Consider the following 41,599-nt stretch of genomic DNA (forward strand, 5'->3'; position numbering starts at 1 on the left):
TTGGAGCAATCGTTTTAGGGATAATCGGGGTGTTTATTTTATGTCAGCCTTTCTTGGGGCAAAGAAATACCGTAGGCTCTAAAGATGGTAATGTACTTATGGGAATTTTACGTGATCCAGAAAAAGCAGATTTTGATGGCTCTAAAACAATTAGTTTTTCAGAAGCAATTGTTTTAGGGATTGCGTTGTCTATTAATAATATTGCAGGTGGATTTGATGCTGGGGTAACAAACTTGAATCTGTGGCTTACAGCAACTATTTCTGGGGTGTTTAGTTTTATTTGTATTAGTGGTTTTGCGTATGTAGGAAAACGATTTTTAGCAGAATGCTTAGGGAAATGGGCTACTGTTATTGCGGGCGTGCTATTAATTCTTATTGGGATAGATCAGTTATTGTAACATACAATGTTCGAGCATTTCCTCGGAAATACTCGAATGAATTACATATATCGACATCGAATGTGCAATTACCGAAACGTTACTGTTTTTATAAATACTAAAGCACCTACATAGGTGCTTTTTTAACGTATATCTTCAATTAATTGTTCCGATTCTTCATGCATACTGTATTCACTTAACACTTGAATGCAAAGCCACTTTAATTCTTCGATAGTATGTTCAAGTTCTTCAGGAAGCACATGATGAACGTCTTCAAGTCCCATTCCGAAATGGATGAGTTCAAGTACTTGATCATCGATGTTCCGATCCATTAGTAGTTCAAGCACTTCTAAATTGAATATGTATCGGTGAGCCTCATCGAGCGAAACCACTTTTAACTTCAAGCTTTCTACAATACTCAATATAAAAAGAAGAATTGTTTTTTCAAGAACAGGCTGTTTTTCCATTTGAAATATTAGTTTCATCTTTCACACCTCCACATATAGCGCTAGGTTGTACTATATTATTCAGGAGGGGGGAGCAAATATGCATGATATAGAGAAACTTTCAGTACGGTTTTTGTAAGGGGATGGATAGCTGATAAAATTGAGGGTTTTATGAAATAAAAAAATCCTGCTAGTATAGCAGGATAACTCTGAATTAAAAAATGCTCCAACCTTCTTGAGCAGAAAGAAGTTCAAGAATTTTAAAACCAGCGATACTATTTCCGTTTGCATCTAAAGCTGGTCCGAAAATACCAATTCCCATTTCTCCTTTTACGCAGCCGAAAATACCACCAGCTACACCACTTTTGGCTGGAATACCAACACGAATCGCAAATTCACCAGACTCGTTATACATACCGCATGTAACCATAAATGTTTTACAGATTTTTGTAATATGTTTAGGGATAATTTGCTTTTTTTTATATGGATCATAGCCATCCATAGCAAAAATTAAGCCAATACGTGCTAAATCGATACAGTTTACTTCAACTGCACATTGACGAGTGTATAAATCCATAAGTTCTTCGATGTCACAATCGATAATTCCGTTTTGTTTCATATAGTAACAAAGTGAACGGTTTAAGTAAGCTGTCTCTAATTCTGAATTGGCAACTTTAGAAGAATAATTAATAGTAGGATTATCTGTTATTTCACGTACAAAATGAAGGATACGCTCCATTTTTTCTTCATTATCGTTTCCTGTTAACATACTTGTAATAGCTAGTGCCCCTGCATTAATCATTGGATTAAGTGGCTTAGAGGGACTTGTCGTTTCTAACTTAATAATAGAATTAAATGGGTCACCAGTTGGTTCCATTCCAACTTTAGAAAATACATATTCTTCACCACGATCTAAAAGGGCAAGTGCAAGTGTAATTACTTTTGAAATACTTTGAAGAGTAAATAGTGTTTGTGAGTTGCCAGCATGGATGTATTCTGTTTCTTTATGGAAAATGGAAATCCCTAAATCAGCCGGATTTGCATTTCCTAGTTCGGGGATATAAGTAGCAAGCTTTCCTTTTTTCGTATATGGTTTTACTTGTTCTAACAACTGTTGTAAGTTGTTTGTTTCAATGCACTGCATAGTACCAACGCTCCTATTTCGAATTAACTACGTTTACTTTTCCCGATATGCTCGGAAATAAATAATAACATGAAAAGGTGGAATGATAAAACGAAAGTTACATGTTCTATAGTAGGTATTTCGTTTCGAGTATTCTATATTAAAAAGGAGAATTTTCCTTTTATATAACAGTTTGGAAATAGGATATTTATCCATAAAAAATTCGAAAATAAAAACTACACATCTATACAACTATATGTTATTATGGTTATGTAAATAGAAAGCGTTTTCTAAGGCGTACTTATAATGATAACGATTTCATAAATTTGATAGGGGGAATTAAAATGTTGCAGTTTCTACAACGTATTGGTAAAGCATTAATGCTTCCAATCGCCGTACTACCAGCAGCAGGATTATTGCTTCGTTTAGGGCAACCAGATGTATTTGATATTCCTGTTATGGCACAGGCCGGTGCAGCAGTTTTTGATAATTTAGCACTTATTTTTGCAATTGGTATTGCAATCGGTCTTTCAGTTGATGGTAGTGGTGCAGCAGGTCTTGCAGGTGCAATTGGTTATCTAGTTATGAAAAACAGTATTGATGCACTTAGTAAGGGATATTCTACTGTAGAATTACAAGATAAATTAGGCAAAGTTCAAGATTTAATAGGTAATAGCGCTAATGTAGATCCATCTAAGCTTGCAGATACAATGACACAGGTATCTAAGGCGGCCGAATTATCGACTAAAGTGGATATGAAAGTTTTAGGTGGTATTATTGTCGGTGTTATAGCAGGACTTCTTTATAATAAATTCCATAAGATTAAACTTCCAGAATGGTTAGGGTTCTTTGCTGGAAAACGTTTCGTTCCGATTGTTACATCGGTTGTGATGTTACTATTAGGAATTCTATTCGCACAAATTTGGCCAGCAATTCAAAATGCTATCGATGCATTAGCTCATGGAATTGTTAATTTAGGGGCAGTTGGTTCAGGTCTATTTGGTTTATTAAACCGTCTATTAATTCCAATCGGTTTACACCACGTAATGAACACATACTTCTGGTTCGTACTTGGTGACTTTACAAATGCAGCAGGTAATGTTGTAAATGGTGATATTGCTCGCTTCCTTGCAGGAGATAAAACAGCGGGTATGTTTATGACTGGTTTCTTCCCAGTTATGATGTTCGGTTTACCAGCAGCATGTTTCGCAATGATTGCGGCTGCTAAACCAGAAAAACGTAAAATGGTTACAGGTATGTTAGGTGGTCTAGCACTAACTTCATTCTTAACTGGTATTACAGAACCAATTGAATTCTCATTCATGTTCTTATCGCCAGTATTATATGGTATTCATGCTGTATTAACAGGTCTGTCTCTATTCATTACAACAACACTCGGCATTCACGATGGTTTCACATTTAGTGCCGGTGCAATCGATTACTTCTTAAACTTCGGTATTGCAACAAAACCAGTATTACTCGCGGGAGTCGGTTTAATTTACGCAGTAATTTATTTCGTTGTATTCTACTTCTTAATTAAGAAGTTCGACCTGAAAACGCCTGGTCGTGAAGATGAAGAGGAACTAGCTGAAGGTGAAGAAGCTCCAGTTGCAGGTTCAATTGGTGAAACTTACGTAGCAGCTTTAGGTGGAAAAGAAAACTTAACAGTTATTGATAACTGTGCAACACGTCTACGCTTACAAGTGAAAGATGCTGGTCAAGTAAACGAAGCAGCATTAAAACGTGCTGGTGCAAAAGGTGTTATGAAATTAAGTAACACGAGTGTCCAAGTTATCGTAGGTACAAATGTTGAATCCGTTGCCGATGATATGAAAAAACACGTATAAATAATGAGATAAGAGGATATCCCAAAAGGTTGATAACATCAATTTTTTTAGAGGATATCCTCTTTTTTTTGTTAACAATTTAACGGGAATCTTACTTTTGTAAATTTTCTTTTTCTTTTTCATACATATAGGTTGGTAATATGTGTAGTGCGTGATAAAGTAGGGATGACGTCGAATGGAATGTCAAAAATCTATGAAAAAGATCCGGAATGAATCTTGTGTAGTGGAATTAAATTATCGGTAAATAAGGGGAAAAAAGCAATCATGGATCAGGAAAAAAATAATGCGAATGGGAAAGCACGTCGGCCGATTGTATACATAAAAAGAACAATCATTCTCGTCTTACTATTTTCAGTTGTATATTTCATGTATACAAAAATTGTTGCGCATAATAAGAAAGAAGAAACTTTAAAAGCAGCAGAAATGAAGAAACAAGAAGAGCTAAAAAAGAAAGAAGAAAAGAAGAAGCAAGAAGCACAAAAACAAAAAGAGCAGGAAGAACAAGTAAAGCAAGTACAAGCTGTGGAAAAGCCTGCTGAGGGACCACCTCAAGAAATTAATGAAAACGCTAAATTAGATCAATATTTACAAAACGCAGGATTTAGCGGGACAGCTGTTATTGTGAAGAACGGAAAAGTTCTTTTGAATAAAGGATACGGTATGGCGAACAAAGAGAAACAAGTACCGAATAATTCAGAGACAACTTTTTATATTGGTTCTATTTCAAAGGCATTTGTAGCGACTGCTATTATGCAATTAAAGGATCAAAATAAATTAAACGTAGAGGATACGGTTGCAAAGTATATTCCAGATTTCCCTCAAGGTAATGGTATTCAGTTAAAACATTTACTAACACATACATCAGGAATCCCAGAGTATGAGCAGGGAACAGAGGATATTTCTCATGAAGAATTGATAAAACGAATAGGAAAGCAAAAGCGTGTTGGGGGTCCAGGAGAGAAATGGAAATATTCCGATTCGAACTATTCGATACTTGCCTACATCGCTGAGAAGGTAAGTGGACAACCGTTAGAAGAATATATTAAACAACATATTTTTGCTACTGCGAGTATGGAAGATTCTGGTTTCGGTAAAGCGTTAGAGCAAACAAGGTTTCCATCGACAGGTTATAAAATAGTAAATAACAATATGACAACACCTAATATTCCAAGTATGTCACAACTATATGGTTGTGGTGATATATATACAAGTGCACATGATTTATATTTATTTAATGAAGCACTCTTCTCTGGAAAGTTAATTTCAAAAGAGAGCTATGATCAAATGTTTACAGGCGGAAAAAAAGATTACGGATTTGGTTGGTATGTAGACCCGGGCAGTTATTCAAATCACGGTGTAATGCCAGGATGGAATTGCTTAAATGGATTTAGTAAAAACGGAAGTGTGTATGTCGTTTTATTATCTAACATTCAAAACAACATTAAATCGTTTGGTAAAGTGAATAACGACATTTATACGATGTTGCGAAATATTGAAGTGTAAGAGGCTATCCTATTGGATGGTCTTTTTTTATTGAGGAAGTGTAGGGGGTAATGAGATAATGAAATAAAGTGAAACTTTAATCAGTGGGGGTTTTGTTCATCCCCCACTGATTATTAGTTGAACCAATCGGGCTTTTACGGGCAGTGGATCCCCCACCTAACTTCTTTGCTTTCGCTGAATTTTGAAGTGGGGGTCTTACTGCCCGTTAATGCGGGATAAATGGAAAAGGGGGAGGGATATGAGTATACATAAGCATCACGCACGTAATGCAAAACGCATATTTTTTGTATCTGTCATTGTATGGATTATCGTCGCAATTGTATTAGTGATGGAATATAAAAAAGGGATGCTATTCACTTCGGAGAAAGAAAATCTGAAATTAATAAGTGTTGTACTACCAGCAATTGGATTATTAATATATAGTTTTATGGAAAAACGAAGATCAAAAATACTTAAACAGGAAAATTATAATATAGAGACTTCTGAATTATTTGAGCAACAAAAATTTGTTGTTCGCAAAGAGGTAGGGGTATTTCAAGCAATAACGTACTTTGGACTAGATGGCAGTGCAGTAGGGTTTTTAAAAGAAGAGTATGATTTTGTTATTCAACGTGTATGGCAAGCTGTACTTTCTTTTCTTTTTAGGGGATTACATAAGCAACAATTGTATTTATATAATCACTCGGGAGAAAGATTGTTGTGTGTTCAAAAGAAGATGGGAGTACGCAACGTCTATATTTTTTCTAATGTAGACGGAAAGAAAATTGGAGAGTTAACACAAATACTAAGTTTAACAAAGTGGGAATGGATTTTTTTAGGGGTGGATGGTAAAGAATTTGGTAAAGTGACTGGGGACCTTTCAGCAACAATGCAGAAAATAGATTGGCGGGATGGAACACATATAGATGTGAAAGAAGACGGTATTCCGTTAGAAGCTGTTAAGTATTTTTCGGCAAGTGGAGGGTCTCTTGTTACAGCTTCTATAAGTGAACAGGCAGAATTACCACGAGCAGTTTATTACAGTGTCTCTGCGATAGTTACAATTAAAAATTAATATATACATAAAGATAGATGGGATACCATCTATCTTTTTTTGTGATTAGAACATATTGTTTTGTTAAAAAATGTATGTCTTACCTATCACAAAAAAGTCTGCTTTGTATACATTAAGATGTATGGATGTATTTTTATAATCTAAAAATAATAGGAGGAGAAGTGTATGTGTCTGTTCGGTAAGTATTGGAAAAAGTTATCGAGATTGTTTAATAGACAATTAGATTATTTTTTAGATAATAAGTTATTGCCTGCTGTGGAACGACTTTTATTTTCACAAAACTTCGCGAGATTTATTCAAAGAAACTCTAAGCAAGCTACGGAAGAATTTATTGAATCAAGCAGATTTCAATCTATTATTTGTAACATATTAAAAGAATGTAATACATCACCTTTTAAAGAAATTGCAGAGCAGTATTTGGGTAAAAACGTAGAAATTACGGTGACAGTTGGACAGTTAACGGGTGTAATTGTAGCAGTTGGTGATGATTTCTTAACACTGCAAGAAGGGATAGGAACAGAAATTTTATTACCATTTACAAGCATTATATCAATTAAAGAAGCGTAAGGAAGGAGACTTATATATGTTATTTACTGAAGAATTGCGTAACCATGTTGGTGAGCTAGTGCAAGTTGTGACAGCGGTTGAAATTGTTGCAGGTATTCTGTTATCTGTGACAGATGGGGCAGTAAGTGTTCGTACTTCTCCTTCTTATGGACCACCGGAAGATGTAGTTGTGCGTACTCCTATTATTGCTTATGTTCGCTTGGAAGGGTAAGAGTGATACAAATATGAGAGTATCAGTTGTTATTCCAGCGCATAATGAAGCGAGTACTTTATCACAAGTTTTAGTAGAAGTGGAGAAGCTCGAACCTTATGAAATTATCGTAGTTGATAATGGATCGACAGATGGGACAAAAGAAATAGCGTTACAACATCATTGCCATGTCATTTATTATCACTATTCTCTTGGCAATGATGTTGGACGGGCAATCGGAGCAAGAGAAGCGAAAGGTGACATTGTTTTGTTTTTAGATGGTGATATCGTCATTGATAACAAAGAGTTGCAACGTTTCATAAAAGGAATTCAGCAAGGCCACCAAATTGTTGTGAATAATTTAACATGGTCCGTTTATTTAAAAATGAGACCGCATTATACGACAGTTGGCAAATTTATGTTGAATCGTTATTTGAATAAAAAAGAGCTTGTTGTTGGATCTTTAATCGCAATTCCACATGCGATGAGTAGGGAAGTTATTCAGAAATTTGGTTGGTGGAATTTAGCAGATCCAGCACTGTTTCAAGCGCTGGCGATGTCTAGAGGAGTAGATATTGTCGATATGGCCTCGGTCGATGTTATTCATACAAATAAAGTGCGTCCTGTTCATACTGGTACATCACCCGGTTCGCCTTATCCGAAAGCGACTAGTCGTATTATGGGAGATCATTTACGTGCTTTGCAATACGCAATCGAAATATATGGTAAGCGTGGTGGTTTTTCGGAAGGAAATAGGGATAGAGGGTTTATAGGAAAGTATAAACCAGTTGTATTACAAAAGAAAAAAGCGAAATATAGTGCCATTATCCCAGTGTCAGAAGAGAAAATGACTATAAGATCTGTTATACAAGAAGTGAAAAAAGCAGGTGTAGATGAAATTATAGTTGTTGCGAATGGAGCTGATATTGAGACAATTAAACAAGCAAAGTTAGAGGATGTTATCGTTATTGAATTCGAGGAAGCTCTCGGGCATAATGTGGCCCGAGCGATAGGCGCTATGCATGCCACGGCCGATATTTGTTTATTTGTCGATGGTGATTTTGTTATTCCGGGAAAAAAACTAATTCCATTTTTACATGCTATTGAAGATGGGTATGATGTGGCATTAAATGATTTACAGTGTTTATTAGATATGTTTCATCCGGCAGATCCAATTAGCATGGGGAAATATTTTGTGAATTTAGTAGCGAAACGACCAGATTTATGGAATAACTCATTAACGGCAGTACCACATGCTATGCATAAAAAGGTAATAGAACAAATAGGATATGACTCTCTAGTTATTCCGCCATTAGCTCAAATGAAAGCTATTTTGGAGGGATTTTCTATTACAGCAGTAGAATTTGTGGATGTAATAAAAACAAATCGAGTACGTCCAGAGCAACATGGATTTGTAAATGGGCGTATTCCAGCATTTGACCGTATTTTCGGCGATCAACTTGAGGCAATTGCATATTTATTGCAATCCACAGATGAGCGCGGGAGTTTTACAGATGGAGAGCGGGATAGAAATATCATTCAACAATTGAGAAAGGAAGAAGAGAATACAGATGAATGTTAGTAGTACAGTTGCCATTATCGGATTAGGATATGTTGGCCTTCCTTTGGCAGTCCATTTTGCAGAGAGAGGACATACAGTACTTGGATTAGATAAAGATACTAGAAAAATAGAATCAATTATAAAAGGAGAAAGTTATATTCCGGATGTTTCTTCTAAATTGTTACAAAGTTTATTGGCTAAAAAAAAATTAATAGTAAATACACCGGATCAAGGTATTGCTGATTTTCAAAATAGTGATTATGTTATTGTCACTGTCCCGACTCCAATTAATGAACAAAGAGAACCAGACTTAAGTGCCCTCATTTCAGCTTCGCATTATATACAACAAAACCTTCAAAAAGGACAAACCTTCATTTTCGAAAGCTCCACATATCCAGGTACGCTCGAGGAAGTTATTATTCCGATTGTTTCTCAAGGCGGCCAAAAGGTAGGCGAAGATTTCTATATTGGATATTCTCCTGAGAGGATTGATCCAGCAAATAGTCAATATTCCGTTCAGGACATTCCAAAGGTTATTAGTGGACAAACTGAGCAGTGCAAACAAAAAGTACAGGATTTATATAGCACGATCTTCGATGTAGTCGTTCCTGTTAGCTCTCCAAAAGTAGCGGAAATGTGTAAGTTATTTGAAAATATTCAGCGCCTAGTCAATATTTCATTAGTAAATGAGTTAAACACACTATGTGAAAGTTTAGGAATTGATTTTTATGAGGCGCTTGAAGCTGCATCTACAAAACCGTTTGGATTTACCCCATATTGGCCAGGACCAGGAATAGGGGGACATTGTATTCCAGTAGATCCTTTATATTTCCAATGGAGAATAAAAAAGAATGGGACAATTAGTCAATTAATTGAAGCAGCACATGTGATTAATGAAGAAATGCCAGAGAAAATAGTCCGGAAAGTAAAAGGCATGGTGCAATCACCTGCATCAGTTTTAATTGTAGGAATTGCGTATAAGAAAAATGTAAATGATTTGAGAGAATCACCGGCTTTACCGATTATTGAATTGTTAATAAAAGAAGGATATGAGATAGAATATCACGATCCATATATTTCTTCTGCAAAATTTGGAGATAAGTTGTACCAATCTGTTTCTTTGGATGAACAAGTCATTAAACAAGCGAATTGTATTTTAATTTTAACTGATCACTCTAATATCGATTGGAAGCTTTTTAAAGGAATGAAGCGAGTAATAGATACACGTGGAATTATAAAGAAGGTGAGTGTATGAGTAAGAAATGTTTAATTACAGGTGGAGCAGGATTCATTGGATCGCATCTAGCCGAAGAATTGGTGAAAAGAGGAAATGAAGTCACGATTGTGGATAACTTCTATAAAGGAAAAAATAAATATCATGATGAGTTAATGAAAGAAATTCGGGTTATTCCAATAAGCGTTTTAGATAAAAATTCTATTTATGAATTAGTAAATCAACATGATGTAGTGTTTCATTTAGCAGCAATTTTAGGTGTGAAAACGACAATGGAAAAGAGTATAGAGCTTATTGAAACGAATTTTGATGGAACGAGAAACATTTTACAAGCAGCGCTAAAAGGAAAGAAGAAAGTAGTCTTTGCGTCTACTTCAGAAGTATATGGTAAGGCAAACCCACCCTTCTTTGAAGAGGGGGATCGATTATACGGGGCAACCTCTAAAATACGTTGGAGTTATGCAGTGTGTAAAACGTTAGAAGAAACATTATGTTTAGGCTACGCATTAGAAGGTTTACCGGTAACGATTGTTCGCTATTTTAATATTTATGGTCCAAGAGCGAAAGATGGTCCGTATGCAGGGGTAATCCCACGATTTATCGGTGCGGCCCTGCAAGGAGAAGACATTCTCGTATATGGAGATGGAAAGCAGACACGTTGCTTTACGTATGTAAGTGATGCGGTGGAGGCAACGATTCGGGCAATGGATGAGAAGGTAAATGGTGAGATTATTAATATAGGTTCTGAGAACGAAAAGAGTATAAAAGAAGTAGCAGAAGTAATTAAAAAGCTAACGAAATCTTCTTCAAAGATTGTCCAAGTTCCTTTCGAAGAGGTATACCCACATGGCTTTGAAGAAATTCCAAATAGAAGACCAGATGTAACGAAATTAAAAGAACTTGTGCAGTTTCAAGCGACAGTAACGTGGGAACAAGGATTGAAAGAAACTATTAAATGGTTTCGTGAAGAAAACAATGGCTAAGTCGCTTTCGGTTATTATACCTGTATGTAATGAAGCGGATACGATTTCAGACGTTATTCAATCGGTAAAAGGATTAAATCCAGTAGAGATTATTGTAGTAGCAAACGGTTGTAATGATGGTACAGAAGAGGTTGCTGATCGTTTAGGATGTAAAGTAATCAAGCATACAGAGCTACTAGGGAATGATGTTGGCCGTGCGGTTGGTGCAAAACATGCGATAGGTGATGTATTACTATTTATAGATGGAGATTTTGCTATTCAAACTTCAAAATTACAATTATTCCTGAATCCAATTTTACATGATCAAGCCGACATCGTTTTAAATAATTTGGACGCATTATTTTTAAAGAAACAAAAACCGCACTCCGTGACAGTATGGCGCCAAATATTAAATGCAATGTTAGAGCGTGAAGAGTTAAAAATTGATTCTTTATTATCTGTACCTCATGCGTTGACGAAAGAAGTTGTTCAATGCATTGGATATGAATGTTTCGTTAATCCTATTGTAGCTCATTTACGTCTAGTACAAAGCAAATGGAGAATTAGTCGTCATTGTGCAATTGATGTTATTACGCCGAATAAATTTCGGCCAACCGAGCATGCTGCGTATGGAACGGGTCTTTCTCAATCTGAAAAACGGATGATAGGTGATCATATAGAAGCTGTAGCGGAGCGAATAGTAGGCAGTGATGAACGCGGAGGGTATTATGATGGAAATAGGAAAAGAGAGTGTGTCTATCATACTTTAAGTTTCGAAGATTTTTATCAAGGATGGGGCGTTACATCTAAGTTGTATAAAGGAAAGCAATTATCGGTCATTATTCCTGTACAAGATGAAGAGAAAACAATTGGAAACGTTATAGAAGAGCTTCGCAAAATTGAACCTTTTGAAATTATCGTTGTTGTAAATGGTTCGTCTGATAAAACAGCAACGATTGCAAAAGACAAGGGAGCAACAACAATTGTATATAAAGAAGCACTTGGTAACGATGTGGGGCGTTCACTTGGAACTTATTTCGCCAAAGGAGAAATTGTATTATTTATAGACGGTGATTTTGTTATTCCAGCTAGTGAGCTATATCCATTTGCAAAAGCTATTGCAGATGGAATGGATGTCGCATTAAATGATCTAAATCATTATTTAGATTTAAGAGTACCGCTTCATCTTGTAACTGCATTTAAATATGCATTAAATTTAGCTTGTGATAGAAAAGATTTAGGAGTAGGCTCTCTTATCGCTGTACCGAATGCGTTTAGCCGTAAGTGTTTGAAAGAAATCGGGTATAGATCTTTACTGTCACCTTGTGTAGCCCAAGTGAAAGCTATTCTGTCAGGATTCGAAATTGCGTGTGTAAGTCGTGTAGAGGTCGATAAGATGAACCGCATTCGTCCCAGTGAACATTTTGCAAAAATAGGTCATCCTCCAGCTGTTTTGCGAATTATAGGTGATCATATAGAAGGATTAGAGCAATTAATTGTATTAGAAGGCAGCCGTGGTGGATTCTATGATGGGAATAGAAAAAGAGATGTTTTAGAGTAGTAACAAAAAAAGTGTACAACATATGTACACTTTTTTGTTCTGTTATAAAAACTATAACAGATTAGGAGATAAGAGTATTACAGCTCTACAATGGGTATTGTTCTTATATTACAAAATAGGACTCGTATATAAGGATACCAAAAAAATACAATTAAGGAAAGGGTTAATTATAAAGACTTTTAAGTGAAGTTAACACTATGCATATAGTAGTTTGTTCAACGTTTCACAAACATGTCACAACTATTTCGTTCACTTTAGCAAAAAAGTAGTATTCTAAGTGTGTAAGCTGTTATATAAAAAATCTTAGTCCTGTACTAATCAAAAATGGAGGAGATTAGGATGACTCAAGTATTAGAAAATGTTAAAAACGCATGGGAAAACTTTAAAGGTGAAAAATGGAAAGCAGAGATTGATGTTCGCGATTTCATTTTAAATAATGTAAACGTTTTCGAAGGAGACGAATCTTTCTTAGCGGGAGCAACTGAAGCAACGAAGCAACTTTGGGATCAAGTAATGGATTTAACAACGAAAGAACGTGAAAACGGTGGCGTTCTTGATATGGATACAAAAATTGTTTCTTCTATTACATCACATGAACCAGGATATTTAAATAAAGATATTGAAAAAGTAGTCGGTTTCCAAACTGAAAAACCATTTAAACGTTCTTTACAACCATATGGTGGTATTCGTATGGCGGAACAAGCTTGTGAATCTTATGGATACGAAATGGATAAAGAACTTAGCAGTATTTTCAGAGACTGGAGAAAAACTCATAATCAAGGTGTATTTGATGCATACACACCAGAAATGAAAGCGGCTCGTAAATCAGGTGTAATTACTGGTCTTCCAGATGCATACGGACGTGGACGTATTATCGGTGACTACCGACGCGTAGCATTATATGGTATTGATCATTTAATTGAAGTGAAAAAAGCTGATTTGAATTTAACTGGCGGTGTAATGAGCGAAGATACAATGCGTTTACGCGAAGAGTTATCTGAGCAAATGCGTGCACTTCAAGAGTTAAAACAAATGGCCGCTTCTCATGGCTTTGATATTTCTAAGCCTGCAACAAATACACAAGAAGCATTCCAATGGTTATACTTCGCATATCTTGCAGCAATTAAAGAGCAAAACGGAGCTGCAATGAGTCTTGGACGTACTTCTACATTCTTAGATATTTATATTGAAAGAGATTTAGCAAATGGTACTTTGACAGAAGAAGAAGTACAAGAAATTGTGGATCACTTCATTATGAAATTACGTCTTGTGAAATTTGCAAGAACACCTGATTATAATGAATTATTCTCTGGTGATCCAACTTGGGTAACTGAGTCTATCGGTGGTATGGCATTAGATGGTCGTGCATTAGTAACAAAGAACTCATTCCGTTTCTTGCATACATTAGATAATTTAGGACCAGCTCCAGAACCAAACTTAACAGTTCTTTGGTCTAAACAATTACCGCAGAACTTTAAAAACTACTGTGCAAAAATGTCTATTAAAACATCAGCAATTCAATATGAAAATGATGACATTATGCGTGCTGACTACGGCGATGACTACGGAATTGCTTGTTGTGTATCTGCAATGAGAATTGGTAAACAAATGCAATTCTTCGGCGCACGTGCAAACTTAGCAAAAGCATTACTATATGCGATTAACGGTGGTAAAGATGAAAAATCTAAAGCACAAGTTGGTCCTGAGTACGCACCTATTACTTCTGAAGTATTAGATTATAAAGAAGTTATGCATAAGTTTGATATGACAATGGAATGGTTAGCGGGTCTATATTTAAACACATTAAATGTTATTCATTACATGCATGATAAATATAGCTACGAACGTATTGAAATGGCACTTCATGATACAAATGTTCTTCGTACAATGGCAACAGGTATCGCGGGTCTATCTGTAGTAGCAGACTCTTTAAGTGCAATTAAACACGCAAAAGTAAAACCAATTCGTGATGAAAACGGTATTGCAGTTGACTTTGAAATCGAAGGAGATTTCCCTAAATACGGTAACAATGATGACCGTGTAGATGAAATCGCTGTAAATCTTGTAAAAACATTTATGAATAAACTTCGTAAACATAAAACATACAGAAATTCTGTTCATACAATGTCGATCTTAACAATCACATCTAACGTTGTATATGGTAAGAAAACTGGTAACACTCCAGATGGTCGCCGTACTGGAGAACCATTTGCACCAGGTGCGAACCCAATGCATGGCCGTGATACAAAAGGTGCATTAGCTTCATTATTATCTGTAGCTAAATTACCATATGAAGATGCACAAGATGGTATTTCTAATACATTCTCTATTATTCCAAAAGCACTTGGTAAAGAAGATGATGTACAAGTACGTAACTTAGTATCAATGCTTGATGGTTATGCAGTAAAAGAAGGCCATCACTTAAATATTAACGTATTTAATCGTGAAACATTAATGGATGCGATGGAACATCCTGAGAAATATCCACAATTAACAATTCGCGTATCTGGTTACGCTGTAAACTTTATTAAATTAACTCGTGAACAACAAATCGATGTAATTAATCGTACAATGCATGAAAGTATGTAAGTGAAAAAGTGTCCCTCTGCTTTTTATAAATAGCAGAGGGAGGCTGCTTCAATAAAGGAGGAAGTAACATGATAAAAGGAAGAATTCATTCTGTAGAGTCTTGTGGTACTGTTGATGGCCCAGGAATTCGTTATGTCATATTTACACAAGGGTGTTTATTACGTTGTCAATACTGTCATAATGCTGATACGTGGGAGATCGGTAAAGGAAAAGAAATAACAGTTGAAGAAGTTATGCAGGATGTGATATGTTACCTTCCTTTTATTGAAGCTTCTGGAGGCGGTATAACAGTTAGTGGTGGTGAACCATTATTACAGCTAGATTTCTTAATTGAATTATTTAAGAAATGTAAGGAAGTTGGAATCCATACAACAATTGATTCTTCGGGTGGTTGTTATTCTGAAGAACCAGAATTCCAAAATAAGCTAGATATTTTAATGGATTACACAGATTTAGTTTTATTGGATTTGAAACATATCGATTCAAAGAAACACCGTAAATTAACAGGGAAACCAAATGAACATATTTTACAATTTGCTCGTTATTTATCGGATAAAAATAAACCAATTTGGGTAAGACACGTATTAGTTCCTGGTGTTACGGATAATGAAGAGGATCTACAAAAATTATCTAGCTTTATTCAAAGCCTGTCTAATGTTCAGAAGGTTGAAGTGCTACCATATCATAAGCTTGGTGTATATAAATGGGAGGCACTTGGGCATAAGTATCCACTTGCGAATGTAGAACCACCTACTGAAAAAAATGTAGAGCAAGCAAGACATATTTTACAAGCAGTCTAATCCAAATATTGGATTAGGCTTTTTGCTTTCTTTACAATAAAACCTAGAGTATGTATATAGAAAAGAGTATACTGAAAATAGAATATCCATATTTTTGTAAGGAATAAGTGGAGAAATTTACATAATTGTAAAGGGAAATCAAAATAGTAAAAAGAATTAAGAAGTAAAAGAGTGAGTATCATGGAATAGAGAACATTTGTAAGTTATTGCGAAAGCTCTTATAGGAAAGTATAATGTAAAGATATGAGCACAGATAGGATTAAGGGGTCAATCTTATATGCTTTGCATATCCACGACAGGTACATAGCTGAAAGAGAAGTATTAGAATCTGTTTATGTAATTTTTAAGGAAAATGTTTTTCCTATTGTCGTATATGCAATATGGAGAAACAATAAGCTAGGAGTGGATTTGTTTGATAAAAAACCCCAAGGTTTTAATATTAACTGCACATTACGGTAATGGTCATGTGCAAGTAGCGAAAACATTAGAACAAACATTTCGCCAAAAAGGAATTAAAGATGTAATTGTATGCGATTTGTTCGGAGAATCACATCCAGTTATAACCGATATTACAAAATATTTATATTTAAAAAGTTATACAATAGGAAAAGAATTATACCGCTTGTTTTATTATGGCGTAGAAAAAATTTATGATAAAAAAATAGCATCTTGGTATGCGAACTTTGGAAGAAAACGTTTGAAATTACTTTTACAAGCAGAGAAACCGGATATTGTTATTAATACTTTTCCGATCATAGCTGTACCAGAGTTAAAAAAGCAAACAGGTATTTCAATTCCTGTGTATAACGTATTAACGGATTTTTGTGTGCACAAAATATGGATTCATCGGGAAGTAGATCGTTATTTTGTAGCAACTGATCACGTAAAAAAAATTATGATTGATATTGGTGTGCCCGCGGAGCAAATTGTTGAAACTGGAATTCCGATTCGTAGTAGTTTTGAGCTGAAGATCAATCCAGACATTATATATAATAAATATCAATTATGTAAGAATAAAAAGATTTTACTAATTGTAGCAGGTGCTCATGGGGTATTAGGAAGTGTAAAAGAACTATGCCAATCATTTATGTCAGTACCTGATTTACAAGTAGTTGTCGTTTGTGGAAAAAATGAAGCGTTAAAACAGGATTTATTAGGGGTTCAGGAAAAAAATCCTGATGCATTAAAAGTATTTGGTTATGTTGAAAATATCGATGAATTATTCCGTGTTACTTCTTGTATGATTACGAAGCCGGGCGGTATTACGTTAAGTGAAGCGGCAGCATTGCAAGTACCTGTCATTTTATATAAGCCTGTTCCAGGACAAGAAAATGAAAATGCGCTGTACTTTGAAAGAAAAGGAGCTGCAGTTGTCATTCGTGATGATAGTGAGGTTTTTGCAAAGACAGAGGCGTTATTACAAGATGATATGAAGCTTCTTCAAATGAAAGAAGCGATGAAAAGCATTTATCGTCCGGAGCCAGCTGGTCATATTGTGGATACAATTTTGACAGAAAATCATGTAGAACCGAATCATATACCTATTAAATCACCTGCTCTTGCACAATTATTTACTTAATATGAAACCCTCTTTTATATGTTTAAAGAGGGTTCTTTATTGTTTTATAAGATAAAGTGGTAACTTATCCACATGAAGATTACGTTTTCATTAAACAGTAAAGTCGAAATATTAACAACTATATCCACATTGTCCACAATTTTTAGAAAACTATCCACAATTCTAACATTTACTATGCGTTACAATATATAAATTTGTGAAGGGTTTGTTGAATTTATTCACAATTCTATAAATTGTGTGGATAACGTTATCCACACAAAAAAGGTTCCTTATTTATAAGGAACCTTTTTGTCTATTCTATCACGTAGAAAAAATATGTAATGAGAATGAATAATTAGGGGGGAAAACGTCTAATTATTCATTCTCACTTTAAATACTTTTCGAGCGATAACCCGCTGCGCGATCTGCTTTGCGAAATTCTCGTTGGTAGAGCACTTCTTGTGTACTAGATAATGTGTTTTTTGCTTTGTCACGTTTCTTTTTATCCATTACAAATCACCTCGTGTCCTAAAGTCACTATCTATCGTTTCCAAAGACATGGGGTGATATACGTATATGGCAAAATGTTAATGATTAATTATTTTTTCTAAAAATTTAGATTACGCTTCTTTTAATTGGTGAGCATCTTGGAACGTTGTATCTCGCATTGTAGCAAGTGTATATTGATCTTTTGGGATTTCATATAAGTTATATACTTCTTCATTTGCGTTAATTTCATCATAAACGGCTTTTCTTGTTTCGTTTGCTAGATTTACATATTGTAGTTTTTCGGCAGCTTTAATAGAACGAATATTTATTTTACGAATACGCATAAAGATTGTTTCAATATCTAATTCATAGAAAAGTTCACTAAAAAATGAATCTTTCGCCAATTTATTATAGCCTTTTCCATGATAGGGTTTGCCAAGCCATGTTCCGAGAAATCCGGCTTTTTCTTGCACATCAAATAAAGTAATTGTTCCGATAGGGTTACCCCATTCATCTAAAATTGTGCGTGAAATTAATTCCCCACGATCTTCAGCTTCAATCGTTTGTTTCGTTAAAAATAAATACTCCTCATAAGAATAAGCCTTTTGACGCACAAAAGGGAAGACAGCTGGGTCCACCATTAACTCGTATAGAACGTGGCTGTCGTGTAAGTCGCGTTTTTTCAACATACTAACTCCTCCTCACACGAGGGTAGCATGACGAAAAAACACCCCACCCTCGAAATTTTTATATCAATCTTTAAAAAATTTCGGGGTGGGAATCGAACCCACTAGAACCAGTTTCTAACGCTGGTGGCGCACCATTTGCCTTCCCCATTCATCAATTTGAAAATGATAGTCACGACACAAATTGATTATGGTTTCATTCAGTTTATAATCGTATAATACTTTATCTAGTCAAAAAAATAAACTAGTTTTTTTTATTTTTTTTGTAAATTATTTTTCCGTCAATCATGGTTAGTACAGGCTTGGCTAAATAATGGAAAGGATGATGAGTCCATAACACGAGATCAGCGTCTTTTCCAACCTCAATGCTTCCAATTCTATCCTCTAAACGTAAATTTCGTGCTGGAAATATAGTGATTCCTTCTAGTGCAGTTTTTTCGTCTAATCCTTCTCTTACTGCGACAGCAGCACAAACATTTAAATATTGAATTGGTGTATAAGGGTGATCTGTTGTTATAGAAACTTCTACTCCATTTTTCGATAATATATGGTAAGTATCCCATGTTTTGTTTTTAAGTTCGATTTTAGAACGGCGTGTAAGAGTGGGGCCAACTGAAACCTTCAAATTGTGTTTCGAAAGCTCTTCAACAATAAAGTGCCCTTCTGTACAATGTTCAATACGTAAATCGAGATTGAACTCTGTTGCAAAGCGTAGAGCAGAACTAATATCATCTGCTCGGTGAGCGTGGATACGTACGGGTATTTCGCGGCGTAATGCTTTTAAGATAGGAAGCATTCGAAAATCAGCTTCATGCCCGTAGTGCTGTGCTTCATAGAATGATTCCCGAAGTAACCCCATAATTCCCATACGTGTTATGGATTCTTTTGTTCCATTACTATGGACCTTTTTAGGATTTTCTCCAAAGGCAATCTTTAAGCCGGCAGGTTCTTGAATAATCATATGATCAATGCAAGTTCCAGCTGTTTTTATTACACAAGTCGTACCGCCGATAATGTTTTGACTTCCTGGCATAACGTGAACAGTTGTGATTCCGTTTTGTACAGCATCTTGAAATGCAATATCAAAAGGGTGGATTCCGTCCAAAGAACGGATATGTGGTGTTGAAACTTCAGATGTTTCATTTGCATCATTGCCAGCCCAACCAGTACCTTCATCATAGAGACCAAGATGAGTATGGACATCAATAAATCCAGGTAAAAGATGAAGAGCACGAGCGTCTATAACTGTCATATCTTGAGTGGGTTGAATGGAAGGCTTGACCTCGGCAATTCTTTCTCCTATAACGAGTACATCCCCTTGAAATTTTTGGGATGTAATAGGATAGACAATGGCTTGTTTGAGCAATATTTTCATAGGTACCTCATTTCTGTTACTTTACAATGTTAATGGAATTTAAGGGAAAGTAACTGAAAGGTTATTTGTGTAATAATGCTCCGGATTCTAGAAAATGAAAGTTTTGAAAGGGGGCCCTGTAAAACTGTGTTTTAGAAGTACTACATTGTATGCGAAAGTACATTTTGTAATGCATGGTCTATTGCCGGAAATGTGTATTGATACCCATGTTCAATTGCTTTACTAGGTAATACATGTTGTCCTTCGAGTACAAGTATACTCATCTCACCCAATAAAGTGTGAAGCATAAATGAAGGGACAGGTAACCAATGAGGTTTTTTCATTATAGTTGCAATGGTTTCTCCAAATTCCTTCATTTTTATAGGTAGGGGAGCTGTGATGTTAAAAGGGCCATCAATTTCTTCTTTGTGTATGATGAAATCAATTAGGCGAACGACATCGTCTATATGAATCCATGATAACCATTGGTTTCCAGATCCAATTGTACCTCCAATATAGAATTGATAGGGGAGTAGCATTTTGGGAAGAGCTCCTCCGTCTGCGCCTAATACAACTCCAAGTCTTGCGTAGATTGTTCGCATTCCAAGAGAACGTGCTTTAGATGCTTCTTGTTCCCATGAATATACTGTATTTGCTAAAAAGTCATTTCCAGGAATCTCATGCTGTTCTGTAAAAGACTCAGTTTCAGACGTTCCATAGTATCCAATAGCACTTGCGTTAATAAATGTATTTGGCTTTGTACCAAGTGTTTGCAATTGTTTAATGAGTCCTTTTGTTGTTTGAATTCTACTGTTTAAAATGGATTCCTTTTGTTTCTTTGTCCATCTACTATTAATAGACTCTCCAGCTAGATTAATAACTACATCGATAGAAGAGAGGGGGAAGGTTTGTAAATCTGGTGTCCATTGTACATACTGAAGGTTAGGGTGGGAAGTTTCAGTAGTTTTGTTTCGAGTAAGAATGTGAACATTATATCCTTTTTGAATAAAAAAAGTAGAAAGGTATTTACCGATAAAGCCGGTACCACCAGAAATTGCGATTCTCACAATTATTTCCTCCTCATTATATATATTCTTGAAAAGCAAAAACGTTCCTTGACTATGTTAAAATAATAGAGAGGTGAGAGTATGGCTGTCATTACAAAAATAGAAGTGCAAAAACGATCGAAAGAACGGTTTAATATTTATATTGATAAAGGTCAAGGTGAAGAATACGGATTTAGTGTGGATCAAGTAATCTTAATGAAACATGGCTTACAAAAAGGGTTAGAAATTGATGAACAAGCGTTAGGAAATATTTTATACAATGAAGAGGTACAAAAAGCATATTTACAAGCAATTTCCTATCTATCCTATCAAATGAGAACAAAAAAAGAAGTAGAAGACTATTTACGAAAAAAAGAAGTGGGACAGGCCGTCATCTCTGAAGTCGTTTCGAAATTATTACATGATCGATATATTAATGATAAAGAGTACGCTGTTTTATATACGCGAACGCAAAGTAATGTGAATCGAAAGGGTCCAACTGTTATTAAAAGAGAGTTATTAAATAAAGGTGTTCAGGATCTAATCATTACACATAGTTTACAAGAATATCCGAAGGAAAAGCAAATTGAGAATGCTTTACTTCTTATAGAAAAGAAGAAAAGGTCTTATCAAAAGCATTCCTTTTTACAAATGAAGCTAAAGTTAGACGAAATGCTTGTTCGTAAAGGATATTCTAGAGATGTAATTCAAATTTGTTTGGAAGAATTGAAAGACGAAAAAGATGACGAACAGCAACAAGAAGCGTTACACTATCATGGGAATAAATATTATGAGAAATATAAGAAGTATGATGGATGGACATTCGAAAATAAGATGAAACAAGCGTTATATCGCAAAGGGTTCTCTATTGATGAGATAGAGATATTTTTGCAGATGAAACGTGAAGAGGGATGAGGGGAATAAGATGAATATGCCAAAACGCTACAGTGAAATGACACCACATGAGCTAAGGGAAGAAATTGGGGTTTTGAAAGAGCAAGCAATAAAGGCAGAGCAGCTTGGTATTGTAAATGAGTTCGATGTATTAATGCGAAAGATGGCAATGGCTCGTGCTTATATGACTGATATAAACAAATTTCATATTGGTGAGACATATGAATTAGTAGAAGAACCTGGTATATTATTTGAAATTACGTATTTCAACGGGGTATTTGCTTGGGGACATAAGCAAAATGATAATGAAGAGATTGGAATACCGATTTCTTTATTGCAAGAAAAATGAAAACCAGAGAGCGAATATCTCTCTGGTTTTCATTTTTGGTAGGCGTTACAGGAGATAGGAGATTCTAAAATTGGCGTTTTTTACATTCATTCGCCAGTATAATGAGAGACTGGGTTTGTTGCGTCTGTCCGTTAACTTGCGCTTTTGCATGTTTCGGACGAGTCCACGTATGGTTAAATAATTCAGAACGACTATCTAAGCGATCACGGTAGCTCATCTTTATCACCTCGTGTAGGAAGTTAATTTTTTAGGTTGTACCTGTACTATTCTTCCTGCTGATTTGCAGCACGCATACGTTCTTGTGGGTGCGTGTTAATTGTGCCGTTAGGTCGTTTCGAAGCGAAGCGTGATTTCGCTTTCGGCTGACCATCGATTTTGCTGTTGTTTTTTGACTCAGACCAAAATTCGGCTTGTTTACCCATTGCGAACGCCCTCCTCATCATCAGTTGATACCTCTTTAAGAAGTATCACTTATAGAATGTGCAAAATAGAAGAAACTATCCTTTAGAAATTAAGGGAATAAATAGGTAAAAGGAGAATAGAACATGAATGATATTCACGAAACATTAACAAAAGAACTATTAGACAAAAATGACAAACTTTCTTACGCACAAGCTCGTGCGTGGGTTGAATTATTGTGGGAAGACTTTCAAACAACTTATGCTAAATCAGGTCGTTATCAAGGTGATGAAATGACTGAACAAGTGGTACGAACATGGATTAATAATCATGGAGGTCGCCTTCATGAAATGCGTACAAATAATCCGAAATATAGCCATTTAATCAATCAAGAAGATCATTTGAAACATTAAAAAAAGCGACTTAAGTCGCTTTTTTTAATGTGGAAGTAATTCCAGTTTTTTTCGAAGTTTTTCTTCACTAAAAATCCATCCTGTATAGGAACTAATAATATTTAAATTGTGGTCGAGTTGAACGATTGCAACGAATGGATAATAATCTTTACTGCGATAGCGCAAATCAATGAAGCGAACTTCGGAATAATGATCATAATCGAAAATGTCCCAGCGATATACAGGGGAGAAAGATAGAAATGCTGAGATGTTTTCATCTTGTTTAGCTGCGCGCATAATAGCATTATCTGGGAACGGTATCCGTTCGAACTTATCATAGACCATGATGTTACCACGATGCCATCTAGCAACGTAGTAATAATCAGTTGTAACGATTGCTAAATGATAATGATAAAATCTGTAAGAAGGGGAAATGATTATCTTCTCCACATGATTGAAACGTTTATATACGACGCTACGTATGTTTCTATGCATCATAATCCGTCCGATATAGTAAACAATCATCAATATATACGCTGCTAAAGCAGTATACCCTTTATGGGAACCTACGAGCATACAAGCAATCGCGAGTAGGTGAATAAAGAAAATGACGGTATCAAATGTATTAATGATGCCGAGTGCTACCCATTTTTTTGTGAAGGGCCGTAATGCCTGTGTACCGTAGGCGTTGAAAATATCTACAAAGACATGAAGAAAGACGGCAATAAATGACCAAAGTAGTAGATGCAAATATGGAGCGTCTGAAAAGAAGGCGAAAGAGATACCACTTATAAGGAATGACCAAAGAATCACTGCAGGAATGGAATGAGTAATCCCGCGATGATTTCTTATATATTTAGCGTTATTACGCAATTTTAAAACTGTATCGATGTCAGGAATATTGGAACCGGCAATTGTAGCAAGCATAACTGCTTGTGGTCCAATATCACTTTGTGCTATGGCTGGATCTAACGTTGCCAAACTGCCTAGAGTAACGCCCATAACAAGGTGAGTGGCTGTGTCCATAGAAATCCACCTCCGTTTTTTATTAATGTAACTCTTTTTATTCGATACCTCAAGTCCTTTGCCTTCTATTTCCTATGTCATCTTACTTAAATTTTTTCCTAAAATCTTTATAATAGTACTTATATGCAAAAAAATGAGGGGGATCAAGTTTGACACTTGAAATATTAAATAATTTTAACATAGAGCAGTTTCAAAATGATTTAATTGGTTGGTTTGAAGAAGAGCAACGCGACTTACCGTGGCGTAAAAATAAAGATCCATACCGCGTTTGGGTTTCGGAAATTATGTTGCAGCAAACGAGGGTAGAAGCTGTAAAACCATATTACGCGAATTTTATGGGGAAGTTTCCTACTCTAGAATCTTTGGCAAATGCTGGTGATGAAGAAGTGTTAAAAGCATGGGAAGGTTTAGGATATTATTCTAGAGCACGAAATTTACATGCGGCTGTAAAAGAAGTGAAAGAAGTATACGGCGGGATAGTACCGAGTGATGTAAAGAAAATTGAAAAATTAAAAGGAGTTGGCCCGTATACAAAAGGTGCTATTTTAAGTATCGCATATGGTATACCAGAGCCGGCAGTTGACGGAAATGTTATGCGTGTATTATCTCGCATTTTATCAGTATGGGATGACATTGCAAAACCGAAAACTAGAAAAGTGTTTGAAGAGATTGTACGTGAAATTATTTCGGCTGAAAATCCATCGTATTTTAATCAAGGTTTGATGGAATTAGGTGCACTAATTTGTATTCCAAAAAATCCATCTTGCTTACTTTGTCCTGTACGTGAACATTGCCGAGGATATGCTGAAGGTGTTCAAAAGGAATTACCAGTAAAAAGTAAAGCTAAGGCTCCTACAATGGTACCGATTGTTGCAGGGGTACTTCAAACTGAAGATGGTCGTTACGTCATTAATAAACGTCCAAGTACCGGGTTATTAGCTAACATGTGGGAGTTTCCAAACGCTGAACTTGGGGAAGGGATTCGGAATCAGAAAGAGCAGCTTATAGATTATATGAAGGAAAAATTTGAGCTCTCGATTTCTATTGAAGAATACGCAATGAATGTACAACATACATTTACTCATCGTACTTGGGATATATTTGTATTTTACGGAAAAGTAACCGGTGATATTGTTGAAACAGATACATTGAAATTTGTATCGAAAGAAGCTTTTGAACAGTTACCTTTCTCTAAATCGCATCGTACGATTTATGAGAGTTGTGTTGAGAAAATTACAATGCAATAAACAAAAAAAGTGTTCCCTAGATTGGGAACACTTTTTTAATCGTAAGAAATTTTTGTCCCATGAGTCCAACTAGCATCACCTTCTTGTAAGCCACCTCTTGATTCAATTTCTACTACAATTTCTTTATAGATACTTTGACCTTCTGCATTTAAATACGGCAAAATCTGTTGTAATGAGTGATGAAAATAAGCTAATTCATCTTCTTTCCATTCATTTTTGGAAATCATCGTTAGTTCGGTCATATCGCGTCCTATATACATACTACCACCTCCATTTCCTATAGTTTGAATGAGTAATAAGAGATATATGCGAAATTTTTTCAAAAGAAAATTACGGATAACTTCTAAGTGAATTGGTTACATTATTGGTTGTGGAGGTGAGAAAGATGAGTAAAAAACAACAAGGTTATAACAAAGCAACTTCGGGTGCTAGCATTCAAAGTACAAATGCTAGTTATGGTACAGAGTTCGCGACTGAAACAAATGCACAAGCAGTAAAACAAGCAAACGCACAATCAGAAGCAAAGAAAGCACAAGCTTCTGGTGCACAAAGTGCAAACGCTAGTTATGGTACAGAATTTGCAACTGAAACAGATGTGCATGCTGTGAAAAAACAAAATGCACAATCAGCTGCAAAACAATCACAATCTTCTAGTTCAAACGAGTAATGAAAGAAAAACACTTCTCCATTTCGAGAGAAGTGTTTTCTTTGTGTGCGGGTCATTGTAATGAAAAGAAAGCGAACGACATAACTTCTAATAAGTCAACAAATGTAGTCAAAGGAGAAGGAAGTTAAAGATTAGAAATATGTAATTAGGAATAATAACTGATGAATAAATCTAAAAGGGGGTAAGTAATGAACGATTTTGATAAGTTGGTAGGAGAGCAATTGGAAACGATGGATGAGTTGTTAAAGTTACAAGCTCATCTAGAGAAATATCAGCAAATTGAAATCAGCGAAAAGGATACGTGCGATAAAAAGGAATTACATTTTATCCGCCAAGAAATATATAGAACAGAATTAGCGTTAAAACTGTTACATGAGAAATTTGAAGAGCAAACAAATAGTGTGATTCAATCTTTTGAAACTGAAAAAATGATTTCGAATTTAGGGTAAGGCATATTGTTACCTTCCGGTGAAAGGCCCTTCTTTAGATAGAAATAAGGAAGGGCTTTTTCTATTCCCATTTCCTCGTTTGTAAATCATTCAGCGAAGGCCCCGTCTCCTAAGAAGATTAGGGATATAGTATTCGGTGTGAAAAATAGAGTCTTGTCGCTTTAGTTTTAAAATTTCGACAAAAAAGTTATAATAGAAAAAAAGTGAATGCAGCTCAAAGGGCATTTGCAGTTGAAAGAAGGGAGCATATATGGGATTTCCCAAAGAAGGAGAAAAAGTACAAATACATAGTTATAAACATAATGGCTCCATTCATAGAATGTGGGAAGAGACAACAATTTTAAAAGGGACACAGAGTCTTGTTATCGGAGCAAATGATCGTACAGTAGTGACAGAATCAGATGGCCGAACATGGATTACTCGTGAACCAGCAATTTGTTATTTTCATGCAAACTATTGGTTTAATGTAATTGGGATGCTAAGGGAAGAGGGAGTATATTATTATTGTAATTTAGGCTCACCTTTTGCATATGATTCTGAAGCATTAAAGTACATTGATTATGATTTAGATATTAAAGTATATCCAGATATGACATATACGCTTTTAGATGAAGATGAGTATGAAAAGCATAGTCAAATTATGCAGTATCCACCTGTTATTGATACTATTTTAAAACGAAATGTAGCACAATTAACACAATGGATTCATCAAAGAAAAGGGCCATTCGCGCCAGATTTTGTAGATATGTGGTATGAAAGATATTTAATGTACAGAAATTAAAACAAACCTGCAGGGGATTTCCCGGCAGGTTTGTCCTATTAGAGGGGGGATTATGTGCAAGGTATAAAAAGATATTTGCACTTTGTTAAACCATATCGATGGCTTATTGCTATTACGATTATGATTGGTCTAGTTAAATTCGGCATCCCGCTTATTATGCCGTGGTTATTAAAATATATTATCGATGATGTAATTCAAGGTGGAGGGTCACTTCAAGATAAAACATCCCAATTAGTAACAGCCGTTGGGATTGCCTTTTTTATTTTTGCAGTAATAAGACCGCCAATTGAATATTATCGTCAATATTTCGCGCAGCGTATCGCAAATACAATACTATATGATTTGCGAAAACATATTTTTGGTCATTTGCAAAAGTTGAGTTTACGCTATTATTCGAACACAAAAACAGGGGAAATTATTTCACGTGTAATCCATGATGTAGAACAAACGAAGGATTTTGTAATTACTGGTTTGATGAATGTTTGGTTAGATACGGCAACAATTGCTATTGCTATTATTGTTATGTTTTCTATGAATATAAAATTGACATTTGTTGCGCTATTAATTTTACCTATTTATGTAGTGGCGGTGAAATATTTTTTCGGACGTCTTCGAAAATTGACGAAAGAGCGTTCACAAGCGTTAGCAACGATGCAAGGGTATTTACATGAACGTATTCAAGGGATGCAAGTGACACGTAGCTTTGCATTAGAAGAATATGAGGGTAAGCAGTTTGAAAAAAGAAATAATGAATTTTTGACGAAAGCGTTAACGCATACGAGTTGGACTGCAAGGACATTTTCAGCAGTGAATACGTTAACCGATTTAGGCCCGTTACTGGTGATCGGCTTTGCAGCATATGAAGTAATTCAGGGGCGGTTAACATTAGGGACTATGGTTGCCTTTGTTGGATATATGGATAGTTTGTATAGTCCGCTTCGCCGCCTTGTTAATTCCTCCACAACATTAACACAGTCTTTCGCATCGATGGATCGAGTGTTTGAATTGTTAGATGAAAAATACGATATTGTCAATGTGCCAAGTGCGGTACAAACGACAAAATTAAATGGTGAAGTGATATTTGATAATGTATCTTTTCGTTACAATTCGGATGAAAAAGAGATATTACATAACCTTTCGTTAACTATGTTGCCAGGAGAGAAGGTAGCACTTGTAGGAGCGAGTGGGGGAGGGAAGTCATCTCTTGCTAGCTTAATCCCACGTTTCTATGATGTTTCTTCAGGTGCAGTTTATGTAGATGGAATAGATGTTAGAAAGTATGATATGAGAAATTTACGTAGTCATATTGGAATTGTACTGCAAGATAATTTGTTATTTAGTGATACAATCGGGGCAAATATTTTATATGGAAATCCGAAAGCTACAGAGGAAGAAGTGATTGCAGCTGCTAAAGCTGCGCAAATTCATGATTTTATTATAGAGTTACCTGATGGCTATGATACTGTCGTTGGGGAACGCGGTGTGAAGTTATCTGGTGGGCAAAGGCAACGTGTAGCGATTGCAAGAGTGTTTCTAAAGAATCCATCGTTACTTATATTAGATGAGGCGACTTCCGCTTTAGATTTAGAAAATGAACGGTATATTCAGCAGGCGCTTCAGACGTTAGCTGCTGATCGGACGACGATCGTAATCGCACATCGATTGGCGACGATTACACATGTGGATACGATTATTTACATTGAAGATGGTGAAATTAAAGAAACAGGTTCTCATGAAGAGTTAATGAAAAAAAGAGGGTTTTATTACAATTTATATCAACTTCAACATATAACAGAAACAGCTCCTTTAGCGTAAAAGGAGCTGTTTTCTTTATTCGTCTTCTTTTTTATCTTCGATTTGGAGTTCTGCTTCTGGTTTATGGTATGTGTAGAAGCTATCCACAAGTAAATCTAAATGCTCTACTTCTTCACTATAGTTAATAATGGCAGAAATAAGAGGGAAGAGGTGTAGCCATGTTTTATAAGCTTCCTCATCGTCCTTGTTTTGATAATCCATAAAGATATCAATTAATTCTTGTTTACCTGTTTCAACTTCATCAAGCATTTCAACGGATTGTTGTTTTTTTGCTTTACCAATAAATTTTAATAAAACTTGTTCATGGTAATGGGTTAATGAGTCAAGTTCGTTTTGGATAGATTCCTGAAATTCTTCTGGCATATAGCGTAGTTCATTTTCAGTACGATGTAATGATTTTAACGTACTTAAAGCACGGCTTGTCGTCGCTAACATTTGTCTGAATAAAACGAGCTTACGAATTTTTGCGAACTTTACTTTTTTCGTGTAGCTTCTTTCTTCTTTATACAGCAAATAGTAATGGTTTAGTTTGATCATCTTTTCTTTCATACGATCAATATCAGTTTTTAGCGTTGTAAAATCAGAAGCTTGCCTGCTATTCATTCGAATCCATTTTACAATTTCTTCTGTATTATCAACGATACGGTGATATAGTTTTGTTTCGTATTTTGGCGGCATAAACACTAAATTTACAAGTGAAGCCGCAATAATTCCAATCATAATCGTCGCAAAGCGAAGTAAGGCAAAACTAAAGAAATCGTCGCCCTGATACTCCATAATGGCGATAACTGTTACTAAAGCAATTGATATTGTGTTTTCTAATCGTAATTGTAACGTAAGCGCAATTACTAATATACATGTTAATCCAATAATAAAAGGATTATGTCCAAAAGCAGTAGCAAATACGATAGCGAATACCGCACCAATGACGTTTGCTTGAATTTGCTCAAGAGCTGTTAAATACGAGCGGTATACAGACGGTTGAACAGCGAATATAGCTGAGATTCCCGCGAATACTGGACTCGGTAATTGAAGTAAAATACAAGCAAATAAAGCTAATGTGATGGCAATACCCGTTTTTAAAATGCGAGCACCAAGTTTCATACCCTTAATAAGATCCTTTCTCTTGTCATAATGAATGTACAACATGATACTATACATTCATTACAATATGTTAGCAAGTGATATTTTAGTGACGTTAATAAGAAATTAAGATTCATTTTATACTTTTTCCTAATTCTTTTTAAACATCAATTTTTAGTGAAAAAACCTGCTGAATTTCAGCAGGTTTCAAATTGTTACTATAGATTACTATGAGAAGTGTACTTCGTCAATTTTTTCTTGAGAATGAAAAGTTGGTATATCACTCTGTGGAGATAGATGGATCAGCCTGCTCTTTTTTCGGGATAATTTCAAAAAAATGTTGCTGCATATCATCGAGTAACGGTGTTAATAAAGCAACTTCCTCGTATTGCTCATGTTCATTTAATACACGGATATAATCTAGCAATAACTCAGTCACATCTTGCACGCCATTTTTACTAATTGGTTGTAATGTAACATTTGCCCCTTTTGCGATTCTTCTTTTTAAGGCGTGTTCTGTTAAACCCGAGCTTGAATCATGACGTAAATAAACAACACCACCAGTCATACCAGCACAAATCCATGGACCAGGATCCCCTAAAACAAGCGCTCGCCCATTTGTCATATATTCAAAAGCGAAACCTTTAATATTAGAGTATACACCTATATTCCCTTGCTCTTTTTCACGGAGTGGCTTTGTCATTCGCCCTCCAATTATCATGTCTGCTCCAGAGAGGCGAATGCCGGCGCGAGCATCAGCGTTACCTTGAACGTATAGCGATCCTTTTTGTGCACCGTACCCAAAACCTTTTCCGACAGAACCGTTATAATATATGCCGTCTTTTCCTTTTGCTTTCGTTATATAAATACCACCACCAAAGGAAGTTTTACCAATACCATCTTGTGCACCGCCATTTACGTGTATAAATAAGTTCTCACTATTATAAGCACCTAATCCATTTCCAGGAATAGAGCCATTCGTATACTTTAATGTAAGTGGTTCAAGCTTCGTGTCTTCATATAATTTACTACGAACGCGATAGCAAGATTCTAGCCCACCCATAACGCGTTGCTCTACGCCAACGCTTACTAATTCTTTTGAATGAGGGGAATGAACTGTTTCAAATTGTTTTTCCGGTACGTATTCTGTTTTTGTAACAGATGGGTGTTCTATCGTTTGTAGTAAATTACATAAATTTAATAAATTTTCGCCTCGAACTTGTTCTAATAAATCGGAACGTCCGACAATTTCTTGTAAATTTGCATAACCAAGATTTCCTGTTAATCGTTTTAGTTCTACGCCAAAAGTGGTGAATAAATGTAATAATCCAGCAACGGCGCTTTCTAATTCGCGCGGGACGAAGCGGCGTAATCCGTGTTCTTTCGCCTGAGCTTCAGACTCAATTTGTGTTGCAATTCCAACGTGACAAGTATCTAGATGACATCCGCGGCAAGTTGTACAGCCGATTGCAATCATGGATAATGTACCAAACCCAATCCGGTTTGCTCCAAGGAGCATGATTTTCAAGGCATCATTAACACTTCGAATACCACCGTCAGCCCAAATTTCTACTTTATGTCTCATATTTGCTTCTAATAAAGCATTGTGAGCGGCTTTCACACCAATTTCTACAGGAAGCCCTACATGTTGCAATGCGTGAATACGTGCAGCACCTGTACCACCATCAAATCCGCTAATGTTAATAAAGTCAGCACCAGCTTTTGCGATACCGACAGCAATTGTTCCAATGTTAGGGACGACAGGGATCTTTACAGCTACTTTCGCAAGTTGATTAGCCGTTTTAATTTCTGTAATCATTTGAGCTAAATCTTCAATGGAATAAATATCATGGTTGTTAGAAGGTGAAATTAAATCTGAGCCAATTGTAGCATTACGTGCTTCAGCGATTTTTGCTGTTACTTTTGAACCTGGCAAATGTCCACCTTCACCAGGCTTTGCGCCTTGCCCGATCTTTATTTCAATTAAGTTTGATGAATTTAGTAGTTCGGCATTTACGCCAAATCGCCCAGATGCAACTTGTTGTCCACGTGTATGTGGATATTTTCCAATCATATCTTTAATTTCGCCGCCTTCACCGTTTAAACTAATCATATTTAGCTGATCGGCCGCTTCTGCATATGCACGGAAGGCAACTTCATTTTGAGAACCGAATGACATGGAACTAATAATAAATGGTAAATCATGATTTTGAATGCTGATGGACACTTCTTCAGTTGGAACTACATGTTTTGTTTGTTTCGTTTGAACAAGGTGTCTAATTGCGATTGGATTATTTTCTTCTAATTCACTTAACTTGTCACGGTAATCATCATAAGAGTTTCCTTTTGCGACATCGCCGATTGCTTTCCAAATTCGCGGGAATATATGAAAAGATTTTCGCATTCTAACTTTAAGATTGTTATAATCATCCGCTCGCAATTGTGCATCTTCAGCAAGTGATTCAAGCGAAAAAGCTAAATCATTTGAACCGAAGAAATTCGTAATTTGTAATATATTTGCGATTTCCTCATGTAATCCGATAGAAGAATAGAGGCGACCGTAACCACGTAATTCATGAATTCCAATTGTTGAAATGACTTTTTCTAGTCCTTTATTAAGAGCAGTATACAAATTCGTAATTGGCGTTTTTGTTCCATCATTTACGGTTGCAAATAATAAATATGGATTCATACCATCTGCTCCTAATCCATACAGTGTGACGATATCATGTAAGGAGCGAAGGGCACCAGAACGTATAACGAGAGAGCAGTTTCGGCGTAATTTATTTTCGCTTAATACTTGATGTACTTTAGCGGTAACTAAATGCGGATCAATCCATAACTGTTCATTTAGATGAGCGTTGGCATCGTCTATTAATAGTAGGGAAGCTCCATCGTTCACGGCCTTTATCGCTTCAGAACTAATTCGATTTAAGGCGCATTGTAAAGTTTCTGTCGGACTGAATGTAGCAGAGATTGTAGCGATAGAGCTATGAGTATTGAATAGCTGTATAAGTTGTTCGTACGTAATTGTGTGTAATTCCTCTGTAATAGATTGTGCTACACTTCCTTCTAGAATAATGGGGGAAAGCATCTCAACTACAAATGGCTGTTTAGCTCCGCTTAATAAACTTGGGCGCTCTCCAAGTATTGTTCGTGTGGAGAAGTGCTCGACCTCTCGATCACGATCGATTGCTGGATTTGTAACAACGGCTACACTTTCCTTAATGAAATCAGCGATATTTCGTCTATCAGTATCGAGTGCTGCAAGTGGTGAGTCATGCCCAAGTGAGCGAATTGGCTCGACGCCTTTTGTTGCCATCTGTTCAAGAAGCTGAATATGTTCTCGATCCCACCCGAAAGAAACGTACTGTTTCGTTTCAACTTGAACAGAATCACATAATCCTTGGATTTCTTTCGTTTCAGGGATAGATAAGTTTAAATGATAATTGCTAACATCGATTCGTTTTTGGAAACGATTATATACTTCAATTTGGTATTTGTCGTATTCATAAAAAACAAGTTCATCTTGTTCATTCCATTTTAATCCGACCTTTTCTCCAGGCGCGAGTGGTTTCGGTTCTTCTACATATTCGGTTGGTGATACAACTCCAGGTTCAGAAGAGAAAACATAAGAACTCACTGTCTCTACTTTCCATACTGGTCGTAGTCCAAGGGAATCAACGCTGAAAACAGCCTCATCTTTATAACGTGAAATAATACCAGCTGGACCTTGCGCAAAATGGCCCCAAGCTTCACGTATATACGTATATAAATCTTGTAAATGCGGTTCATAAAGTTTAATTTCATTAATAATTGGTGGGAATAGTATATCCATTGCTTCAAATAAACTGTAGTCGTATTGAACAAGTAGGGTTTCTAGGGTGCGGTTTAAATCTTGGGAGTCACTTCCCCCAACAGTAAGTGGAACATGAATCATGTCAGCTTGATCGCGTAATTTTGCAATTGTGTTAATTTCACCATTATGTCCGAGAATGCTAAATGGTTGTACACGAAAAAAATTAGATAATGTATTAGTAGAATAGCGGTTATGTCCTAGTGTCATAGTTGAAGCGATAAGTGGATGTTGTAAATCATTGTAATAGGCAACAAGTGTATCCCCAGCACCTAGAACTTTATATACAACATGATCACGACTTAATGAAGCAACATGAATCGCTTCGTTTTCCTCTATTTTTATCGTTACTGAAAATAATGTTTGCTCAATATTTTCAACTTTATTTTCTGCGATAAGAGCAACTTGCCAAAATAAAGGTTCTTCCTGTTTACCAAGTGGACCGAGTGCATCGGAATTTATTACATCATCACTTTCAAAAATAATAGTAAAACTTTCGTTATTTAATTGCGTACGAATATGATTTTTTAAATTAACGATATTTGCGTTTTTATTTAGAAAAAAATGTCCAACGATAAAGTGGGGATGATCCACAATCGTTGGATTGTATCCGTTATTTTTCAGCTTTTCATTCCAAAGTGCTTTTGGGACATCAATGTGAATTCCGATACCATCTCCTTCACCATTAATGAAACCAGCTCGATGATTCATTTTGACAAGTGATTGTATGCAAAGGTCAATGTTTTCTTTTGTAGGAATTTTTCGTTTCTCCATAACGGAAACGATTCCACACGCATCATGTTCTGCATTTTTATAATCTCGAAATAAAGACGGTGTCCATGTATTTGTTTTATTGAGCATCCGTCAATCCCCCCTCTTATTGAAGTTTGAATAATCTTACTATTTAAGACGTGAGCAGCCTTGTATACAAAGATAGTAAGGATATAAAAGAAAATTAAACAGATAATTATGAATAATTATACTATTAATGAGGGATTTATGAAATAGAAAAAAGGAAAAAAGAAAGATGTGCTTTCTTTTTTCCTTTTAATGACGGGATTATTTATTATCCGCTAAAGCAGCAAATGCTCTGCCTACAGCTTCAATTGTATATTCAATATCTTCTTTTGTATGTTCTGTCGTTAAGAACCATGCCTCGTATTTAGAAGGTGCTAAGTTAATTCCTTCTTGAAGCATAAGCTTGAAGAATTTACCAAACATTTCACCGTCTGTATCTTGTGCTGCATCGTAATCTTCAATTTTATTTGTTGTGAAGTATACAGTTAAAGCACCTTTTAGTCGGTTTAATGTAATATCGATATTATGTTTTGTAGCTTGCTCTAAAATTCCCTTTTCAAGCATCGCACCAAGTTCATCTAATTTCTCATAAAGACCTTCTTGTTGAAGAACCTCTAGACAAGCGATACCGGATGCCATAGAAGCAGGATTTCCTGCCATTGTACCAGCTTGATATGCAGGTCCGAGCGGGGCAACTTGTTCCATAATTTCTTTCTTACCACCATAAGCACCGATCGGAAGTCCGCCGCCAATAACTTTACCAAGCGCTGTTAAGTCTGGTGTTACGCCAAGTAAGTCTTGAGCACCACCGTACATGAAGCGGAAAGCAGTAATAACTTCATCATAAATTACTAGTGCACCAGCTTCGTGAACAAGTTCATTCACTTTCTCAAGGAAGCCAGGTTTTGGCTCTACAATACCGAAGTTTCCAACAATCGGTTCTACAAGGATAGCTGCTACTTCATGTCCCCATTTATCTAATGCTTCTTTTAAAGTTTCTACATTATTAAATGGAACAGTAATAACTTCTTGAGCGATACTTTGTGGTACACCGGCTGAGTCAGGAGTTCCTAGCGTAGAAGGGCCAGATCCAGCTGCTACAAGTACTAAATCAGAATGACCGTGGTAACAACCAGCAAATTTCATAATTTTTGTGCGGCCTGTGTAAGCACGAGCGACACGAATTGTTGTCATTACTGATTCAGTACCAGAGTTTACGAAGCGGACTTTATCTAATGCAGGCATTGCTTCTTTTAACATTTTTGCGAATTTTACTTCTAGTGCTGTTGGTGTTCCGTAAAGTACACCATTTTCAGCAGCTGTTGTAATTGCTTTTGTAATGTGCGGGTGAGCATGTCCAGTAATAATAGGACCGTATGCTGCTAAATAATCGATATATTTATTTCCGTCTACATCCCAGAAATAAGCACCTTTTCCACGTTCCATAGCAACAGGAGCGCCGCCCCCAACTGCTTTAAAAGAACGAGAAGGACTATTAACGCCGCCAACGATATGTTCTAAAGCTTCTTTATGTAATGCTTCTGATTTTGTGAATTTCACTACAATTCATCTCCTTACAAAAATCTATGTATTATTCTAACATGTTTTTTGAAAAGACGTATTGTTTGTGATAGAGAAGGCAGTTGGGTAAACTATTCGTTGTGACATTTAGGAAGGGGGTCCGATTATGAAATCGGTAATTGAGGTACAAGGGTTACGTAAAGAATTTACAGCCTATTCAAGTCGTCCGGGATTAAAGGGTGCTTTTCGCGATTTATTAAATCGTAATTATAAAATAGTACCAGCAGTAAATGATGTATCTTTTACTGTGAAACAAGGTGAAATGGTTGGGTATATAGGTGAGAACGGTGCTGGTAAATCAACAACTATTAAAATGCTTACGGGGATTTTGACTCCGACATCAGGAGAAATTTTAGTAAATGGGATGAACCCGCATAAGCAGAGAGAAGAATTCGTAAGAACAATTGGTGTTGTTTTCGGTCAACGCTCACAACTTTGGTGGGATATTGCTGTACAAGAATCTTTTCGTTTATTAAAAAAAGTGTACGGTGTATCAGACGCTCAGTATAAAGAGCATATGGAACACGTGATTGAAACGTTAGATATTGGTCCTTTATTAGATAAGCCAGTTCGAAAGTTATCTCTAGGTCAAAGAATGCGTTGTGAATTAGCGGCAGCATTAATTCATAATCCGCCGTTATTATTTTTAGATGAACCAACAATTGGGTTAGATGTTCTTGTGAAATTGAAAATACGTGAATTTTTAAAAGAAATGAATGAACGTTATAAAACAACAATTTTATTAACAACCCATGATATTACTGATATTGAAGCTTTATGTGAGCGCGTTATCATGCTAGATGAAGGAAATATTATGTATGACGGTTCTTTAAATAATCTTCGTACGCAGTGGGGAGCAGAGAAGGAAATACATTTTCAATTTATTGCACCAGTTTCCTATCAGGCGTTATCAATGGTTATGCCTGATAGTCACGTCGTTTGGTCGAAAGCGAAAGAGGAAAACGCGTGGGTTGCAAAAATACCGAATGAAGAAGTTATCATTTCAATGCTTATTTCTAAAGTAGTACAAGCATTTCAAATTAAAGATTTAAAAATTAACGAAGTGTCTACAGAGGAAATTATTCGTAACATTTATGAAGAGGGTATTAAACATGGGTAAGTACATTGAAATGATTCGAATCCGCTTTTTAATGATGCTTGCGTATCGCACAAACTATTATAGCGGGATTTTAATTTATACAATTAATATCGGCGCGTATTATTTTTTATGGCAAGCAATTTATAGTGGAAAAGAGAATATTGAAAGTTTATCTATTTCGCAAATGACTACGTATATCGCAATTGCGTGGATGGCACGTGCCTTTTATTTTAATAATATAGACAGGGAAATTGCGATGGAGATTCAAGAAGGACGTGTAGCGGTAGAACTGATTCGTCCATATAACTATTTAGGAATGAAAGTGATGCAAGGTCTTGGTGAAGGAATATTTCGTTTTGCCTTCTTTTCAATTCCAGGTATGGTTATTGTTACCTTATTATTTTCATTGCAAATTACAACGAATTTTCAAACGTGGTTATATTTCTTCTTATCTTTAATATTTAGTTTTATTATTAATACACAAATTAATTTAATGACGGGAATGCTCACGTTCTTCCTATTTAATAATAGTGGAATTATGTATGCAAAACGTGTTGTTATTGATTTATTTTCAGGTCTATTATTACCAATTAGTTTTTATCCGTTATGGGCCCAAAAGGCAATGGTATTTTTACCGTTTCAGGCTATTAGTTATATTCCAAGTATGATTTTTTCAGAAGGTATACAAGGAAGTAAATTGTATGAGGCATTATTATTCCAAGTAATTTGGGCAATTGTACTTATTATTCCAATTGTACTCATGTGGAGAACGGCGAGAAAACGTCTAATTGTACAAGGGGGATGATGAGATGATATATATAAACCTATTTTTGCAATATGCAAGCCAATATATAAAAACAAAATTGGAGTATCGGGGCGATTTTATCGTTGGATTACTTTCTGATTTAGCACTACAGGCTGTTAATTTAATCTTTATTCTCGTTGTGTTTGGGCATACACAAGCATTGAAAGGCTGGAGTAGAGAAGAAGTAATCTTTATTTATGGTTTCTTTTTAGTACCATTTGCCATATTCTCAGCTTTCTTTAACATATGGGACTTTAATGATCGTTATATTATTAAAGGAGAAATGGATCGTATATTAACGAGACCGATTCATAGTTTATTTCAAATTATATTAGAAAGAATGGAACTTGAATCTTTAATTGGAGCGATCACAGGAATGATTGTAATGGGCTACGCAGCAGTGGAGCTGCAATTATCTTTTTACTGGTACGATTTCTTCTTATTCTTACTGATGGTAGGAGGAGGAGCACTTGTATACGGAGGGATATTTGTTACGCTTGCGAGCCTTGGTTTTTGGTCGGATGCGAAAAGTTCAATTATGCCGCTAATGTATAACATAGGTAACTATGGTCGCTATCCTGTTAACATTTATAACCGTGTGATTCGCTTCATTTTAACGTTTGTTTTACCATTTGCGTTTGTCGGAGTGTATCCAGCAGCATACTTTTTAAGAAAAACAGAGTGGAATAGCTATGCATTTGCAACACCACTCGTTGGTGTTATCTGTTTTACGATTGCAATTACTCTTTGGAATCAAGGGGTAAAAAGGTACCGTGGTGCTGGGAATTAATTATAGAAGCTTGTTTGTTTCTAAGGGATAAATCCAATGGCTGTCTCATACATATAAAATGAGGTGGAGGACATGTTGTGGGGATTTATTCTATTAATTGCAGCGATTGCTATTTTGAGAAGTGTCCAATTGTTATGGAGTTCATATTCAGATTCTAGGCGTTTCTTTTCGCTTTATAATTTAGCCTCCTTATTTTTAATTTATACAACGGTATTGATTGCGTTTGGGTTAAGTTATGTTGTATTAGAAGAAATGGGTTTTGCAGTTTTGAAAGAAGATGGAGAAAGCTTGCATGCCCAATCTTTTCAACTTGTAGAAATTTGCTTATATTTTAGCGCGGTTACTTTATTATCCGTTGGGTACGGTGATATAGCTCCGATTGGAATAGGGAGATGGATTGCGATTGCAGAAGCGCTAATTGGATATACATTACCGTTTGCTTTTGTAATGAGGTCTGTAATAGACAATGAAAAATAAGATAGCATTTGATATAGTAAAAGAAAAGAGTAGGAGTGATAACAATGATTACAGTAGGAGAAATGGCTCCAGAATTTACAATAGAGGGAAGTAACGGGGAACAAGTTCGCTTAGCTGATTTTCGTGGTAAAAATGTAGTGCTATATTTTTATCCGAAAGATATGACTCCAGGGTGTACAACTGAAGCATGTGATTTTCGAGATGCATATGGATTATTTCAAGAGAAAGATACAGTTATTCTTGGTGTAAGTCCTGATTCAGCGAACAGACATCTGAAATTCATTGAGAAGCATGAGCTTCCATTTGTACTTTTAGTAGATGAAGATCATAAGGTAGCAGAATTGTACGATGTTTGGAAATTGAAAAAGAACTTTGGGAAAGAGTACATGGGAATCGAGCGTTCTACATTCCTTATTAATAAAGACGGTGAGCTTGTAAAAGAATGGCGTAAAGTGAAAGTGAAAGGACATATTGAGGATGTTCTTTCTTATATAAAGTAAATTCATTGTGGAGATAAATATATAGAAGTAAGGCGAGTGTCTATACATATTTTATCGTCTTACATAAAGTGAAGTGTAGGGCATACCTCCTCAGATGATAGTATTCCAAGTGCGATTATGTCGCACTTTTTTTCTATGTAAATGTATAGAAAATGGGGAAGGATATATAAGAATAAGGCTATATACAAAAATAAACCACATACTTATAGTAGAAATATTGACGATTTATAAGAAAAGGAGTACACTCTTTATAAGAATTATAAAATAATAATCCGTATAGAATCGGGGTGCATGACGGTGGTCAAAGAAGAATTAAAAGAAGCGCTAGAAATGCTGAAAAATACGGGTGTACGCATTACTCCACAGCGTCATGCTATTTTAGAGTACCTTGTGGAATCTATGACGCACCCAACAGCGGATGACATTTATAAAGCATTAGAAGGTAAGTTTCCAAATATGAGTGTTGCAACTGTCTATAATAACTTACGTGTATTTAAAGAGGTTGGACTTGTAAAGGAATTAACTTATGGAGACGCTTCAAGTAGATTTGATTATGTTACAAGTCAACATTATCATGTGATTTGCGAAAAATGTGGTAAAATTGTTGATTTTCCTTATGGAGGTTTGGAACAGCTTGAAGAGGAAGCTGCGAAAACGACAGGCTTCGTTATTAATAGTCATCGCTTAGAAATTTATGGCGTTTGTCCAGAGTGTCATAAGGCGTAATATATAATAAAGAAAGAGGGAGACGTTTACGTCTCCCTCTTTCTTTATTATATATGGGAATTACGTTAGGTTCAGGAGGATTTAAAGCGTTCAGTGAAGAACCTAATTTAATTTTGTAAGGGCACATTGTACATATATATGCCTATGATTTATAGCTCTTCTTATTATATTTCTCATCAAATTCTTTTCCTTCTAGATTTCGATCCATTGTTAAAGGTTGGTTGCAATGCATACATGCGTCGACACGACCGAGCATTTTTGTTGGCTTATCGCAGCTTGGACAAATAATTTGTATAGTTTTAGTAGATAACATACCAATCCAAAAGTAAACGACAGTACTAGCGATAACAGCTAAAAAGCCAACCATCATAAATGTTGTCATAATAATAATGTTTTCACGGAAAAAGACTCCTAAGTATGCAATGAAGAGGCCGATAAATACTAAACTTAATGCAAAGGTCCGGATTTTATTGATTTTGTTTGAATACTTAATGCTCATTCTCACCACTCCCCTATAACAATAATATAACATAAAATTTAGAATTTTCACTCGTTCATAAACGTGATAAACCGATAAGATATGAAATATGGAGTATGATGAAGAACGAAGGGAGGCTATAATGATTTTTGGAACATGTTTTTAAAGTTTTAACGGGGTGTGAAATTTTTTTGTAAAAAGTATTGACCCTTTATATACTGCATGATATATTAATAACCGTCGCTGATGCGGAAACGCAGAAAACGACAAAAAAGAAATTTGAAAACTTAGTTGACATCGAAAAACGAAGATGTTAACATAAGGAAGTCGCAAATGAGCGACTAAGTAGTTCTTTGAAAACTGAACGAAACAAACAACGTGAAACGTCAATTTTTATTTTTAGATGCTAGACAAACTAACTTTATTGGAGAGTTTGATCC

The 41,599-nt window shown here is 35.7% G+C and carries 41 protein-coding genes and 1 pseudogene (1 of these 42 cut by a window edge); 28 read left to right on the forward strand and 14 right to left on the reverse strand.

The window, feature by feature from the left end; genetic code table 11:
• Positions 1 to 398 carry the 3' portion of a manganese efflux pump gene (locus FS802_RS26590; protein ID WP_098116134.1) on the forward strand. The gene continues 214 nt to the left of window position 1, outside the view, so only the last 398 of its 612 coding nucleotides appear in the window; its start codon lies off the left edge, out of view; it ends in the stop codon at positions 396 to 398.
• A 122-nt stretch (positions 399 to 520) separates the two neighbouring features.
• Here the strand turns inward: FS802_RS26590 and FS802_RS26595 are convergent, their stop codons facing one another.
• Positions 521 to 862, reverse strand: coding sequence for a DUF3969 family protein (locus FS802_RS26595; protein WP_144525595.1), 342 nt, complete (start codon positions 860 to 862; stop codon positions 521 to 523).
• A 175-nt stretch (positions 863 to 1,037) separates the two neighbouring features.
• Entirely contained in the window at positions 1,038 to 1,967 is a 930-nt protein-coding gene (gene glsA / locus FS802_RS26600) for a glutaminase A (protein ID WP_144525596.1), read from the reverse strand.
• Between the two features lie 69 nt (positions 1,968 to 2,036).
• Between glsA and FS802_RS31910 the strand changes: the two are divergent.
• The 13 genes and pseudogenes from FS802_RS31910 (at position 2,037) to FS802_RS26665 (ending at position 17,393) form a co-directional block, all read left to right on the forward strand.
• Positions 2,037 to 2,149 (forward strand): annotated as a pseudogene (locus tag FS802_RS31910) (transcriptional regulator).
• Positions 2,150 to 2,290: 141 nt separating this feature from the next.
• The gene (gene nagE / locus FS802_RS26610) at positions 2,291 to 3,793 is read left to right on the forward strand and encodes an N-acetylglucosamine-specific PTS transporter subunit IIBC (protein ID WP_000938909.1); all 1,503 of its coding nucleotides are present in this window, start codon (positions 2,291 to 2,293) and stop codon (positions 3,791 to 3,793) included.
• A gap of 264 nt (positions 3,794 to 4,057) precedes the next feature.
• Positions 4,058 to 5,296, forward strand: a complete 1,239-nt coding sequence (locus FS802_RS26615) for a serine hydrolase domain-containing protein (RefSeq protein ID WP_144525598.1) — start codon at positions 4,058 to 4,060, stop codon at positions 5,294 to 5,296.
• Positions 5,297 to 5,534: 238 nt separating this feature from the next.
• A complete protein-coding gene (locus FS802_RS26620) occupies positions 5,535 to 6,350 on the forward strand; it encodes a hypothetical protein (RefSeq protein ID WP_000022138.1) in 816 nt (271 codons plus the stop codon).
• A gap of 165 nt (positions 6,351 to 6,515) precedes the next feature.
• Complete coding sequence (locus tag FS802_RS26625) at positions 6,516 to 6,917, forward strand: LSm family protein (RefSeq protein WP_000335519.1); 402 nt, start codon at positions 6,516 to 6,518, stop codon at positions 6,915 to 6,917.
• 16 nt (positions 6,918 to 6,933) lie between these two features.
• Entirely contained in the window at positions 6,934 to 7,128 is a 195-nt protein-coding gene (locus FS802_RS26630) for a hypothetical protein (RefSeq protein WP_000899482.1), read from the forward strand.
• Positions 7,129 to 7,141: 13 nt separating this feature from the next.
• The gene (locus FS802_RS26635) at positions 7,142 to 8,689 is read left to right on the forward strand and encodes a glycosyltransferase family 2 protein (RefSeq protein WP_001266448.1); all 1,548 of its coding nucleotides are present in this window, start codon (positions 7,142 to 7,144) and stop codon (positions 8,687 to 8,689) included.
• Positions 8,679 to 9,923 carry a nucleotide sugar dehydrogenase gene (locus FS802_RS26640; protein WP_144525600.1) on the forward strand — a complete coding sequence of 415 codons (1,245 nt, stop codon included), beginning with the start codon at positions 8,679 to 8,681 and terminating at the stop codon, positions 9,921 to 9,923. Before FS802_RS26635 ends, FS802_RS26640 begins: the two co-directional genes overlap by 11 nt.
• Complete coding sequence (locus FS802_RS26645) at positions 9,920 to 10,885, forward strand: NAD-dependent epimerase/dehydratase family protein (protein ID WP_144525602.1); 966 nt, start codon at positions 9,920 to 9,922, stop codon at positions 10,883 to 10,885. The genes FS802_RS26640 and FS802_RS26645 overlap by 4 nt, the downstream gene beginning before the upstream one ends.
• A complete protein-coding gene (locus FS802_RS26650) occupies positions 10,878 to 12,425 on the forward strand; it encodes a glycosyltransferase family 2 protein (protein ID WP_140399202.1) in 1,548 nt (515 codons plus the stop codon). The genes FS802_RS26645 and FS802_RS26650 overlap by 8 nt, the downstream gene beginning before the upstream one ends.
• Before the next feature lie 339 nt (positions 12,426 to 12,764).
• The gene (pflB, locus tag FS802_RS26655; protein ID WP_000195478.1) at positions 12,765 to 15,014 is read left to right on the forward strand and encodes a formate C-acetyltransferase; all 2,250 of its coding nucleotides are present in this window, start codon (positions 12,765 to 12,767) and stop codon (positions 15,012 to 15,014) included.
• Positions 15,015 to 15,082: 68 nt separating this feature from the next.
• Positions 15,083 to 15,814 carry a pyruvate formate-lyase-activating protein gene (gene pflA, locus FS802_RS26660; RefSeq protein ID WP_098653590.1) on the forward strand — a complete coding sequence of 244 codons (732 nt, stop codon included), beginning with the start codon at positions 15,083 to 15,085 and terminating at the stop codon, positions 15,812 to 15,814.
• A gap of 412 nt (positions 15,815 to 16,226) precedes the next feature.
• Entirely contained in the window at positions 16,227 to 17,393 is a 1,167-nt protein-coding gene (locus FS802_RS26665) for a diglucosyl diacylglycerol synthase (RefSeq protein WP_000594704.1), read from the forward strand.
• A gap of 369 nt (positions 17,394 to 17,762) precedes the next feature.
• On the opposite strand, the gene FS802_RS26670 is transcribed toward FS802_RS26665, so the two are convergent.
• The 4 genes from FS802_RS26670 to FS802_RS26685 form a co-directional block, all read right to left on the reverse strand.
• Positions 17,763 to 17,882, reverse strand: a complete 120-nt coding sequence (locus FS802_RS26670; RefSeq protein ID WP_000358484.1) for a YfhE family protein — start codon at positions 17,880 to 17,882, stop codon at positions 17,763 to 17,765.
• A gap of 110 nt (positions 17,883 to 17,992) precedes the next feature.
• On the reverse strand, positions 17,993 to 18,550 hold the full coding sequence (locus FS802_RS26675) for a GNAT family N-acetyltransferase (protein ID WP_098653591.1): 558 nt from the start codon (positions 18,548 to 18,550) through the stop codon (positions 17,993 to 17,995).
• Between the two features lie 241 nt (positions 18,551 to 18,791).
• Positions 18,792 to 19,922, reverse strand: a complete 1,131-nt coding sequence (locus FS802_RS26680) for an amidohydrolase (protein WP_000698308.1) — start codon at positions 19,920 to 19,922, stop codon at positions 18,792 to 18,794.
• Positions 19,923 to 20,062: 140 nt separating this feature from the next.
• Positions 20,063 to 20,968, reverse strand: coding sequence for a TIGR01777 family oxidoreductase (locus tag FS802_RS26685; RefSeq protein ID WP_070169382.1), 906 nt, complete (start codon positions 20,966 to 20,968; stop codon positions 20,063 to 20,065).
• Between the two features lie 81 nt (positions 20,969 to 21,049).
• Here FS802_RS26685 and recX point away from each other — a divergent pair, with 81 nt between their 5' ends.
• Together recX and FS802_RS26695 are read left to right on the forward strand one after the other, a co-directional pair.
• Positions 21,050 to 21,862: a recombination regulator RecX gene (gene recX / locus FS802_RS26690; protein ID WP_000268514.1), complete on the forward strand. Its 813-nt coding sequence runs from the start codon at positions 21,050 to 21,052 to the stop codon at positions 21,860 to 21,862.
• Positions 21,863 to 21,872: 10 nt separating this feature from the next.
• Positions 21,873 to 22,190: a YfhH family protein gene (locus FS802_RS26695; RefSeq protein WP_001057030.1), complete on the forward strand. Its 318-nt coding sequence runs from the start codon at positions 21,873 to 21,875 to the stop codon at positions 22,188 to 22,190.
• Positions 22,191 to 22,254: 64 nt separating this feature from the next.
• Here the strand turns inward: FS802_RS26695 and FS802_RS26700 are convergent, their stop codons facing one another.
• Both FS802_RS26700 and FS802_RS26705 read right to left on the reverse strand, forming a co-directional pair.
• Positions 22,255 to 22,407, reverse strand: coding sequence for a YpzG family protein (locus FS802_RS26700; protein WP_000122093.1), 153 nt, complete (start codon positions 22,405 to 22,407; stop codon positions 22,255 to 22,257).
• 46 nt (positions 22,408 to 22,453) lie between these two features.
• Positions 22,454 to 22,612, reverse strand: a complete 159-nt coding sequence (locus FS802_RS26705; protein WP_000517891.1) for a small, acid-soluble spore protein K — start codon at positions 22,610 to 22,612, stop codon at positions 22,454 to 22,456.
• Positions 22,613 to 22,735: 123 nt separating this feature from the next.
• Between FS802_RS26705 and FS802_RS26710 the strand changes: the two genes are divergently transcribed.
• Complete coding sequence (locus FS802_RS26710) at positions 22,736 to 23,002, forward strand: YfhJ family protein (protein WP_000997857.1); 267 nt, start codon at positions 22,736 to 22,738, stop codon at positions 23,000 to 23,002.
• Between the two features lie 24 nt (positions 23,003 to 23,026).
• Here FS802_RS26710 and FS802_RS26715 read toward each other — a convergent pair whose 3' ends face one another.
• Entirely contained in the window at positions 23,027 to 24,007 is a 981-nt protein-coding gene (locus tag FS802_RS26715; RefSeq protein ID WP_098653593.1) for a metal-dependent hydrolase, read from the reverse strand.
• Positions 24,008 to 24,156: 149 nt separating this feature from the next.
• Between FS802_RS26715 and mutY the strand changes: the two genes are divergently transcribed.
• The gene (gene mutY, locus FS802_RS26720; protein ID WP_098653594.1) at positions 24,157 to 25,254 is read left to right on the forward strand and encodes an A/G-specific adenine glycosylase; all 1,098 of its coding nucleotides are present in this window, start codon (positions 24,157 to 24,159) and stop codon (positions 25,252 to 25,254) included.
• A 35-nt stretch (positions 25,255 to 25,289) separates the two neighbouring features.
• Here mutY and FS802_RS26725 read toward each other — a convergent pair whose 3' ends face one another.
• Entirely contained in the window at positions 25,290 to 25,514 is a 225-nt protein-coding gene (locus FS802_RS26725; protein WP_000275433.1) for a hypothetical protein, read from the reverse strand.
• Between the two features lie 125 nt (positions 25,515 to 25,639).
• On the opposite strand from FS802_RS26725, the gene FS802_RS26730 reads away from it, so the two are divergent.
• From FS802_RS26730 to FS802_RS26745, 4 genes are all read left to right on the forward strand, one after another.
• Entirely contained in the window at positions 25,640 to 25,921 is a 282-nt protein-coding gene (locus tag FS802_RS26730) for a gamma-type small acid-soluble spore protein (protein ID WP_000039032.1), read from the forward strand.
• A 188-nt stretch (positions 25,922 to 26,109) separates the two neighbouring features.
• Positions 26,110 to 26,370: a YgaB family protein gene (locus FS802_RS26735; RefSeq protein WP_000997573.1), complete on the forward strand. Its 261-nt coding sequence runs from the start codon at positions 26,110 to 26,112 to the stop codon at positions 26,368 to 26,370.
• 250 nt (positions 26,371 to 26,620) lie between these two features.
• The gene (ntdP, locus tag FS802_RS26740) at positions 26,621 to 27,151 is read left to right on the forward strand and encodes a nucleoside tri-diphosphate phosphatase (RefSeq protein WP_000506626.1); all 531 of its coding nucleotides are present in this window, start codon (positions 26,621 to 26,623) and stop codon (positions 27,149 to 27,151) included.
• A gap of 54 nt (positions 27,152 to 27,205) precedes the next feature.
• Positions 27,206 to 28,966, forward strand: coding sequence for an ABC transporter ATP-binding protein (locus FS802_RS26745; protein WP_001161587.1), 1,761 nt, complete (start codon positions 27,206 to 27,208; stop codon positions 28,964 to 28,966).
• 15 nt (positions 28,967 to 28,981) lie between these two features.
• Here FS802_RS26745 and FS802_RS26750 read toward each other — a convergent pair whose 3' ends face one another.
• The 3 genes from FS802_RS26750 to hemL form a co-directional block, all read right to left on the reverse strand.
• Positions 28,982 to 30,070: an aromatic acid exporter family protein gene (locus FS802_RS26750; RefSeq protein ID WP_000765792.1), complete on the reverse strand. Its 1,089-nt coding sequence runs from the start codon at positions 30,068 to 30,070 to the stop codon at positions 28,982 to 28,984.
• A gap of 259 nt (positions 30,071 to 30,329) precedes the next feature.
• Entirely contained in the window at positions 30,330 to 34,766 is a 4,437-nt protein-coding gene (locus tag FS802_RS26755) for a glutamate synthase-related protein (protein ID WP_144525604.1), read from the reverse strand.
• Positions 34,767 to 34,964: 198 nt separating this feature from the next.
• A complete protein-coding gene (gene hemL / locus FS802_RS26760; RefSeq protein ID WP_070169384.1) occupies positions 34,965 to 36,263 on the reverse strand; it encodes a glutamate-1-semialdehyde-2,1-aminomutase in 1,299 nt (432 codons plus the stop codon).
• A gap of 127 nt (positions 36,264 to 36,390) precedes the next feature.
• On the opposite strand from hemL, the gene FS802_RS26765 reads away from it, so the two are divergent.
• From FS802_RS26765 to perR, 6 genes are all read left to right on the forward strand, one after another.
• Complete coding sequence (locus FS802_RS26765) at positions 36,391 to 37,404, forward strand: ABC transporter ATP-binding protein (protein WP_000843649.1); 1,014 nt, start codon at positions 36,391 to 36,393, stop codon at positions 37,402 to 37,404.
• On the forward strand, positions 37,397 to 38,188 hold the full coding sequence (locus FS802_RS26770) for an ABC transporter permease (protein WP_000521523.1): 792 nt from the start codon (positions 37,397 to 37,399) through the stop codon (positions 38,186 to 38,188). The genes FS802_RS26765 and FS802_RS26770 overlap by 8 nt, the downstream gene beginning before the upstream one ends.
• A gap of 4 nt (positions 38,189 to 38,192) precedes the next feature.
• Positions 38,193 to 38,978: an ABC transporter permease gene (locus FS802_RS26775; RefSeq protein ID WP_048559774.1), complete on the forward strand. Its 786-nt coding sequence runs from the start codon at positions 38,193 to 38,195 to the stop codon at positions 38,976 to 38,978.
• 72 nt (positions 38,979 to 39,050) lie between these two features.
• Positions 39,051 to 39,455 carry a potassium channel family protein gene (locus FS802_RS26780; RefSeq protein WP_000964347.1) on the forward strand — a complete coding sequence of 135 codons (405 nt, stop codon included), beginning with the start codon at positions 39,051 to 39,053 and terminating at the stop codon, positions 39,453 to 39,455.
• Positions 39,456 to 39,499: 44 nt separating this feature from the next.
• Positions 39,500 to 39,955, forward strand: a complete 456-nt coding sequence (gene bcp, locus FS802_RS26785) for a thioredoxin-dependent thiol peroxidase (protein ID WP_000633708.1) — start codon at positions 39,500 to 39,502, stop codon at positions 39,953 to 39,955.
• Positions 39,956 to 40,252: 297 nt separating this feature from the next.
• The gene (gene perR, locus FS802_RS26790) at positions 40,253 to 40,681 is read left to right on the forward strand and encodes a peroxide-responsive transcriptional repressor PerR (RefSeq protein ID WP_000237831.1); all 429 of its coding nucleotides are present in this window, start codon (positions 40,253 to 40,255) and stop codon (positions 40,679 to 40,681) included.
• Positions 40,682 to 40,823: 142 nt separating this feature from the next.
• Here perR and FS802_RS26795 read toward each other — a convergent pair whose 3' ends face one another.
• Positions 40,824 to 41,180, reverse strand: a complete 357-nt coding sequence (locus FS802_RS26795; RefSeq protein WP_000025059.1) for a YgzB family protein — start codon at positions 41,178 to 41,180, stop codon at positions 40,824 to 40,826.
• Positions 41,181 to 41,599 lie beyond the last annotated feature (419 nt).

The organism is Bacillus sp. DE0042 (assembly GCF_007680225.1).
Lineage (GTDB): Bacteria > Bacillota > Bacilli > Bacillales > Bacillaceae_G > Bacillus_A > Bacillus_A wiedmannii.

What these genes read in the sequence shown, in the direction of transcription:
- FS802_RS26595 (WP_144525595.1), bottom strand. Translation starts at nt 862, where the DNA reads ATGAAACTAATATTTCAAATGGAAAAACAGCCTGTTCTTGAAAAAACA.
- glsA (WP_144525596.1), bottom strand. Translation starts at nt 1,967, where the DNA reads ATGCAGTGCATTGAAACAAACAACTTACAACAGTTGTTAGAACAAGTA.
- nagE (WP_000938909.1), top strand. Translation starts at nt 2,291, where the DNA reads ATGTTGCAGTTTCTACAACGTATTGGTAAAGCATTAATGCTTCCAATC.
- FS802_RS26615 (WP_144525598.1), top strand. Translation starts at nt 4,058, where the DNA reads ATGGATCAGGAAAAAAATAATGCGAATGGGAAAGCACGTCGGCCGATT.
- FS802_RS26620 (WP_000022138.1), top strand. Translation starts at nt 5,535, where the DNA reads ATGAGTATACATAAGCATCACGCACGTAATGCAAAACGCATATTTTTT.
- FS802_RS26625 (WP_000335519.1), top strand. Translation starts at nt 6,516, where the DNA reads ATGTGTCTGTTCGGTAAGTATTGGAAAAAGTTATCGAGATTGTTTAAT.
- FS802_RS26630 (WP_000899482.1), top strand. Translation starts at nt 6,934, where the DNA reads ATGTTATTTACTGAAGAATTGCGTAACCATGTTGGTGAGCTAGTGCAA.
- FS802_RS26635 (WP_001266448.1), top strand. Translation starts at nt 7,142, where the DNA reads ATGAGAGTATCAGTTGTTATTCCAGCGCATAATGAAGCGAGTACTTTA.
- FS802_RS26640 (WP_144525600.1), top strand. Translation starts at nt 8,679, where the DNA reads ATGAATGTTAGTAGTACAGTTGCCATTATCGGATTAGGATATGTTGGC.
- FS802_RS26645 (WP_144525602.1), top strand. Translation starts at nt 9,920, where the DNA reads ATGAGTAAGAAATGTTTAATTACAGGTGGAGCAGGATTCATTGGATCG.
- FS802_RS26650 (WP_140399202.1), top strand. Translation starts at nt 10,878, where the DNA reads ATGGCTAAGTCGCTTTCGGTTATTATACCTGTATGTAATGAAGCGGAT.
- pflB (WP_000195478.1), top strand. Translation starts at nt 12,765, where the DNA reads ATGACTCAAGTATTAGAAAATGTTAAAAACGCATGGGAAAACTTTAAA.
- pflA (WP_098653590.1), top strand. Translation starts at nt 15,083, where the DNA reads ATGATAAAAGGAAGAATTCATTCTGTAGAGTCTTGTGGTACTGTTGAT.
- FS802_RS26670 (WP_000358484.1), bottom strand. Translation starts at nt 17,882, where the DNA reads ATGGATAAAAAGAAACGTGACAAAGCAAAAAACACATTATCTAGTACA.
- FS802_RS26675 (WP_098653591.1), bottom strand. Translation starts at nt 18,550, where the DNA reads ATGTTGAAAAAACGCGACTTACACGACAGCCACGTTCTATACGAGTTA.
- FS802_RS26680 (WP_000698308.1), bottom strand. Translation starts at nt 19,922, where the DNA reads ATGAAAATATTGCTCAAACAAGCCATTGTCTATCCTATTACATCCCAA.
- recX (WP_000268514.1), top strand. Translation starts at nt 21,050, where the DNA reads ATGGCTGTCATTACAAAAATAGAAGTGCAAAAACGATCGAAAGAACGG.
- FS802_RS26695 (WP_001057030.1), top strand. Translation starts at nt 21,873, where the DNA reads ATGAATATGCCAAAACGCTACAGTGAAATGACACCACATGAGCTAAGG.
- FS802_RS26700 (WP_000122093.1), bottom strand. Translation starts at nt 22,407, where the DNA reads ATGAGCTACCGTGATCGCTTAGATAGTCGTTCTGAATTATTTAACCAT.
- FS802_RS26705 (WP_000517891.1), bottom strand. Translation starts at nt 22,612, where the DNA reads ATGGGTAAACAAGCCGAATTTTGGTCTGAGTCAAAAAACAACAGCAAA.
- FS802_RS26710 (WP_000997857.1), top strand. Translation starts at nt 22,736, where the DNA reads ATGAATGATATTCACGAAACATTAACAAAAGAACTATTAGACAAAAAT.
- FS802_RS26715 (WP_098653593.1), bottom strand. Translation starts at nt 24,007, where the DNA reads ATGGACACAGCCACTCACCTTGTTATGGGCGTTACTCTAGGCAGTTTG.
- FS802_RS26725 (WP_000275433.1), bottom strand. Translation starts at nt 25,514, where the DNA reads ATGTATATAGGACGCGATATGACCGAACTAACGATGATTTCCAAAAAT.
- FS802_RS26730 (WP_000039032.1), top strand. Translation starts at nt 25,640, where the DNA reads ATGAGTAAAAAACAACAAGGTTATAACAAAGCAACTTCGGGTGCTAGC.
- FS802_RS26735 (WP_000997573.1), top strand. Translation starts at nt 26,110, where the DNA reads ATGAACGATTTTGATAAGTTGGTAGGAGAGCAATTGGAAACGATGGAT.
- ntdP (WP_000506626.1), top strand. Translation starts at nt 26,621, where the DNA reads ATGGGATTTCCCAAAGAAGGAGAAAAAGTACAAATACATAGTTATAAA.
- FS802_RS26750 (WP_000765792.1), bottom strand. Translation starts at nt 30,070, where the DNA reads ATGAAACTTGGTGCTCGCATTTTAAAAACGGGTATTGCCATCACATTA.
- FS802_RS26755 (WP_144525604.1), bottom strand. Translation starts at nt 34,766, where the DNA reads ATGCTCAATAAAACAAATACATGGACACCGTCTTTATTTCGAGATTAT.
- FS802_RS26765 (WP_000843649.1), top strand. Translation starts at nt 36,391, where the DNA reads ATGAAATCGGTAATTGAGGTACAAGGGTTACGTAAAGAATTTACAGCC.
- FS802_RS26770 (WP_000521523.1), top strand. Translation starts at nt 37,397, where the DNA reads ATGGGTAAGTACATTGAAATGATTCGAATCCGCTTTTTAATGATGCTT.
- FS802_RS26775 (WP_048559774.1), top strand. Translation starts at nt 38,193, where the DNA reads ATGATATATATAAACCTATTTTTGCAATATGCAAGCCAATATATAAAA.
- FS802_RS26780 (WP_000964347.1), top strand. Translation starts at nt 39,051, where the DNA reads ATGTTGTGGGGATTTATTCTATTAATTGCAGCGATTGCTATTTTGAGA.
- bcp (WP_000633708.1), top strand. Translation starts at nt 39,500, where the DNA reads ATGATTACAGTAGGAGAAATGGCTCCAGAATTTACAATAGAGGGAAGT.
- FS802_RS26795 (WP_000025059.1), bottom strand. Translation starts at nt 41,180, where the DNA reads ATGAGCATTAAGTATTCAAACAAAATCAATAAAATCCGGACCTTTGCA.